Annotated in this window: 47 protein-coding genes, 1 tRNA gene and 3 pseudogenes (1 of these 51 running past the window's edge); 26 read left to right on the top strand and 25 right to left on the bottom strand. The window is 67.9% G+C overall.

Annotated elements, in window-relative coordinates; genetic code table 11:
* The 3 genes in view from recC to recD are tightly spaced (at most 11 nt apart) and all read left to right on the top strand, a layout consistent with a single transcriptional unit that may run on beyond the window.
* On the top strand, window positions 1–338 hold the 3' end of the coding sequence (gene recC, locus DQP58_RS07245; protein ID WP_112707779.1) for an exodeoxyribonuclease V subunit gamma. Its footprint begins 2,959 nt before the window's first position; only the last 338 of its 3,297 coding nucleotides appear in the window; the start codon falls outside the window, past its left edge; its stop codon occupies window positions 336–338.
* A complete protein-coding gene (recB, locus tag DQP58_RS07240) occupies window positions 339–3,641 on the top strand; it encodes an exodeoxyribonuclease V subunit beta (RefSeq protein ID WP_112707778.1) in 3,303 nt (1,100 codons plus the stop codon).
* 11 nt (window positions 3,642–3,652) lie between these two features.
* On the top strand, window positions 3,653–5,350 hold the full coding sequence (gene recD, locus DQP58_RS07235; RefSeq protein WP_112707802.1) for an exodeoxyribonuclease V subunit alpha: 1,698 nt from the start codon (window positions 3,653–3,655) through the stop codon (window positions 5,348–5,350).
* 41 nt (window positions 5,351–5,391) lie between these two features.
* Here the strand turns inward: recD and DQP58_RS27570 are convergent.
* A pseudogene (locus DQP58_RS27570) lies at window positions 5,392–5,631 on the bottom strand (phospholipase effector Tle1 domain-containing protein); the annotation flags it as partial.
* Here DQP58_RS27570 and DQP58_RS07225 point away from each other — a divergent pair.
* Complete coding sequence (locus DQP58_RS07225) at window positions 5,630–6,361, top strand: TVP38/TMEM64 family protein (protein ID WP_112707777.1); 732 nt, start codon at window positions 5,630–5,632, stop codon at window positions 6,359–6,361. The pseudogene DQP58_RS27570 and the gene DQP58_RS07225 overlap by 2 nt on opposite strands.
* A gap of 65 nt (window positions 6,362–6,426) precedes the next feature.
* Entirely contained in the window at window positions 6,427–7,674 is a 1,248-nt protein-coding gene (locus DQP58_RS07220; RefSeq protein ID WP_112707776.1) for an HNH endonuclease signature motif containing protein, read from the top strand.
* A gap of 102 nt (window positions 7,675–7,776) precedes the next feature.
* Here the strand turns inward: DQP58_RS07220 and DQP58_RS07215 are convergent, their stop codons facing one another.
* Entirely contained in the window at window positions 7,777–8,724 is a 948-nt protein-coding gene (locus DQP58_RS07215) for a class I SAM-dependent methyltransferase (protein WP_112707775.1), read from the bottom strand.
* Between the two features lie 2 nt (window positions 8,725–8,726).
* Window positions 8,727–9,677: a class I SAM-dependent methyltransferase gene (locus DQP58_RS07210; protein ID WP_112707774.1), complete on the bottom strand. Its 951-nt coding sequence runs from the start codon at window positions 9,675–9,677 to the stop codon at window positions 8,727–8,729.
* A gap of 169 nt (window positions 9,678–9,846) precedes the next feature.
* Between DQP58_RS07210 and DQP58_RS07205 the strand changes: the two genes are divergently transcribed.
* Window positions 9,847–12,222: a lysylphosphatidylglycerol synthase transmembrane domain-containing protein gene (locus tag DQP58_RS07205; protein ID WP_112707773.1), complete on the top strand. Its 2,376-nt coding sequence runs from the start codon at window positions 9,847–9,849 to the stop codon at window positions 12,220–12,222.
* Window positions 12,223–12,226: 4 nt separating this feature from the next.
* Here DQP58_RS07205 and DQP58_RS07200 read toward each other — a convergent pair whose 3' ends face one another.
* The gene (locus DQP58_RS07200) at window positions 12,227–14,860 is read right to left on the bottom strand and encodes a GH92 family glycosyl hydrolase (protein ID WP_112707772.1); all 2,634 of its coding nucleotides are present in this window, start codon (window positions 14,858–14,860) and stop codon (window positions 12,227–12,229) included.
* A 200-nt stretch (window positions 14,861–15,060) separates the two neighbouring features.
* Here DQP58_RS07200 and DQP58_RS07195 point away from each other — a divergent pair, with 200 nt between their 5' ends.
* On the top strand, window positions 15,061–15,738 hold the full coding sequence (locus DQP58_RS07195; RefSeq protein ID WP_112707771.1) for an LpqN/LpqT family lipoprotein: 678 nt from the start codon (window positions 15,061–15,063) through the stop codon (window positions 15,736–15,738).
* A gap of 40 nt (window positions 15,739–15,778) precedes the next feature.
* Window positions 15,779–16,264, top strand: coding sequence for a hypothetical protein (locus DQP58_RS07190; RefSeq protein ID WP_112707770.1), 486 nt, complete (start codon window positions 15,779–15,781; stop codon window positions 16,262–16,264).
* Window positions 16,265–16,276: 12 nt separating this feature from the next.
* Here the strand turns inward: DQP58_RS07190 and DQP58_RS07185 are convergent, their stop codons facing one another.
* The 4 genes and pseudogenes from DQP58_RS07185 to galT all read right to left on the bottom strand — a co-directional run bounded on the left by DQP58_RS07185 (window position 16,277) and on the right by galT (window position 20,090).
* Window positions 16,277–16,963, bottom strand: a complete 687-nt coding sequence (locus DQP58_RS07185; RefSeq protein ID WP_112707769.1) for a PAS and ANTAR domain-containing protein — start codon at window positions 16,961–16,963, stop codon at window positions 16,277–16,279.
* Between the two features lie 184 nt (window positions 16,964–17,147).
* Complete coding sequence (locus DQP58_RS07180; RefSeq protein ID WP_205869364.1) at window positions 17,148–17,894, bottom strand: Mut7-C ubiquitin/RNAse domain-containing protein; 747 nt, start codon at window positions 17,892–17,894, stop codon at window positions 17,148–17,150.
* Between the two features lie 5 nt (window positions 17,895–17,899).
* A pseudogene (locus DQP58_RS07175) lies at window positions 17,900–18,975 on the bottom strand (galactokinase).
* Window positions 18,972–20,090 carry a galactose-1-phosphate uridylyltransferase gene (gene galT / locus DQP58_RS07170; protein WP_112707767.1) on the bottom strand — a complete coding sequence of 373 codons (1,119 nt, stop codon included), beginning with the start codon at window positions 20,088–20,090 and terminating at the stop codon, window positions 18,972–18,974. Before galT ends, DQP58_RS07175 begins: the two are co-directional and overlap by 4 nt.
* 99 nt (window positions 20,091–20,189) lie before the next feature.
* Here galT and DQP58_RS07165 point away from each other — a divergent pair, with 99 nt between their 5' ends.
* The gene (locus DQP58_RS07165; RefSeq protein WP_112707766.1) at window positions 20,190–22,412 is read left to right on the top strand and encodes an FUSC family protein; all 2,223 of its coding nucleotides are present in this window, start codon (window positions 20,190–20,192) and stop codon (window positions 22,410–22,412) included.
* A gap of 94 nt (window positions 22,413–22,506) precedes the next feature.
* Window positions 22,507–23,607: pseudogene (locus tag DQP58_RS07160) on the top strand (cytochrome P450).
* On the opposite strand, the gene DQP58_RS07155 reads toward DQP58_RS07160, so the two are convergent.
* Entirely contained in the window at window positions 23,604–24,482 is an 879-nt protein-coding gene (locus DQP58_RS07155; protein WP_112707765.1) for an alpha/beta fold hydrolase, read from the bottom strand. The pseudogene DQP58_RS07160 and the gene DQP58_RS07155 sit on opposite strands and share 4 nt — an antisense overlap.
* Window positions 24,483–24,529: 47 nt before the next feature.
* Here DQP58_RS07155 and DQP58_RS07150 point away from each other — a divergent pair, with 47 nt between their 5' ends.
* Both DQP58_RS07150 and DQP58_RS07145 read left to right on the top strand, forming a co-directional pair.
* Entirely contained in the window at window positions 24,530–25,417 is an 888-nt protein-coding gene (locus DQP58_RS07150) for an NYN domain-containing protein (RefSeq protein WP_112707764.1), read from the top strand.
* Window positions 25,418–25,506: 89 nt separating this feature from the next.
* Complete coding sequence (locus DQP58_RS07145) at window positions 25,507–26,868, top strand: hypothetical protein (RefSeq protein ID WP_112707763.1); 1,362 nt, start codon at window positions 25,507–25,509, stop codon at window positions 26,866–26,868.
* A 14-nt stretch (window positions 26,869–26,882) separates the two neighbouring features.
* On the opposite strand, the gene DQP58_RS07140 is transcribed toward DQP58_RS07145, so the two are convergent.
* Window positions 26,883–28,181 (bottom strand): NRAMP family divalent metal transporter, encoded by a 1,299-nt coding sequence (locus DQP58_RS07140; RefSeq protein ID WP_112707762.1) that lies wholly within the window; start codon window positions 28,179–28,181, stop codon window positions 26,883–26,885.
* A 128-nt stretch (window positions 28,182–28,309) separates the two neighbouring features.
* Here DQP58_RS07140 and DQP58_RS07135 point away from each other — a divergent pair, with 128 nt between their 5' ends.
* Together DQP58_RS07135 and DQP58_RS07130 are read left to right on the top strand one after the other, a co-directional pair.
* Window positions 28,310–30,295, top strand: a complete 1,986-nt coding sequence (locus tag DQP58_RS07135; protein ID WP_112707761.1) for a molybdopterin-containing oxidoreductase family protein — start codon at window positions 28,310–28,312, stop codon at window positions 30,293–30,295.
* 47 nt (window positions 30,296–30,342) lie between these two features.
* A complete protein-coding gene (locus DQP58_RS07130; protein WP_112707760.1) occupies window positions 30,343–30,717 on the top strand; it encodes a hypothetical protein in 375 nt (124 codons plus the stop codon).
* 67 nt (window positions 30,718–30,784) lie between these two features.
* Here DQP58_RS07130 and DQP58_RS07125 read toward each other — a convergent pair whose 3' ends face one another.
* Together DQP58_RS07125 and DQP58_RS07120 are read right to left on the bottom strand one after the other, a co-directional pair.
* Window positions 30,785–31,642: an LLM class flavin-dependent oxidoreductase gene (locus DQP58_RS07125; protein ID WP_112707759.1), complete on the bottom strand. Its 858-nt coding sequence runs from the start codon at window positions 31,640–31,642 to the stop codon at window positions 30,785–30,787.
* A 12-nt stretch (window positions 31,643–31,654) separates the two neighbouring features.
* Window positions 31,655–32,395, bottom strand: a complete 741-nt coding sequence (locus DQP58_RS07120; protein ID WP_112707758.1) for an SDR family oxidoreductase — start codon at window positions 32,393–32,395, stop codon at window positions 31,655–31,657.
* A gap of 99 nt (window positions 32,396–32,494) precedes the next feature.
* Between DQP58_RS07120 and DQP58_RS07115 the strand changes: the two genes are divergently transcribed.
* Window positions 32,495–33,502: an Lrp/AsnC family transcriptional regulator gene (locus DQP58_RS07115; RefSeq protein ID WP_112707757.1), complete on the top strand. Its 1,008-nt coding sequence runs from the start codon at window positions 32,495–32,497 to the stop codon at window positions 33,500–33,502.
* A gap of 52 nt (window positions 33,503–33,554) precedes the next feature.
* On the opposite strand, the gene DQP58_RS07110 is transcribed toward DQP58_RS07115, so the two are convergent.
* Window positions 33,555–34,055: a hypothetical protein gene (locus tag DQP58_RS07110; RefSeq protein WP_165827813.1), complete on the bottom strand. Its 501-nt coding sequence runs from the start codon at window positions 34,053–34,055 to the stop codon at window positions 33,555–33,557.
* 116 nt (window positions 34,056–34,171) lie between these two features.
* On the opposite strand from DQP58_RS07110, the gene DQP58_RS07105 reads away from it, so the two are divergent.
* Window positions 34,172–35,137, top strand: a complete 966-nt coding sequence (locus DQP58_RS07105; protein WP_112707756.1) for a DMT family transporter — start codon at window positions 34,172–34,174, stop codon at window positions 35,135–35,137.
* Here the strand turns inward: DQP58_RS07105 and DQP58_RS07100 are convergent.
* The 4 genes from DQP58_RS07100 to DQP58_RS07085 form a co-directional block, all read right to left on the bottom strand.
* Window positions 35,125–35,670 (bottom strand): hypothetical protein, encoded by a 546-nt coding sequence (locus tag DQP58_RS07100; RefSeq protein ID WP_240629601.1) that lies wholly within the window; start codon window positions 35,668–35,670, stop codon window positions 35,125–35,127. The genes DQP58_RS07105 and DQP58_RS07100 overlap by 13 nt on opposite strands.
* A gap of 8 nt (window positions 35,671–35,678) precedes the next feature.
* The gene (locus DQP58_RS07095) at window positions 35,679–37,520 is read right to left on the bottom strand and encodes an alpha/beta hydrolase (RefSeq protein WP_112707755.1); all 1,842 of its coding nucleotides are present in this window, start codon (window positions 37,518–37,520) and stop codon (window positions 35,679–35,681) included.
* Window positions 37,521–37,775: 255 nt separating this feature from the next.
* Window positions 37,776–37,982 (bottom strand): hypothetical protein, encoded by a 207-nt coding sequence (locus tag DQP58_RS07090; RefSeq protein WP_066866401.1) that lies wholly within the window; start codon window positions 37,980–37,982, stop codon window positions 37,776–37,778.
* A 165-nt stretch (window positions 37,983–38,147) separates the two neighbouring features.
* A tRNA-Tyr gene (locus DQP58_RS07085) sits at window positions 38,148–38,231 on the bottom strand.
* Window positions 38,232–38,300: 69 nt separating this feature from the next.
* Between DQP58_RS07085 and DQP58_RS07080 the strand changes: the two genes are divergently transcribed.
* The 4 genes from DQP58_RS07080 (at window position 38,301) to DQP58_RS07065 (ending at window position 43,276) form a co-directional block, all read left to right on the top strand.
* Window positions 38,301–38,792, top strand: a complete 492-nt coding sequence (locus DQP58_RS07080) for a YajQ family cyclic di-GMP-binding protein (protein ID WP_112707754.1) — start codon at window positions 38,301–38,303, stop codon at window positions 38,790–38,792.
* A 90-nt stretch (window positions 38,793–38,882) separates the two neighbouring features.
* Window positions 38,883–40,394 (top strand): flavin-containing monooxygenase, encoded by a 1,512-nt coding sequence (locus tag DQP58_RS07075; protein WP_112707753.1) that lies wholly within the window; start codon window positions 38,883–38,885, stop codon window positions 40,392–40,394.
* Between the two features lie 61 nt (window positions 40,395–40,455).
* Complete coding sequence (locus tag DQP58_RS07070) at window positions 40,456–41,481, top strand: NAD(P)H-dependent glycerol-3-phosphate dehydrogenase (protein WP_067102951.1); 1,026 nt, start codon at window positions 40,456–40,458, stop codon at window positions 41,479–41,481.
* A gap of 241 nt (window positions 41,482–41,722) precedes the next feature.
* Window positions 41,723–43,276 carry a SulP family inorganic anion transporter gene (locus DQP58_RS07065; protein ID WP_240629597.1) on the top strand — a complete coding sequence of 518 codons (1,554 nt, stop codon included), beginning with the start codon at window positions 41,723–41,725 and terminating at the stop codon, window positions 43,274–43,276.
* 42 nt (window positions 43,277–43,318) lie between these two features.
* Here DQP58_RS07065 and htpX read toward each other — a convergent pair whose 3' ends face one another.
* Both htpX and grcC1 read right to left on the bottom strand, forming a co-directional pair.
* Window positions 43,319–44,182 (bottom strand): zinc metalloprotease HtpX, encoded by an 864-nt coding sequence (gene htpX, locus DQP58_RS07060; RefSeq protein ID WP_066866411.1) that lies wholly within the window; start codon window positions 44,180–44,182, stop codon window positions 43,319–43,321.
* Between the two features lie 103 nt (window positions 44,183–44,285).
* Complete coding sequence (grcC1, locus tag DQP58_RS07055) at window positions 44,286–45,293, bottom strand: nonaprenyl/(2E,6E)-farnesyl/geranylgeranyl diphosphat synthase (protein ID WP_112707752.1); 1,008 nt, start codon at window positions 45,291–45,293, stop codon at window positions 44,286–44,288.
* A 22-nt stretch (window positions 45,294–45,315) separates the two neighbouring features.
* On the opposite strand from grcC1, the gene menJ reads away from it, so the two are divergent.
* Both menJ and DQP58_RS07045 read left to right on the top strand, forming a co-directional pair.
* On the top strand, window positions 45,316–46,554 hold the full coding sequence (gene menJ / locus DQP58_RS07050) for a menaquinone reductase (protein WP_112707751.1): 1,239 nt from the start codon (window positions 45,316–45,318) through the stop codon (window positions 46,552–46,554).
* Window positions 46,555–46,666: 112 nt separating this feature from the next.
* A complete protein-coding gene (locus DQP58_RS07045; protein ID WP_112632270.1) occupies window positions 46,667–47,083 on the top strand; it encodes a DUF732 domain-containing protein in 417 nt (138 codons plus the stop codon).
* 7 nt (window positions 47,084–47,090) lie between these two features.
* Here the strand turns inward: DQP58_RS07045 and DQP58_RS07040 are convergent, their stop codons facing one another.
* Window positions 47,091–47,783, bottom strand: coding sequence for a demethylmenaquinone methyltransferase (locus tag DQP58_RS07040; protein WP_066877582.1), 693 nt, complete (start codon window positions 47,781–47,783; stop codon window positions 47,091–47,093).
* Window positions 47,784–47,839: 56 nt separating this feature from the next.
* Between DQP58_RS07040 and DQP58_RS07035 the strand changes: the two genes are divergently transcribed.
* Window positions 47,840–48,664 carry an SDR family oxidoreductase gene (locus DQP58_RS07035; protein ID WP_112707750.1) on the top strand — a complete coding sequence of 275 codons (825 nt, stop codon included), beginning with the start codon at window positions 47,840–47,842 and terminating at the stop codon, window positions 48,662–48,664.
* 27 nt (window positions 48,665–48,691) lie between these two features.
* Here DQP58_RS07035 and DQP58_RS07030 read toward each other — a convergent pair whose 3' ends face one another.
* Window positions 48,692–48,877, bottom strand: a complete 186-nt coding sequence (locus DQP58_RS07030; protein ID WP_112707749.1) for a hypothetical protein — start codon at window positions 48,875–48,877, stop codon at window positions 48,692–48,694.
* An 87-nt stretch (window positions 48,878–48,964) separates the two neighbouring features.
* Between DQP58_RS07030 and DQP58_RS07025 the strand changes: the two genes are divergently transcribed.
* Window positions 48,965–49,156 carry a CsbD family protein gene (locus DQP58_RS07025; protein WP_112707748.1) on the top strand — a complete coding sequence of 64 codons (192 nt, stop codon included), beginning with the start codon at window positions 48,965–48,967 and terminating at the stop codon, window positions 49,154–49,156.
* Window positions 49,157–49,270: 114 nt separating this feature from the next.
* Window positions 49,271–50,752: an FAD-dependent oxidoreductase gene (locus tag DQP58_RS07020; protein WP_112707747.1), complete on the top strand. Its 1,482-nt coding sequence runs from the start codon at window positions 49,271–49,273 to the stop codon at window positions 50,750–50,752.
* 48 nt (window positions 50,753–50,800) lie between these two features.
* Here the strand turns inward: DQP58_RS07020 and DQP58_RS07015 are convergent, their stop codons facing one another.
* Window positions 50,801–53,974 (bottom strand): AAA family ATPase, encoded by a 3,174-nt coding sequence (locus tag DQP58_RS07015; RefSeq protein ID WP_112707746.1) that lies wholly within the window; start codon window positions 53,972–53,974, stop codon window positions 50,801–50,803.
* A 198-nt stretch (window positions 53,975–54,172) separates the two neighbouring features.
* Here DQP58_RS07015 and DQP58_RS07010 point away from each other — a divergent pair, with 198 nt between their 5' ends.
* Window positions 54,173–55,411: a cytochrome P450 gene (locus DQP58_RS07010; protein WP_112707798.1), complete on the top strand. Its 1,239-nt coding sequence runs from the start codon at window positions 54,173–54,175 to the stop codon at window positions 55,409–55,411.
* Window positions 55,412–55,424: 13 nt separating this feature from the next.
* Here the strand turns inward: DQP58_RS07010 and DQP58_RS07005 are convergent, their stop codons facing one another.
* The 3 genes from DQP58_RS07005 to DQP58_RS06995 form a co-directional block, all read right to left on the bottom strand.
* Window positions 55,425–56,579 carry a glycosyltransferase family 4 protein gene (locus DQP58_RS07005; protein ID WP_112707745.1) on the bottom strand — a complete coding sequence of 385 codons (1,155 nt, stop codon included), beginning with the start codon at window positions 56,577–56,579 and terminating at the stop codon, window positions 55,425–55,427.
* 51 nt (window positions 56,580–56,630) lie between these two features.
* Complete coding sequence (locus DQP58_RS07000) at window positions 56,631–57,188, bottom strand: DUF3592 domain-containing protein (protein ID WP_240629595.1); 558 nt, start codon at window positions 57,186–57,188, stop codon at window positions 56,631–56,633.
* Window positions 57,189–57,199: 11 nt separating this feature from the next.
* Window positions 57,200–57,671: thiamine pyrophosphate-binding protein (locus tag DQP58_RS06995; protein ID WP_240629593.1), on the bottom strand; the 472-nt coding region annotated here is incomplete at its 5' end.

Raw genomic sequence — 57,671 nt, 5'->3', positions numbered from 1 at the left:
CCACCGAGATACTGCGCGAGCTGGTGGCGATCTACGACGCCGGGCGGCGTGAACCGATTCCGTTGCCCATCAAGACGTCCTACGCCTGGGCGGCCGCCCGGCACGGCGGCGAGGACCCGGTGACCGAGGCCCGTTACCGGTGGAGATCCAGTGACCGCTTCCCGGGTGAGGACCAGGCCCCGGCGCACGTGCGGGCGTGGGGAAAGGGAGCCCCGCTCGATGAGCTGATGCAACCCGTGCGGCCGGGCGAGGAGTGCGACGGCGAAGACAACCGGCTCGGCGCCTACGCCGCCCGGGTCTGGTTGCCGATGCTGCGCGCCGAGCGGAGCCCGGTGTAGATGGAACGCTTTGACCTGTTGGGTCCGCTGCCGGCCGAGCGGTCCACCACGGTGCTGGAGGCCAGCGCGGGAACCGGCAAGACTTTCGCGCTGGCTTCGCTGGTGACCCGGTATGTCGCCGAGGGCGTGGCGGCGCTCGACCAGATGCTGCTCATCACCTTCGGCCGGGCCGCCAGCCAGGAGCTGCGCGAACGCGTCCGCTGTCAAATGGTCGACGCGGTACGCGCTTTCGGCGATCCGTCCACCGTCGGCGACAATCAGGTGGTGGCGCACCTGCTCGACGGCACCGACGAGCAGCGCGCGGCGCGCCGTCAGCGTCTCCGTGACGCGCTGGCCGGTTTCGACGCGGCGACGATCGCCACCACCCACCAGTTCTGCCAGCTGGTGTTGCGCTCGCTCGGCGTCGCCGGCGACACCGCGGCGAGCGTGACGCTGCTCGACAGCCTCGATGACCTGGTGATCGAGATCGTCGACGATCTGTACCTGGCCCACTTCGGCCAGGAGCGCGACGATCCGGTGCTGGACTACCGCGAGGCGCTGCGGCTGGCCCGCGAGGTGGTGAAGAACCCGTCGACGCAGCTGCGGCCGCGCGACCCGGATCCGGACTCGCGGGCCGCCGTCGGCCTCAGGTTCGCCAATGACGTTCTGGCCGAACTGGAAACGCGCAAGCGGCGGCTGGGCGTGCTCGGTTATGACGACCTGCTGATCCGGCTGGCCGAGGCGCTGGCCACCGAGGGCTCCCCCGCCCGGCTGCGCATGCATCAACGCTGGCCGATCGTCATGGTCGACGAGTTCCAGGACACCGACCCGGTGCAGTGGCAGGTGATCGACCGGGCGTTCAGCGGGCGCTCCACCGTGATCCTCATCGGCGACCCGAAGCAGGCGATCTACGCGTTTCGCGGCGGTGACATCGTCACGTATCTGCGGGCGGCCGAGACGGCGGGTGAGCGCAAGACGCTGGACACAAACTGGCGCAGCGACTCCGCGTTGCTGCAGCGGCTGCAGGTGGTGCTGCGCGGCGCGCAGCTCGGCGACCCCGCGATCGTGGTGAACGACGTCGACGCGTATCACCGCGGCCATCGGCTCGCCGGTGCGCCGCACAACGAGCCGTTCCGGCTGCGCGTAGTGGCGCGAAAGACGTTGGGCCGCCGCGGTGTTGCGAACCTGCCGATCGACCAGGTGCGCGAGCACATCGGCGCCGACCTCGCGTCGGACATCCGCGCGCTGCTGGCCAGCGGTGCCACGTTCGCCGGCAGACCGCTGCAGGCCAGGGATATCGCCGTGATCGTGGAGAAGCACCGAGACGCGCACGCCTGCTTCACCGCGCTCTGCGATGCGGGTGTTCCCGCGGTCTACACCGGCAACTCCGATGTGTTCACCTCCGAGGCGGCCGAGGACTGGCTGTGCCTGCTGGAGGCCTTCGATCAACCACACCGGCCAGGCATGGTGCGCGCGGCCGCGGCGACGATGTTCTTCGGCGAGACGGCCGAGTCGCTGGCGGCCGGCGGTGACGCGCTCACGGATCGGATCGCGAAAACCTTGCGGGAGTGGGCCGGTCACGCCCGCGAACGCGGCGTCGCGGCCATCTTCGAGGCCGCCCAATTGCTGGGCATGGGCAACCGCGTGCTCGCCTGGCAGGGCGGCGAGCGGCACATGACCGACCTGGCCCATGTCACCCAGCTGCTGCAGGATGTCGCGCACCGCGAGCACTACAGCCTGCCCGCGCTGCGCGATTGGCTGCGCCGACAACGTGATGAGCGCAGCGGCGCACCGGAACGCAATCGCCGGCTCGACAGCGACGCCGCCGCCGTCCAGATCATGACCGTCTTCGTCAGCAAGGGCCTGCAGTACCCGATCGTGTACCTGCCGTTCGCATTCCATCGCAACACCCAGGACAGCGACGTGGTGCTGTTCCACGACGAGGACGGCACGCGTTGCCTGCACGTCGGGGGCAAGGACAGCCCCGACTTCAAAGCCGTCGAGCGGCTGGGCCGCAAAGAGGACGCCAGCGACGACAGCCGCCTGACCTACGTCGCGCTCACCAGGGCGCAGTCCCAGGTGGTGGCGTGGTGGTCGCCGGCGTACTACGAGCCCAACGGCGGCCTGTCGCGGCTGCTGCGTGGCCGGCGGCCCGGGGAGCCGGTAGTGCCGGACCGGTGCGAACCCGCGAAGGTCTCCGACGACGACGCCCTGGCCCGGCTGCGCGAGTGGGAGGCGGCCGGCGGGCCGGTGATCGAGGAGTCGCTGGTGGCGGCGGCCCCGACGCTGCCCGCCGAGCCGGTGCCGGCGCGCCTGGAGAATCGCCACTTCCACCGTGGCATCGACACCGGCTGGCGGCGCACCTCGTATTCCGGTCTGATCCGGGCGGCGCAAACCAGCGGGGTGAGCAGCGAACCCGAAATCGGTGAACTCGACGACGAAGTCGGCGACATCCCGTTGGTGTCCGCGGTGTCCGGGCCGGACGTGCCATCGCCGATGGCCGAGCTTCCCGCGGGCGCCACGTTCGGCACCCTGGTGCACGCCGTGCTCGAGACGGCCGATCCCTTCGCCGCGGATCTGGCCGCCGAGCTGGAGGCGCAGATCCGGACGCACTCGACGTGGTGGCCGGTTGCCGTTGCCCCCGAGGAGCTGGCCGCGGCGATGGTGCCGATGCATGACACACCGCTGGGGGCGTTGACGGGCGGGATCACGCTGCGCCAGATCGGGTTGTCAGACCGGTTGCGCGAGCTGGACTTTGAGCTGCCGCTGGCTGGCGGCGACCGTCGTTCGACGGCTACCCAGGTCCGGCTGGCGGATCTGGCGCCGCTGCTGCGCGAGCACCTGCCGCACGACGACGTGCTGGCATCGTATGCCGACCGGCTGGCCGAACCCGGCCTGGGCGATCAGTCGCTGCGTGGATACCTCACCGGTTCCATCGACGCCGTGCTCCGCGTTCCGGACGGCACCGGGCACCGGTTCGTGGTGGTGGATTACAAGACGAACCGGCTCGGGGAACCGGAGCGGCCGCTGACCGCCGCCGACTACGACCGGCCGCGGATGGCCGAGGCCATGTTGCATTCGGACTATCCGCTGCAAGCGTTACTGTATTGCGCTGTGCTGCACCGGTTTTTGCGGTGGCGGTTGGCGGATTACGACCCGAGCCGGCATCTCGGCGGCGTCCTGTATCTGTTCCTGCGGGGCATGTGTGGTGCCGACACGCCGGTGCTCGACGGCCATCCGGCGGGGGTCTTCGATTGGCAGCCGCCCTGGCCGTTGGTTGCGGCGCTGTCGGACCTCCTCGACGCGCGGGGGGTGGCCGCGTGACGGTCGAAGCCATGTTCGCGACCGGGCTGCTGCGCACGTTCGCCGATGCCTGCGTTTTCGAGCCCGCCGATATCCATGTCGCGCAACGGCTTACGGCGCTCACCGGCGAGCCAGACGAGCGGGTGGCGCTCGCGGTCGCCCTGGTGGTGCGCGCGCTGCGAGGCGGGTCGGTGTGCGTCGATCTGCGCGCAGTGCCCGCGCAGGTGAGTGCGCCCGACCTGCCCTGGCCGGAGGTCGACGACTGGATGGCGGCGGTGCGGGACAGCGCAATGCTGCAGACGCCGCCAGTGCTAAGGCTGCTCGGGGACCTGCTTTACTTCGACAGGTACTGGCTCGAGGAAGAGCAAGTATGCACCGACCTGCTGGCGCTTTCGGTGGCGCCCGCGAGCGTCGAATCAGCCACCTACGACAGGCTTTTCCCGTCCGGGTACGACGAGCAGCGGGCCGCCGCCGAGATCGCTGTGTCACAGGCACTGACCGTGTTGACCGGCGGGCCCGGGACCGGCAAGACCACCACGATCGCCCGCCTGCTCGCCCTGCTGGTCGAACAGGCCGAGCGTGCCGGCCGGCCGCGCCCCCGGATCGCGCTGGCCGCACCGACCGGCAAGGCGGCGGCCCGGCTGGCCGAAGCGGTGGCCGCGGGAATCGAGGAGCTGCCCGCGGGGGACAGGGCGCGGCTGACGGGTCTTCCGGGAACCACGCTGCATCGGCTGCTTGGTCCCCGGCCGGATACGTCGGTGCGGTTCAAGCACAATCGCGGCAATCGGCTGCCACACGACGTCATTGTGGTCGACGAAACGTCGATGGTGTCGTTGACCATGATGGCCCGGCTGGTCGAAGCCGTCCGGCCCGACACCCGGCTGATCCTGGTCGGCGACCCCGACCAGTTGGCCTCGGTGGAAGCGGGCGCGGTGCTGGCCGACCTGGTGGACGGGTTGGCCGGTCGCGACGATATCCGGGTGGCCGCCCTGCGCACCCCGCACCGGTACGGCACGTCGATCGGCGCCCTGGCCGAGGCAATCCGGGTCGGTGACGCGGACCGTGTCCTGGAGTTATTGACGGCCGGCGGTGAACACGTCGAGTGGGTGGACTCCGAGCGCCCGGCCGACCGGTTGCGTGAGGTGTTGGTTGCGCACGCGTTGCGGCTGCGCTCCGCCGCGCTGCTGGGCGCGGTGCCACAGGCCTTGGCCACGCTGGACGAACACCGCTTGCTGTGTGCGCACCGCGAGGGGCCCTACGGTGCGACGCACTGGAATACCGAGGTGCAGAAGTGGATTGGCGAAGCGACCGGACAGCCGGCGTGGTCCCAGTGGTATGCCGGGCGTCCCCTGCTGGTGACGGCGAACGACTACGGGCTGCGCCTGTACAACGGCGATACGGGCGTGACGGTGGCCGGCGCGGACGGACTGCGGGCGATCATCGCCGGCGCGACCGGGCCGCTGGATTTCGCGACCAGCCGCCTCGGCGAGGTGGAGACCATGCACGCCATGACCATCCACAAGAGCCAGGGCAGCCAGGCCGACGAGGTAACGGTGCTGATACCGCCGGAGGATTCGCGACTGCTGACGCGCGAACTGTTCTACACCGCGGTGACACGCGCGAAGACCAAGGTGCGGGTGGTGGGACCCGAGGCGTCGGTCCGCGCGGCGATCGAACGCCGGGCGCTGCGGGCCACCGGGTTGCGGCAGCGGCTGCGGTCGGTCAGGTAGGTGCGGGGGCGGCCTGGCCGGCGCTTTGGGAGCGTGCCCGCCAACGCGCGCGCCGTGTCCGCGCCGCGGCTGAAGCCGAAGATGTACACCGCGTCGCCCGGGCGCCAGTGCCCATCACGTATCGGTATGCCTGTGCGACATTGTCTTTCAGGCCCGCCCCGAACGCCTTCTCGATCAGCAGCGCGAACCAGCGACGTTCCCCGGGGGCCCCGCACCGCGCCGTGTTGGAAATAGCCGGATAGGGTGGGCGGCCAGCGGTGCGGAAGAATCGCGGTCGACATGGACGACGACGACGCTCCCGCACCGGCACCGCGGCCTGGCTCGCGGCGTGCCCACATCGCGCGGCTCGCCGTGTTCGCCGCGTTTCTGGCCGTGGTCTTCTATCTGGTGGCCGTGGCGCGGGTGATCAACATCGACGAGATCCGGGGCGTGGTGTCGGCCACCGGGCCGGCGGCGCCGCTGACCTACGTGGCGGTCTCGGCGGTGGTCGGCGCGTTGTTCGTTCCCGGCTCGATACTGGCCGCGGGCAGTGGGTTGCTGTTCGGTCCGCTGCTGGGTGTCTTCGTGACGCTGGGCGCGACGGTGGGCACCGCGATCGTCGCGAGTTTCGTCGGTCGCCGCGCCAGCCGCGACAGCGCGCGCGCACTGCTAGGCAGCGCCCGGGCCGATCGCATGGACGCCCTGATCGGGCGCGGCGGGTTGTGGGCGGTCGTCGGCCAGCGCTTTGTCCCCGGGATCTCCGATGCGCTCGCCTCCTATGCGTTCGGGGCTTTCGGAGTTCCGGTGTGGCAGATGGGTGTTGGCGCCTTCATCGGTTCGGCGCCACGGGCATTCGCCTACACCGCGCTGGGCGCGTCGATCGGGAATCGGTCGTCGCCGCTGGCCTACGCAGCGATTGCGGTGTGGTGCGTGAGCGCGATCGTCGGCGCGTTCGCCGCGCATCGCGGCTACCGCAAATGGCGTGGGCACGCGGGCGACGAGCGAGAGCGAAACCCGGCGTCCGATTCCTAGGGCCGCTGGCGAACGTCCGTCGCGGGCGGCCCGGACTTGTCGGTGGTGGCTGCGATGATGACGTCATGTCCCCGACCGCGACTGCAGCCAGCGTCGAAGCGTCCCCGAAGGAACGTCTCGAGGAGCTCTTCGACGAACTGGCGGAGTTGACCGGTCAGCGCAACGCGATTGATGGGCGCGTCGTGGAGATCGTGGCCGAGATCGACCGCGACGAGTTGTGCGGGATGACCGGGGCGCGGTCGGTGCCGGCGTTGGTGGCCTGGAAGACGGGCTGCTCGCCGGCAAACGCCCACACGATCGCCACCATCGCGAGCCGGCTGGAGGACTTCCCCCGCTGCGCGGCGGGCATGCGAGAAGGCCGGCTGTCGCTGGACCAGGTCGGGGTGATCGCGGCGCGGGCCGGCGAGGGCTCTGATGAGCATTACGCCGAGCTCGCCGCGGTGGCCACGGTGAACCAGTTGCGTACCGCGATCAAGCTCGAACCGCGTCCCGACCCCGAGCCCCGGCCGGAGTGGCGGGGGCCGCTGGCCTCGATCACTAAGACCTCCGACGAGCAGGGCAGCTGCTACCGGATCACCCTTCCGCACCCCGATGCGGCGACGTTCGACGCGGCGGTGGCGTCGCATCGTGAGGCGCTGATCGCTGAGTGGAAACGCGACGGCGCGGGCACATCGGATCAGCGGCCGCCGGTGCCGGGCACGGTCGAGGCGTTTATGCGCCTGGTCGAGGCCGGCTGGGATGTCGAGGCGGCGCGGCGCCCGCACGGGCAGCACACCACCGTGGTGGTGCATGTCGATGTCGAGCAGCGCGCTGCGGCACTGCATTTGGGTCCGTTGCTCTCCGATGCCGACCGCCGATACCTGACCTGTGATGCCACGTGTGAAGTGTGGTTCGAACGCCACGGCGAGGTCATCGGTGCCGGGCGGGCCACGCGGGTGATCAACCGGCGGCTGCGCCGCGCCCTGGAATATCGCGACCGCACCTGTGTGGTCCCGGGTTGTGGTGCCACCCGCGGCCTGCACGCCCACCACATCCGGCACTGGGAAGACGGCGGCCCCACCGAACTAGCCAACCTGGTGCTGGTCTGTCCCTACCATCACCGGTCACACCATCGGGGTGTCATCACCCTCTGCGGGCCCGCACACGCACTCGTGGTCCGCGACGACGAAGGCCGAGTACTGAGCCCGGGATCGCTGGCGCGCCCACCCACGGGGCCCCCACCTGCGGTGGCGCCGTGTCCGGGACCGATCGGCGAACGCGCCGACTGGTGGTGGTACACACCCTTCCAACCCCACCCACCACCAAACAACTAGGGACGACGGGTCCTTACCGGCAACGCATCGGTGCTCTAAAACGTTGGGGCGCAGAGGTATTCGTTCGCGCCCGGACCGCCTACCCCGCCGTGGACAGCGGCGCTAGCTCGCCGCGCGCTGCGCCGCGACGAACAGATTGCCTGGCACGTAGTCGCGAACCTCCTCGGGCGCCGCACGCCCATAGCCGGCCATCAATTCGTCGGCCGGGGTGACCGTCACCTCCCAGCCGTGGCGGCCGAACCATTCGCCGACGTCCTCGCGCTCCTCGAAATACCAGAGTTCGTCGGTGCGGGGTATCTCACGATCCGGATCCACGCCGGCCATCAGCCCGCGGATCCGATCCATCCGCTCGCGGCGCTTGGCGCGGGCTTGCGGGTCGAGGAACTTCGGACCCAGCGCCTCCACGGCCACCCGGCTGCCCGGCGCGGTCAACCCCTGGATGCGCTCGAACAGCAGATCTTGGGCGGCCGCCGGCAGATACGGCATCAATCCTTCGGCCGACCAGATGCTGGGCGCGTCGGCGTCAAATCCCGCCTGCCGCAACGCTGTCGGCCAATCCTGGCGCAAATCCACCGGCACCGCGACGCGATTGCAGGCGGGCTGCGCCCCGTGTTCGGCCAACGTGGCCGCCTTGAAGTTCAGCACCTTGGTCTGGTCGAGCTCGTAGACCGTCGTGCCCGCAGGCCACGCCAACCGCCAGGACCGCGCGTCCAGGCCGGCCGCCAGGATCACCGCCTGCCTTATGCCGGCGCCGGTGGCTTCGAGGAAGAACTTGTCGAAAAACGCTGTGCGCGAGGCCATGTAGCCGACCATCGACTGCATCTGCAGCGGCAACGTCGGCTCGGCCTCGATGATCTCGGTTGGCAACTGCGCCGCGGAATGCCAGTTCCACACGCCGTCCCCGGCGGCGTCCAGGAAAATCTGCGCGAATGGGTCCGTGATCAAAGGGTTTTCGTTACGGGTCTCCGCCGCGCGGGCCGAGGCCACCCCCAGCGCGGTCGCCCCCACGCTTTCGGTGATCTCCCAGCTGTCGTTGTCGGTCCTGGGCACAGTCACTTTCCTCTCGTCCGATGCGCAGACACGAACAGCGTCTGCGGTGTGGCGTCGTCGATGTCTTGTGGTGGCCTGCGGTCGTACCCGGCCATCAGCTCGGGGGCCGGGGTGACCGTCACGTCCCAGCCGTGCCGACCCAACCAGTCGGCCACGTCTTCACGTTCCTCGAAGTACCACAGATCTTGCACGTCGGGAATGTCGCGGTCGGGTTCCAGTTCGGCCATCAGGTCGCGCACCCGCTGCATGGTCTGGCGCTGCCTGTCGCGGGCGCCCTCGTCGAGGAAGTCGGGGCCGGGCGCCTCCACGGCGATCCGGCTGCCGTGCGTGCCGAGTGCTTGTACCCGCTCGAACAACAACTCCTGGGCGGTCGCCGGCAGAAAGGGCAACAGCCCCTCGGCGGACCACACGCTGGGCGCGTGCGCGTCAAATCCCGCGCCCTGCAAGGCGGACGGCCAGTCGTGGCGCAGGTCGACGGGAACGCTGATCAGCTCGCAGGTCGGCTCGGCACCCTTGTTGCGCAGCGTCGCGGCCTTGAACTCCAGCACCCGCGGCTGGTCCAACTCGTACACCGTGGTGCCGTCTGGCCAGGGCAACCGCCACCCCCGCGAGTCCAGCCCCGCCGCCAGGATCACCGCCTGCCGCACGCCCGCGGCGGTCGCGTCGAGGAAGAACTTGTCGAAGAACGCCGTCCGCGCGGCCATGTAGTCGACCATCCCCTGCATCCGCGGCTTGAGGTCCGGATCGATCTCCGCGACCTGGGCGGGCAGGTTGGGGGCCGCGAACCAGTCCCACACGCCCGCTCCGGCGGCCTGCAGGAACACCCGCGCGAACGGATCGCTGATCAGCGGGTTCTCGCTCTCGGTCTCCGCGGCCCGGGCCGCCGCCACGCCCAGCGCCGTCGCGCCCACGCTCTCGGTGATCTCCCAGCTGTCGTCGTCCGTCCTGGCCACGCCGCACCCGCCCCCAATTCGCTAGCACGCCTACCTACCCGACCCTACGCGCGCCGGATGAGTGGAAGCTGTCAACGAACCCGGTATTGAGTTAACTTGTCGGCGGGCCACTGCGCGGGCCGAAAGCAAGGCTCAGCGGTGCCGAGCGAAGCCGAAGGATCCTTCATAGATGCGAGTTGACGGGCGCGACATCATCGTTTCCGGCAACCTGCTGCAGCCGTTGACCCGGCGGACCAACGACATTCTGCGGCTGATCCTGGCGTTGCTCTTCCTGGCGCTGGTGATCACGGGTTCGTTGATCACCCGCCCGCAGTGGATCGCGCTGGAGAAATCCGTGTCGCAGATCGTCGGCGTCTTGTCACCGACCCAATCCGACGTGGTGTACCTGATCTACGGATTGGCGATCGTGGCGCTGCCGTTCATGATCCTCATCGGTCTGATCGTCGCCGGGCAGTGGAAACTGCTGGGCGCCTACGCCACCGCGGGGCTGAGCGCGATCGTGCTGCTGTCGATCAGCGGCACCGGCCTCGCCGCGCCGCGGTGGCACTTCGACGCCCTCGACCGGCTCACCACGCTGCCGGCGCAGTTGCTCGATGACCCGCGCTGGATCGGGATGCTGGCGGCGGTGCTGACGGTTTCGGGCCCCTGGCTGCCGGCGCGCTGGCGGCACTGGTGGTGGGCGCTGCTGCTGGCCTTCGTTCCCATCCATCTGGTGATCAGCGCCATCGTCCCGGCGCGCTCGTTGGTGGGCCTGGCGGTCGGCTGGGTGGTGGGCGCACTGGTGGTGCTCGTGGTCGGCACGCCCGCGCTCGAGGTGCCGTTGGACGCCGCCGTGCGCGCCCTGGCCAAAGCGGGGTTCGCGGTCTCGCGGCTCACCGTGGTCCGGCCGGCCGGGCGGGGCCCGCTGATCCTTTCGGCCGATGGCGAACATCTCGGTGACACAGCGCTGATCGAGTTGTACGGCCCGCACCAGCGCAGCGGCGGGGCGCTGCGCCAGCTCTGGGGGAAGTTGAAGTTGCGCGACGCCGAAACCGCGCCCCTGGTGACCTCCATGCGCCGCGCCGTCGAACACCGCGCGCTGATGGCGATCGCCATCGGCAACGCGGGCCTGGCCAACACGGCGACGGTCGCGGTCGCGCCGCTGGACCGGGGCTGGATGCTGTACTCACACCGGCCCCCTCTGGGCACCCCCAGCGACGAATGCGCGATGACGACTCCCGTTGCCCGGCTGTGGGAATCGCTGAAAGTCCTTAACGACCGCCAGATCGCCCACGGTGACCTGCGCAGCCACCACATCACCGTGGAGGACGACACCGTGATGTTCGGTGGGTTCGGCAGCGCCGAATACGGGGCCACCGAGGCCCAACTGCAGTCCGACATCGCGCAGCTACTGGTGACGACGTCCGCGCTGTACGAGCCGAAGTCCGCGGTGCACGCGGCTATCGAGGTGTTCGGCAAGGACACCATCCTGTCCGCATCGCGCCGACTCACGAAAGTCGCTGTGCCGCGGTTCATTCGGCGGTCCGTACCGGACTCCGGCACCGTCATCTCCGGCGCGCGGGCCGAGGTCAAGCGCCAAACCGGTGCCGATCAGATCAAGCCCCAGACCATCACCAGGTTCACCCGCAGCCAGATCGTGCAGCTGGTGCTCTTCGGCGCGCTGGTCTATGTGGCGTACCCCTTCATCAGCACGGCGCCGACGTTCTTCTCCCAACTGCGGACGGCGAACTGGTCGTGGGCGCTGCTCGGGCTGCTGGTGTCGGCGCTGACGTATGTCGGCGCGGCCGCCGCGTTGTGGGCCTGCGCCGACGGCATGGTGAACTTTTGGACTTTGTCAATCGCTCAGGTGGCCAACACCTTTGCCGCAACCACCACCCCGGCGGGCGTCGGCGGCCTGGCGCTGAGCACGCGGTTCCTGCAGAAGAGCGGGTTGTCGGCGATGCGGGCCACCGCGGCGGTGGCGCTGCAGCAATCGGTACAGGTGATCGCCCACCTCGCGCTGCTGGTGCTGTTCAGCGCCGCCGCCGGGGCCTCGATGAACCTGCGGCATTTCGTGCCGAGCGCGACGCTGCTGTACCTGATCGGCGGGATCGCGCTGGGCATCGTCGGTGCGTTCCTGTTCGTGCCCACGCTGCGCAAGTGGCTGGCGACCGAGGTGCGCCCGAAGCTGAACGAGGTGGTGACCGATCTGGTCAAGCTGGCCCGCGAACCGCGGCGGCTGGCCCTGATTCTGCTGGGTTGTGCGGGCACCACCCTCGGCGCGGCGCTGGCGCTGTGGGCCAGCATCGAAGCCTTCGGCGGCGGAACGACTTTCGTCGCCGTCACGGTGGTCACCATGGTCGGCGGCACGCTGGCCTCCGCCGCCCCCACGCCCGGCGGTGTGGGGGCGGTCGAGGCGGCGCTGATCGGTGGCCTGGCCGCGTTCGGGGTTCCGGCGGCCGTCGGCGTGCCCTCGGTCCTGCTGTACCGGGTGTTGACGTGCTGGCTGCCGGTGTTCGTCGGCTGGCCGGTGATGCGGTGGCTGACCAAAAACGAGATGGTCTGAGGACCTAATTCTCGGATTCGGCCTGTGCGACCACCAAAATCGTTGAGGTGCGCACGCTTCGGCCGACGGTGGTGGTCAAGTACGCCAGGTAGAAGTCCTCGGGCACCGACGGCGCGACCGTGATGGAAACGGTGACGCTGGCCGACCCGTCGGCGCGGAATTGACCCGATGCCGGCCGCACGCCGATCCCGACATCGGAGGAGGTGCCCGCGACGGCGTAACCGTCGGCAGCGTCGGTCATGCGTTGCGCATCAAGGGTGACGGTGCCCGCGCGCCCGGGCGCGATCGTGACGACGGGTTGAGCAACGTTGACGGCCACCGCGGAGCTACCCGCTGCGAACGACGGGGGCGCATCGGGTTGCGCTGTGCCCCAATGCTTGTCGGGATAGGCGGCCAGCGAGTACGCCAGCGTGCCGCCGGTGCGGATGATCGACTCGGGCAGCGACGTGTGGTCGGTGGACTGCCCGTCTACCTTCAGGCCGCTGATGTATTTGAGGTGGTGCGGTCCGGAGGCGCCCGGCGCGAAGATCCGGATGGATTTGTTTTCCGGCAGCGCGATTTCGACACGGTCGAACAGCGGCGCGCCGACGGTGAGGATCGGCGTTCCCGGGGTAGCCGGGTACAGTCCCAGCGCCGCCCACACGTACCAACTGGCCAACGCGCCCAGGTCGTCGTTGCCCGGCTCACCGTCGGCGGTCGGGGCGAACAGCCCGCGCACCCGGTCTACGGTGTGCTGGGTCTTCCATGGTTGACCGATGTAGTTGTACAGCCACGGCACACCGAAACTCGGTTCGTTGCCGGCCCACAGGTAGGGCTGGTTGGGACCGACATTGAGCTTGTCGGTGAAGCGGTCGAGCCGGTCGGCCACGGCGGCGCGGCCGCCGAGCGCGGTCACCAGTCCCGCCACGTTGTGGGGAACCGACCAGACGTACTGTTCAGCATTGCCCTCGTCGTAGCCGACCTGGCCGAAGTTCTCCGGGGCCACCACGAACCCGGGACCGGGGCGGAACAAGCCGGTCCAGCTGCGCGGCAAGACGTATCGCGTGGTGGGGTTGAACAGGTTCTGCCAATACTGCGCCCGGTTGGCGAATTCGGCGGCGGTCGCGGCGTCACCCAGCGAGTCGGCGAATCGGGAGATCGCGAAGTCGTCGATCGACCACTCGAGGGTGATCGACGCGTCGGCGATCCAGCCGTTGCGGCCGAACTCCAACGTGAACGGCGCATAGCCGAACCGCAGGTAGGTGCCAACGCCGCGACGCTCGACGTAACCGGCCAGGCCTACACCGCCTTTGGTCGCCCCGTCCACCATGTAGCGCAACGCCTTTTCGGTGTCGAAGTCCTTGGCGCCGAACACATTCCAATTCACGATCAGCGGGGTCACGCTGTCGCCGCTCATCTCTCCGGTCGCGGCGTTGGCGAACGCCCAGCGCGGCAGGGCCCCGCTCTGCTCGGCATCGTTCACCAACGACTGGGCCATGTCACTGGCCCGCTCCGGAAACAGCAACGCCTGCAGCGCCGCCAGACAGCGGTAGGTGTCCCAGTCGGAGAAGTTGGCGTACTGCGTGTGGCCGGCGGCGACGGTGTGGATGGAACCGTCGAACCCGACGTAGCGACCGTCGGCGTCATTGAACATGTTGGGGTGCAACAGGGATCGATACAGGGAGGTGTAGAAGGTGGTCAGGTCGTCGACGTTGCGGCCGGCCACCGAGACGCGAGACAGCGCGGCGTTCCAGTCGCGGGACGCGGCGTTGCGAACGTCGTCGAAGCCCGCCGCGCCCTCGGCCGCCAGGTTCGCCCGCGCTCCTTCGATCCCGACGTAGGAGATCGCGGTGCGCACCTCGAGCGTCGAGCCGGCCGGGAATTCGACATAGCCGCCGGCATACGGCGCGTTCGCACTGCGGGCGCCGGTGTAAACGGCACTGCCATCCCAAGATCCGTACGAGGTGAAGGGCTGGCTGAACTTCATCGCGAAGTACACCGTGTAGGCGTTTGGCTTATCGCAGAACCCGCCGCTGGTGGCCCACCCGGTGATCGTGGTGTTGTCCTCCCCGATCTGGATGGTCGCGCGCGAGTTGCCCGCCAGCGACGAGCCCGAGCGCACCTGCAGCAGCGCGGGCCGGCCGTTGCGCGGATAGCTGAAACGGCCGACGCCCGTATGCGCGGTGGCGGTGAGTTCGGCCTTCACCCCGGTGCCGGGGAACCGCACCGTGTAATAGCCGGGCACGCCCTGCTCGCTGTCGTCGTGAGCGATACCTTCGGTGGCGTTCCAGGGTTGCGGGCTGACCCCGCCGGTGACCGGCAGCATCGAGATGTCGCCGAACGCAGCGCATCCCACCGACGCGTGGGTCATGCTGAAGCCGGTGGCGCGCGGGTTGTCGTAGTTGTAGCCGGCGTAGTTGCCGACGGTGTCCGGCGAGTACTGCACCATCCCGAAGGGCACCGTGGCGCCGGGGAAATTGTTGATCTCCCCGACCGTCTCGCCGCCCGTCCCGGTGCCGATGAGCGTGGCGACGTGGTCGACCGGATTCGCCACGAACACCGGCGGACCGTCGTATCCCCGGGGTGGGGCCGCCGCGATGAAGACCATGAAGACAGCCGACGCCGCGATGACCGCAATGAGGGCCCGCCGCGACCGCATACTGTCTAATACTCCGATAACGAACGGAAAATGCCGTATTCGTGGGGCGTTTCGGCCGGCAAATTGGACAACTATTGGCGCCGCGCCGGGTCGCCGGCAAAAACTCTAAAAGATACCGGCAAACCGGCGAGGTTTTTCGGTAACTGTCATGCCCAGCACGGCTGGCGCTGGTACCGGCCCAATTTCGGGAGATTGGATCGATGAAACATTTGACGCTAGCAACCATTTCCGTGGCGCTCAGTGTGGCGCTCGTCGGTTGCGGCCACGACCACAAATCCGGCGATAAAACGTCGACGTCCACTTCGGCGACGACATCGTCTGCCACGTCGACGTCGTCGCAGACCGGCGCGGCACCCGCGGCGAAGGCCAAATACACCATCGCCGACTACGTCAAGGACAACAACATCGCCGAGACACCCGTGCACCACGGCGACCCCGGCCCGAACGTCGACCTGCCGGTGCCCGCGGGCTGGCAGCTCAACCAGAACTCCGGCACCTCCTATGGCGGCATAGTGCAGAGCCAGCCCGCCAATCCCGCCGATCCGCCGACGGTTTCGGCGCTGTTCTCCAAGCTGAGCGGCAATGTCGATCCCGCGAAGCTCATCCAATTCGCTCCGGGCGAGGTGCAGAATCTGCCCGGATACCAGGGCGGCGGCAACGGCTCGGCGTCCACGCTCGGCGGCTTCCAGGCCTGGCAGGTGGGCGGCACTTACCTGCGGGGCGGCCAGACCCGGGTCATCGCGCAGAAAACGGTGGTGATCCCCAGTCAGGGCGCGGTCTACGTGTTGCAGCTCAACGCTGACGGGCTGGAAAGCGACCAGGGCCCGCTGATGGACGCCACCAACATCATCGACGACCAGACCACCATCACCGGCTGAAAGGCGGGCAGCGGCGCCCGGTTGCCTCTACGGTGAACGCATGACAGAGCAGTCGTATGCGGTGGACGCCGGGCACCCGCCGTCGGCGCTGATGCGTCTGGTCAATCCGGTGATGGGGGTCCTGCTGCGCAGCCCGCTGGCCGGGCTGGCCCGCAACCAGTTCATGGTCCTGAGTTTCACCGGGCGCAAAACGGGACGCGCTTATTCAATTCCGTTGAGCGCCCACGTGATTGACGGCGAGCTGTACGCGCTGACCGGAAATCCGTGGAAGCAGAACTTCCGCGATGGCGGACCGGTCCAGGTCGTTTACGACGGCAAGTCGACGGCGATGCGCGGCGAGCTCATCCGCGATCGGGCCGTCGTCTCCGACCTGTTGGTGCGCTGCGCCGAGTCCTACGGGGTCCAGCGCGCGCAGCGCATGATCGGGTTGAAGTTTCGCGACCAGCGCATCCCGAGCCGCGAAGAGTTCGCCGAGGCGGTCGACCGGCTGCATCTGGGTGCGGTGCGGCTGAGTCCGGCGCCATAGCACCGCATCCGCTCAGGTGGTGTCGCCGCTGTCGGGCGCACGCAGGTGGGCGCCCCGCAGGCGCTGGTCGAATCGCGAGCGCGCGGTGATGACCTCTTTGCCCAGCGCCGAGAAGTCTTCGGCGATCCGTTGGGCGAGCAGTCCGAGTTTGGTGTTTCCCGACTGGGACAGCGTTTTGAGCATGTTGAACGCGGCGTCTTCGTCGATGCCGTAGATCAGCATCAGCATGCCTTTGGTCCGCTCGATCACGCCGCGGCGCCCGGCGATTTCGGCGACCTTCGCGCTGATGGATTCCTCGCGGCTGCGCGCGGCCGTCGGCGTGACTTCGATGTAGAAGCCGTGCGTCCCGATGACGTTGCCGTCGTCATCGCAGAATTGGTCGCCCACCACCAAGACGTGGTGGATCATGCCGCCGGTGTCAACGATGCGATGCCGTGTGCTGAATGCCTGACGACGTCTGATCATGTCGTTGATGCCGTCGGTCACCTGAGGACGATCGGCCGGATGCTTGTGCGACAGCACCAGTTCCGTGGTGGGTGTCACGGTGCCGGGTTGGTACCCATGCATGCGCTGGACCTGGTCGGACCACACCCAGCGGTGGCCTTCGAAGTAGAAGCGGAACCAGCCCGCGCTTAGCGGGGTCGCGCCGGCCAGGCCCCGCTCGATCGCTGCGGCTTGGCTGTCTAGATTCCAAGCCACGGCTGACGTTTCGCGTTGTAAGCGGCAGAAATCGGTAGCGATCGCAGGTGGATCGCTACCGCCCGGGCGGGAAACCCGGTACTGCACGTGCAGGAGTTGGATACCCCCATGGGGGTTAGGTTACATTTTCTGACCAGTGGTCATGCCCGGAATCTAAAAATTGCCGGGCGGGTAAGTTTGGCCTTCAGATCCGCCGCCGCAGGCGTTCGACGAGGGCGACCAGCCTGGCGTGGTGCGACCCGGGCCAGTAGATGCGGCCGCATTGCGTGCACCGGCTGAAGTCGTCGTAGTGCTCGCGGGTCAGCGGCTCCAGCTCATCGATCACATCCTCCTTGACGACCGGAGCCAACATGCCGTTGCAGCGCACACACCGGCTCAGCGGCGCCAGCCGTCGCTCCAATTCGAGCCGGCGGATCACGGCGACCGCCTGCTCCTCCGGATCGGCGGGGCGAATAAACAGTCCATGGCTGACGGCGCGGCGCTTCAACAGGCCGCGGTCGCGGGTCAGCAGGATGCGCCGCTGCGCGCCGCTGATCTCGGCCAGGGTCCGGTCATCGGCATCGTTCGACCACCACACGTCGAACCCGAACAGCCGCAGCAACCACGCGAGCCGGCCGAGGTTGACGTCGACGACGAAACGCGGGTCGCGCAACGGCACGGGCCGAAGCCTGCCGGTCGGACCGATGTCGAGCGCCTCGAACACCGGATAGGCGGCGATGCGGTCCCCGCAGACCGGGCGGTAATCGAACCCCCGGGCGGCATCGTTCACCAGGATGAGGTCGACCTCGGTGTGCGGAATTCCCATCGCCTCCAACACATCTTTGACGCTCTGGTGGGGTTTGAAGGGCCGGCGCACGGTGTGCCCCCGCAACGGCGCCGCGACGAAGTCATTGAGTTCGGCGTATGCCCGAACTTCGACGTAGCCGGTCAGCTCGCTCACGCAGGTCCCGCGCCCGCGGCCGCGCGGGTTCGGGTGACGACGGGCTGCTCGAACCCGGCGTCGACCACGGCCCGTTGCACCGCCTCGCCGACCGCGTCCGCGCGCTCGTGCGGCACCAGGGCGATCACACAGCCGCCGAAGCCACCGCCGGTCATCCGCGCCCCCAGCGCGCCCGCGCGCACCGCGGTGTCGGCGATCAGGTCGATGCGTTCGGTGGTGATACCGAAGTCGTCACGCATGGAGGCGTGCGAGGCGGTGAAGATCCGCCCGGCTTCGGGATAGTCCGAATTACGCAGCGCCGCAACGCAATCGATGACCCTTTGGTTTTCGGTCAGCACGTGGCGGGCGCGCCGGGCGTCGACGGGATCGCGCACGGCCGTCAGGTCGACGGGCCCACGATCGGCGACCTCACGCAGCGACGACGCCGACAGGTCGGCCGCCGCCCGCTCGCACTACGCGGCTCGGCGTGGCTGTGGCGCTGCCGGGAGTCGATCAGCAACAGCGCGACACCCGCGGCGGCCGGGTCGAAAATCACCGGCGTGACGGTGAGGTCGGCGAAGTCGATCAGCACCGCCGTCGCCTCGCGGCCGAAGAGTGCGGCCAGCTGATCGAGCAAACCCGTTGGCGCCCTGACATATTCGTTTTCGGCGCGCTGGGCCAGCCGGGCCTGTTCCTTGGCGTCGATGCGGACACCCGCGGCCGTGGTGATCGCGCCCAGCGCCGCGCATTCCAGCGCCGCCGACGACGACAGACCCGAGCCCATGTGCACGTCGCTGGTGATCGACATGGCGCCGCCCGGCACCGGGTGGCGGCCCTGGCGCAGCGCCCAGATCACCCCGGCCACGTAGGCGGCCCAGCCGGCCACCTCACCGGGCACGGTGCCGATCCGAACGCGCACCGGGGCATCGGCGCGGTCACTGACGACGGTGATCGCGTCGTCGTCGGTGGGCCTGAACGTCGCCACGGTGCGCTGCGGTAGCGCGATGGGCAGCGCGAAACCCAGGTTGTAGTCGGTGTGTTCGCCGATCAGGTTGATCCGCCCCGGGGCGGCGTAGCGGATGGGCGTGGTCATTGCGCGACGTCCCGCAACCGCTGGGCCACGCTTTCCGGCGTGACGTCACCGATGAAGGCATCCATCGCCGATTCGGAGGCCGCCAGGTACTTGAGCTTGGTGGCGCTGCGACGGATCGACATCAATTCGACGTGGAAGTAACCCTCGGCCTGGTCGGCGCTGTCGGCGTACTGGTGCAGCGCCGAAATGTAGGGCAGCGGCGCGGAATAAAGCCGGTCGAAGCGCCTGAGCACGTCGAGGTACACGTCGACGAATGCGCAGGATTCGTCCTCGCCGAGTTCGGTCAGGTTGCGCACGAACCGGTTCGGGTAGATGTGCACCTCCACCGGCCAGCGCGCCGCGAACGGGACGAACGCGGTGAACAGCTCGTTGCGCGCGATGACGCGGCTGCCGTCGTCGACCTCGCGGGCCAGCAGGTCGGCGAACAGGTTGCCGCCGTACCGTTCTCGATGCAGACGGGCCTGCTCCAGCATGGCGGCGGTGCGCGGTGTCAGATACGGGTAGCCGTAGATCTGACCGTGCGGGTGGGTCAACGTCACCCCGATCTCCTCGCCGCGGTTCTCGAAACAGAACACCTGCTCGATGCCGGGCCTGGCCATCAGGTCGGCGGTGCGGTGCCGCCACGCCTCGACGACCAGCCGTGCGTGCGCCGGCTCGAGCGCGGCGACGGATCCGGTGTGGTCGGCCGAAAAGCAGATCACTTCGCAGCGGCCGTGCCCGGGCGCGGCCGCAAAGCCGTCGTCGGCGGGCACGGGCGGCGAAACCGGCGACGACGGCAGCGCGCCGGACAGGCTGGGGAATCGGTTCTCGAAGACGACGACGTCGTAGTCGGGCGCGGGCACCTCACTGGTCAGCCCGGTCGGACCCGGGCACAGCGGGCACGCCTCGGGTGGCGGCTTGTAGGTGCGGTCCTGGCGCAGCGCCGCGATGATCACCCACTGCCCGGTGGACCGGTCGAACCGCAGCTGAGACTGCTCGGACGGCTCAGTGGCACGCGCCGGCAGCGGCCGGCGATCTTCGACCGGCGCCGGGTGATGCCCCGGCAGTGCGAAGAACAGCAGCTCACGACCGTCAGCCAGCTGCGCGCGGGTCGGCTCGGTCACGATGTCGAAGATTACTTTGGTCGCCGCGGCGCGGTTCGGGTAACCATGGGGGGTAAGCGCACGAGAGGGGTCATCGGAATAACTGTTCTTTACGAACGCGCCCGCATTTGGGTGATCGGCTCCGATCCTGGCTTGCTTCGGTTGCGCATGGCGACTCGGACGACGGCCGCGCTCGGCCTCTCACTGCTGGCGCTCTTCATCCTGACCAGGGCGACGGGACAACCCCTGACCGTCGCCCTGCTGGGCGTCGTCATCACGATGGTCGCGTCACGCTCCGTCAACGAACCCGACCCGCGCCAGCAGCGAATCACCATGGCGCTGTTGCCGTTATCGGCCGCGGTGTCCATCACCTTCGCCGCGGTGCTGGCGCCCCATTTGGTGGCCAGTGACGTCGTGTTCGTGGCCGTGGTCTTCACCGCGGCATACATCCGGCGCTTCGGGGCGCGGGGCAGGGCGCTGGGCATGGTCGCGTTCATGTCCTACTTCTTCACGCTCTACCTGCGGGCCCGCCTCGCCGAACTGCCCTGGATGATCGGGGCGGTCGCGGTCGGCACCGTGTGCACGTTCGTGATGAGCACCTATGTGATGCCCGATCGACCCGAGCGGGTGCTGCGCGCCACCGTTCGGGCCCTGCGCGCCCGGATGGCGATCGTCATCGACACCACCGCCGAAGCGGTGCGGACCGGCCGCCTCGATGAACGGCGGCGGCGCCGCATGCGGGCCCGCACCATCCGGCTCAACGAGACCGCCCTGTTGGTGCAGAGCCAGATCGAAGACGAGGCCGACCCCGCCACCCTGTGGCCCGGCGTCACCGCCGAGCAACTGGCCCCCTGGCTGCTGGATGCCGAGCTGGCCATCGAATGGGTGGCCAACGCCGGTCGACGGGCCGCCGTCCTTGCCTGTGAGGCCCCGGACGCCATCCCCGCACCCACCCGGACCGCGCTCGTCGACGCGCTGACCGAACTGGCCCGAGCGATCCGGCTCCCCGAACCCGACGGGCTGCACCGGGCCGCCGACCGCGCGCAGCGACTGCTCGACGAGCAGCGCGGCCCCGCTTCGGACCCGGCCGGCGATGACTCGGGTGCCACCGCCGTGCGGCGCCTGGCCCTGGCGATAATCAACGCCGCCACAGCGACTTCCGACGTGCGGGCGATCGTCGACCGGGCCACCACCGGCCACCCCCTCGACGACGCCGCCACCTCCCCCGCGGCGCCCGGGGGTGACGAACCTGACGAGGCCACCGAGGAAGAACCGTCCACCGGGCTGCCGCCGACCACCCGGCAGGCCATCCAGGTGTCCGTCGCCGCATCGCTGGCCATCGTCGTCGGCGAGCTGGTGTCGCCCGCGCGCTGGTATTGGGCGGTGATCGCCGCGTTCGTCATCTTCGCCGGCACCAATTCCTGGGGTGAAACCTTGACCAAGGGCTGGCAACGGCTGCTCGGCACGCTGCTCGGCGTGCCCTGCGGCGTGCTGGTGGCCACGTTGCTGACCGGCCACAAGACCGCCGCGCTGGCCGGCATCTTTGTGTGCCTGTTCTGCGCCTTCTACTTCATGACGGTCACCTACAGCTTGATGACGTTCTGGATCACCACGATGCTGGCGCTGCTGTACGGCCTGCTCGGCCAGTTCTCGTTCGGCGTGCTGATGCTGCGCATCGAAGAGACGGCGATCGGTGCCGTCATCGGGGCGACCGTGGCGGTCGTGGTGCTGCCGACCAACACCAGAACCGCGATCCGCATCGACACCCGGGCCTTCTTGACGAGCCTGTCCGCCCTGATCGAGGTGTCGGCCGCGACGATGTTCGGCGAGGCGGGAAGCGCCGGCCCTTCGGAGCAGGCGCGTGCGGTCGGTCGGGACTTACAGCAGTTCCGGGTCACCGCCAAGCCGTTGCTGGCCGGGGTCGCCGGGCTGGCCGGCCGGCGCAGCATCCGCCGCGCGCTGCGCATCTTCACGGCCTGCGACCGGTACGGCCGAAGCCTGGCGCGCAGCGCCGAGCAGTATCGGGATCCGGTCGGGTCACCCTTGCTCGCTTCGGAACTGGCGCAAGCGTTTTCGGCCGCCGCGGACCAAACGCGGCGCAACATCGAAGCGTTGCAGGAAGCCATCGAAGGGGGCCACGCACCGACGCTGGTCTCGGCGGCCGACGAGCTCGACGCCGCCGAGACGGTGGCCCGGCAACAGGACGGCGACGGCCGGGATGCCATGAGCCCCGACACCCGGCGGTTCCTCACCGCCGTGCACGCCCTGCGTCAGATCGAGCGCGCCATCATCACCGCGGCCACCAATCTCGGTGGGCGCGAGAGCGTCAAGACCGCCAGTCCCGCGTCGCGCTGATCCGGTGCCTCGCAGATTTGCTAGGCGATCCGCACGCACGCGGCTAGCATCGTGCTAACCGCCACCGCCAGGGCAGCAGTCGAAAAGAATTCCCATGGCGACACCGAACCTTCCGCCGGGCTTCGATTTCACCGACCCCGACATCTACGCCCATCGGCTTCCGGTGCAGGAGTTCACCGAACTGCGCGCCACGCAACCCATCTGGTGGAACGAGCAGCCGCTCGATCAAGGGGGCTTCGGCGACGGCGGTTACTCCGGTGGTGACCAAGCACCGCGACGTGCGCGAGGTGTCGCTGCGCAGCGATGTCTTTTCGTCGGCCACCAAGTCGATCGTGCCGCGCTACCGAGATGATTTGGCGCAGGGACAGATCGAAGCGGCGCGCGCAATGCATCACCGCCGACGCCGCCGCGCACGGCTCGGGCGATTTCGTCCGGCAGGTGGCGTGCGAGCTGCCGCTGCAGGCCATTTCGGGACTGCTCGGCGTGCCGGCGGAGGACTACGACAAGCTGTTCGACTGGACCAACAACATGATCGGCAGCGACGACCCGGAGTTCGCCGGCAATGACGCGCTGACGTCGGCGGGCGAATTGATGTGGTACGCCACGCAATTGGCGGCGCGCAAGGCCGAGGAACCCGGCCCGAGGGATCGCAACATCGTCACCACGCTGATCGAGGCCGACTCCGACGCGCAGCGACTCTCCGACGCCAAGTTCGGCATGTTCGTGCTCACCCTCGCCGTGGCCGGCAACGAGACGACTCGAAACTCGATCACCCAGGGCGTGATGGCCTTCACCGACCACCTCGAGATCATCCGCTGGGCCACCCCGATCACGGCGTTCCAGCGCACCGCGCTGACGGACACCGAACTCGGCGGCGTAGCCCTTCAAGAAGGGCCAGCGGGTGGTGCTGTTCTACCGGTCGGCGAACTTCGACGACGAGGTCTACGACGACCCGTTCACCTTCGACATCACCCGCAACCCCTACCCCCACGTCGGATTCGGCGGCACCGGAGCGCATTACTGCATCGGCGCCAACCTGGCCCGCATGACGATCGATCTGATGTTCAACGCGATCGCCGACCACCTGCCGGATCTGAGCTCGGCCGGCCAGCCCGAGCGGCTGCGGTCGTCCTTCATCAACGGGATCAAGCACTGGCAGGTCGATTACCGGGGAACTTGTCCGGCGCGGCGCTAGCTCGGCTGAAAAGGCTGCTCTTGCTCGGCGTCCCGGCGCTCCCCCGCGGCGATGAAGTCCTCGATCAGCTCGACCACCCGGTTGGGCGCCTCCACCTGCGCGAAGTGACCCACGTCGGGCAGCACCTCGAGCCTGGCGTCGGTGCGCGCCTCGTGCGCGGCGTAGGCGTGGGCGACGGGAATGATGCCGTCGCGCTCCCCCCAGATGGCCATGACCGGTAATTCCTCGCGCAGCCGCAGCCGGTTGAGCGCGCTGACGGCCTGGCCGCGGTAGTCGACGACCGATCGCAACGTCTTCAGGAACGACTGCCGCGTCTCGCCATCCGACAACGACGAGTAGGCGCTCCACAGCTCGGCACCGCGCGGCGACTGGATGCCCGCGCTCCTGAGCCAGGACCGCAGCTTGTTGCCGACGGACAGCACGGGTTGCGGCGCGATGATCGGCAAGACCAGCTCCGCACCCGGCGCGGAGAGCAGCCGCAGCACCCAACCCACGTCCGGACCCAGGCCGCCGCTGCTGATCAGGATCAACCCCTTGGCGTAGTCGGGGTGCTGATAGACGAACTGCATCGCCACGCCGCCACCGAGCGAGTGGCCGACGAGGGTCGCCTGGCTGACGCCGAGCTCGTCCAGGAAATCTCGCAGCCAGACCGCGAACGCGCCCAGCGAATAGTCCGTCCGGGGCTTCGCCGATTCGCCGTGGCCGAGCAGGTCCGGGGCGATGACCCGGAACTTCTTCGACAACGGCGGTATCACCGACCGCCAGGTCTCCGCGCTGCCCGCCATGCCGTGGATGAGCAGCAACACCTCCCCCTCACCCTCGTCGCGGTACGCGATGCGATCGCCGTGCAGGTCGAGAACTTTCACCTCACTCATCCGCCCTGGATACCCGCTTTGGGCCGATTACAGCGATGATCTAGTGCATGACCGAACCGGTTGCGACCCGCGTGGCCGTCTACCTCGACTTCGACAACATCGTGATCTCGCGATATGACCAGACTCACGGACGGAACTCGTTTCAGCGGGATAAGGCCAAGGGCCTCGAGCAGCAATCCGAGCGGCTGGACCGGGCGACGGTGGACGTCGGCGCGATCCTCGACTTCGCGTCGTCCTTCGGGACCCTGGTGCTCACCCGGGCCTACGCGGACTGGTCGGCGGATATCAACGCCGGGTACCGCGGCCAGTTGGTGGGCCGCGCCGTCGATCTGGTGCAGCTGTTCCCGGCGGCGGCGTACGGCAAGAACGGCGCCGACATCCGGTTGGCGGTCGATGCCGTCGAGGACATGTTCCGGCTGCCCGACCTGACCCACGTGGTGATCGTGGCCGGTGATTCCGACTACATTCCGTTGGCCCAGCGCTGCAAGAGGCTGGGCCGGTACGTGGTAGGCATCGGGGTGGCCGGCGCGTCGAGCCGGGCGCTCGCGGCGGCCTGCGACGAGTTCGTCATCTACGACGCGCTGCCCGGCGTACCGGTGCCCGCCGACGCGGGATCGGCCAAGCCGAAGAAAACGGCCGGCCGCGGCAAGTCAGCCCAGCCCGAGGAACCCGACGAGCCCGAGGAACAGCCCGACCCGCAGGCCACCGCCACCGCGCTGCTCACCCGCGCGCTGCGGATCGGCCTGGAGAAAGACGACGTCGACTGGCTGCACAACTCCGCGGTGAAGGCCCAGATGAAGCGGATGGACCCGTCGTTCAGCGAAAGATCCCTGGGATTCCGCTCGTTCAGCGATTTCCTGCGTTCGCGGTCCGACGTCGTCGAGCTGGACGAGACCTCGACGACGCGAATGGTGCGGCTGCGCGCGCAGGATTGAGAATCGCGTCGCGCGCCATACGCCCGAGTCGCGGCCGCATCGGGGCGGCTTTACGCTGCTTGGTTACACGGACGTAATGGGGGTTTTCGATGCGTGCAGCGTGGGCGCGTGGGCGGTGGCGGCGCCGGTCGCGCTACCGGCTCGCCGCGATCGCGTCGGCGGCCTGCCTGGCGTTGGCCTCCTGTTCGGAAACCGCGGCACCACCCCCGCTCACCGCCACCACCTCCACCCCCGTCTCCAAGACCAGCACCCGCGCGGCGGCCCCGCCCGCACCGATCACCGGGCCGCTGGAAAAGGACTGGAAAAGTTACGGCGGCACGGCCTATTTCGGCTGCCCGGAGAAATTCTCGGCCGGCAAATCGGCGCTCGAGGACATCCGGCCGAAAATCTTCGACCCGCAGACCGGGCAATATGTCGCGCCCGCCATCCCCACCGTGCCGGCCGGGGAGAGCCTCACCGGCGGCATGTGCGCGCTGACCGGCACGGCCGACGACATGAAGGTCGTCTATCTCGTCGCCACCACCAAGCCGGCGCAGCCACCCGCACCCGAAGCCACCAAAACCACCGCGTACGTCTACGACTCCAAATCGGGCCAACAGGTCGCCACGAAGGAGCTGCAGCCGCCGTCGGCCGACCTGAAGCCGACCGCAGCCAAGGACTGGGGACTGGGATCGACCGCCTCCGGCGTGGCGTGGCTGAACGCCTTCACCGACGGCCACGGCGCCGCGTCGCCGCCGCGCACCGTCGTGCTGTCCGGCGGTGACCTGGCGACGATCTGGAGCGATCCGCAGCCCGGCCGGGTCTGGCAGGACGTGCTCGCGTTCCAGCGCAACACCGAACCCGCCAAGACATCCGGCATCGAGTTGCGCCGGCCCAGCGGGGAGGCGATCTTTCAGGACAACGACGTGCAGTCCGTCGACGCCGAATTGACCGACGGCCCGAACAAACTGGTGAAGCTCACGCACTGGGATTCGTATAACCCCCCGGTCCTGTCGACGATGTTCTACGACCTCAACGCCAAGTCCATCATCAAGATCGGCGATTCGGACCGGATTTCCGGCGGCGGGCTGACAGCGGCGCTGTCCGACGGGAAACTGTTTGTCGACGGCCACGGTTCGGACACTTCGCAATTCGGCTTCGGCGTCTGGAATCTGCGCACCCAACAATGGGACTTCCAAAAGAGCCGCGACGACGCCAAGAAGCTGTCGGTCGCCAAGCTGGCGTTCTTCGAAGACCACCTCTACATCACCGGCACCGGCGGGAAGTATTCCGTGATCGCCTTGCCCGCAACCGATCCCGTCGCACCCAACTGGGCGCTACGCCCGTTCGAGCGGATCTCCGGATGGACGCTGGTGTGCCGCGGTGAGACGGCGCCGGGCGCCGCTGGCCAGTGCAAGGAAATCGTCATGGTGCAAGACCAGGACGGCCACTACCCCGGGCCCTGGTTCTGACGTGTGGTAGCGCCCTAGAACAGGCCGAGGGCCTGCGGCACCATGTACAGACCGAAGCCGATGGTCACGAAACACAGTGCGCGGGTGACGTATTTGTGCAGCCCCCGCATGCGCCACCGTTCGGGCAACGCCCTGGCCTCCAGCGCCAGCAGCAGGCCCAGCACGATCGGCAGCAACAACGCGTTCATGACCTCGACGTCGACCGCCAGGTTGACCAGGTCGACACTAGCCAGCACCAGCACCGCGCCCACGATGTGGGCGAGCGCGTAGGTGACGTAGAACCTGGCGGTCGCACGGTTGGGCCGCTCGTTGAGCGTGTGCTTCCAGCCGAACACCTCCGCGAGCCCCCAGGCGCCGGCCAGCGAGGCCACGATGGCGGCCACCAGCGCCGCGCCCAGCATGCCCAGGCCGAACAGCACCGTCCCGCCGACGTGGCCGAGGTAGGGCGTCAGCGATTGGGCGATCTGGCCGACGGTTTCCAGCTCCGCCCCGCCGCCGTGTTTCCCGATGGTCGACGCCATCGTGATCACCACCGCGATCATGATCAGCTGGGTCAGCACCGCACCGAAGGCGGTGTCATAGCGAGCCTGCCGAATCGTGGTCTCCGACAAGCGCTTATCGACCACGGCGCCCTGCTGGTAGAAGATCATCCACGGCATGATGACCGCGCCGACGTTGGCCGCGACCAACAGCAGATACGACGAGTTGCCCAGCGGCATCGACGACAGACCGTCCACCAGCGCCCTCGGATCGGGCCGGGCCATCACCATGGCCACCAGGAACGCCAGCTCGGCCGCGCCGACGACCAGGCCGATGCGTTCGACGCGCCGGTAGCTGCCGGTCAGTGCCAGCCCCAGCAGCGCGGCCGTCGCGACCGGAATGCTCACCCATCGCGAGACGCCGAACAGCTCGCCAACCCCGGCGACACCGGCGAATTCCGTCAGCAACGCCCCGATCGCCGAGGCGAACAGCGTGAACGCCGACAGCCACGCCCAGCCGCGCCCGAACCGCTCGCGGATCAGGGAGCCGTGGCCGCGCCCGGTGACGATGCCGAGCCGCACGGTCATCTCCTGCACCACATAGAGGACCGGCATCAGGATCAGCTGCGGCAGCACCATCCGATAGCCCCACTGCGCCCCGGACTGCGACGCGGTGATGAGCGAGCCCGCGTCGGTGTCGGCCAGCATCACCACCAGGCCGGGTCCCCACACCGAGAGCAGTCCCCACCGTAGCCACCTGCCACGGGTTCGCAGCGATACCGGCGGCCGGTCGTCGAATTCGTCCGCCACCGGCTGCGTGGTTGTCTCGGTCACCCGGCGATGATAACTAAGGGTCGCCTAACCGCGGCCGTTTTCCCGGAGAGCGCCATTAGCCAAAAACGCACAACCATTCTCGAAAATGCGATAGGCCTTCTCGAATGGCGAGAGTACGTTACCGGAGTATGCAAACGGTGCGTAGCTTCTGCCGCGTCTGCACCTCGGTCTGCGGCATCCTCGTCGACGTCGACGGCGACGAGGTGGTCCGCGTCCGCGGCGATCAGGACCATCCCTTCTCGCACGGCTACACCTGCCCCAAGGGCCGCGCGCTGCCGCAGCTGCACCACCACCCCGATCGGCTCGAGCGTCCGCGGATGCGGGTGGACGGGCGGTTGCAGGACGCCAGCTGGGATGCCTGCCTGGACGATTTGGGCACCCGGCTGAAGGAGATCATCGACCGGCACGGACCCGCGTCGGTCGCGTTCTACTTCTCCACCATGGAAAGCGCCGGCTTCCGGATGGCCGAGGCCCTGCACGCCGCGATCGGCACGCCGGCCAAGTTCAGCCCGCTGACCATCGACGGCACCGCCAAGCCGCTGGTCTCGGATCTGGTCGGCGGGTTCATGGGGCTGTCCGGCCGAACCGACCTGGACAACGCGGACTTCCTTTTGCTGGTGGGCGTCAATCCCGTTGTGTCGCACGGCCATGCGATCTCGATGCCCAACCCGACCGGCACGGTGAGCGAAATCGCCCGGCGCGGTCAGGTGTGGGTGATCGACCCGCGCCGCACCGAGACCGCGCGGCTGGCCACCGCCCATCTGGCACCGCGGCCGAGCACCGACCACGCGGTGCTGGCCTATCTGGTACGCGAAATCCTGCGCGACGGAATGAAATCCGATGTGCCGGTGCAGGGCATCGACGCGCTGGCCGCCGCGGTGGCGCCCTTCACGCTCGAGCACACCGCCGCACTCGCCGACGTCGCGGAAGCCGACCTGGTCCGGCTGTGCGAGTCGGTGCGCGCCGCCGAGTGTGTCGCGGTGGAAACCGGCACCGGTGTCACCATGACGGCCGAACGCGCGAACGTCACGCAGTGGCTCGCGTGGGTGCTGATGATCCTCACCGGCGCGATGAATCGGCCCGGCGGCACCTGGTTTCATCCCGGATTCGCTTACCAGCTGGAAACTTTCGGCGAGTTCCTGCCCGTCACGCCGATCGAGGGCGCCTTCGGTCCCGGTCCGCGCAGCCGCCCCGAGGCGCAAGCCTTCATCAACGAATGGCCGTGCGCCGTGTTGCCCGACGAAATCGCCGCCGGCAACATCCGCGCGCTGATCAACGTCGGCGGCAGTCTGGTCACCTCTTTCCCCGAGACGGGCAAGCTGATTCCGGCGCTGCAGAACCTCGAGGTGTTCGCCACCACCGAGATCATCAACAACGAGACCACCGAGTTGGCCACCCACGTCCTACCCACCAAGGATCCGCTCGAGCGGCCCGACATCACCATCCACGACATCCTGAGTTCGCATGTGTCGGTGCAATACAGCCCGGCCGTCGTGGCCCCGGTCGGCGAGCGGCGCTCGATGTGGTGGGTGTTCGCCGAGCTCGGCCGACGGCTCGGCTATGACCTCGGCAATCTCGGGAACCCCGACACCAGCACCGACGATGACGTGCTGGCCGTCCTATTGGCAGGCGCGCGAACGGGTTTCGACGAGGTAGCGGCGGCGGGTTGGGCCGAGGCGCCGCGCGAGTTACCGGCGGCCTGGGTCGACGAACATGTCGCGCGGATGGGGGGCTGGCGGCTGGCGCCGCCGCTGCTGGTCGACCAGCTCGCCGCGCTGGAAGCGCCCGCACCCCTGGTGATGGTGCCGCGCCGGCAGCGCCGAAAGCTCAACGGGCAGCTGGACTTTCTCGGTGAGGCCCCCGAGATACTCATCCATCCCGACGACGGCGCAGCGGCCGGGGTCATCACCGGCCAGAAGGTGACCGTCCGCAGCACGAGCGGAGAACTGACCGGCATCGCGAAGGTCGACGACTCCATCCGGCGCGGAGCGGTGTCGATCCCGCACGGCCACCACGTCGCCAACGTCAACCGCCTGACCAACAAGGACGATATCGACGTGGTGACCGGCATGGTGCGCTACTCCGGCATCCCCGTGAGCCTGCACCCCGCATAGCGCAGCAGCCGCGCGATGGTTCAGCCGACTGGATAGGCGGGCAAACGGTGACGGTGCTCATCTCCCGCGTGGCCAACGCGCTGATCGCGGATGTCGACGTCACCGCACCGACAACGTCGGCCAATAGACGGGTCCTCAATCGCTACCGCCGCCGCAACGGTGGTCTTTGGGTAGGTGGCCGGCTCACCGTTACCGATACCGACATCCAGTTCCACGCCAACGCCCTCAACCGCTCGATCCAGTCGGGACAACTGGACATCATCGTCGGCCTCCGCTCGGTCGAGTCCGTCGAACTTTTGCCAGGCGTTCTCACCAAAATCATCGCCATACACGCCGGTGACCGGGTGACCAAAATCCGCTGCTTCGGGGCGGCGAAGGTCGCCGCCCACATTCGCACTGCAGCGTCTTGCGCAGGCGCCTGAGCTGGTGTTGGCCAGATCTTGCATGTCGGCGGCGAGTTGTTCGGTCGAGTGGCCACATCGGTGCGGCTCAGAAAACCGCGTCGGCGAGGCGGTCGACCTGGTCGATCTCCGCGACACAGGGGTGGAAGATGAGTCCGTCGAAACCTAGGTCGCGGTAGGCGCGCACGGTTTCGGTCGCCTCGTCGGCCGAGCCGAGCATGTCGGCGGCGTTGAGGGCGGCGAAGTCAGGCTTGAAGCCGTAGTAGCGCTGCAGGTGGGCGCGACCCGTAGCGATGGTATCGGCATCGCCGAGGGCGAAGTTGACGCTGGCCGCAAGCCACGGGCGCTCCGCCCGGCCCGCCTCCGCCCATGCCACCCGCACCCGTTCGGCTAGCTCGGACTGGTTGGCGTAGTCACGCAACGCTCCTGCCGTCCAGCCGTCACCGATCGTGGCCGCACGGCGGATCGTGGCGTCCGCCCGCCCGCCGAACAGGATCGGAATCCGCACCGGCGCAGGGGTCAGCGGCTTGTCACCCGTTACGGTTTGGGCGTCACACGTTGCGCGCACCACGGCCACGGTCTCGTCGAGGATGCGCCCGCGGCGGTGATAGTCCACGCCGACGGCGGTGTAATCATCGGCTCGGCTGCCGATGCCGAGGCCGAGGGTGAGCCGCCTACCGGATGCGGCGGCAAGCGTGGCGACTTGCTTGGCCAGCAGCACCGCGGGGTACAGCGGAGCCAGCAGCACGTTGGTCGTCAGGCCGATGCTTGTGGTCGCGCCCGCGGCTACAGACATCGCGACGACCGAGTCAAGGCTTTCGTAGACCAACCGATCTATCGCGGCCAGTTCGGCGAAGCCCCGCTGCTCGGCTCGGCGGGCCCACTCGGCGGTCAGCGGCCCGGGCACGTGCGCGATATGGCTGGGCAGTCCGATTCCAATGTGCATGGTGATCGCTCCTTATGAGTTGATTGCCGTGAAGACGTCGTCGTAGTTGCCGTCGCGGGCGGCGAATCGCACCCGTTTGGCGGCATCGACCACGATCTCCGCGGCGTCAGGCTGGCCGTGCAATAGCGAAAATGCCTCGGCGACAAAGTCATTGGATGACATCGCGGCCGGGCCGCCGCCGGATTGCACGAGCATGTCGGTCTCGACCCGCGGCGGGATGATCTCGATGACCTGGACCCGAGTGTGACGCAGTTGGTGGCGCAACGACTGGGTGTAGGCGTGCAAGCCCGATTTGGTCGCTGAGTAGCTCGGCGCGTCCGCTCTGGGGACGAACGCCAAAGCGGAGGTGATGTTGGCGATTGCGGCGTGGCGCTGCGAGAGCAGCGTGGGTAGCAGTGCCGCCGTGAGCCGTATCGGGCCCAGCAGGTTGACCGCGACCGTCTGCTCGGCGATTTCCGCCGAAGTGGTTAGCAGGTCCTCGGAATGCATCACCCCCGCGTTGTTGACCAGGATGTTCAGGCCGGGGTGGCTGCCGGTCAGCTCAGCGGCCAACCGGTTGATGCTGTCCGGCTCCGCCAGGTCCAAGTGGCGGTGTTCGATGCCCGGGTTGGCATCGGCGACGGCCTGCAGCACGCCGCGACGGCGTCCGGCGATCACGACGCGATTGCCCGCTCGGTGCAGGGTTTCGGCCAGGTCGCGGCCGATTCCGGTGCCGCCACCGGTGACCAGAATGGTGTTTCCTGTCGGCTTCATGGACTTCAGACTCGCAGCGACGGCGGTGAACTTGCGATCGTTGCGGCAAAACTAGGCAGAAGTCCTCACTCAAGCCGCTATCAATGCATAATTTTCGTTGTGCTCGAGGACTTGGACGCGCAGATTCTGCACGCCCTGCAGCTGGCTCCTCGGGTGTCGTTTCGCCGGATCGCCACCGTCGTCGAAGCCACTGAGCAAACGGTCGCGCGACGCTACCATCGGCTGCGCCGCGACGGCGTGGTGCGCGTTGTCGGGCTGGAGAACCGGTGGATCGAGGGCGAAGGGAGTTGGGTGTGCCGGATGCGCGCCGCACCCGAACGCATCCAGCAGCTGGCCGACGCCTTGGTGCGCCGGCCAGACGTGTCTCATGCCAACGTGCTGGCGGGGTGGACCGACCTGGTTTGCGTCATCCGTGCGCCGGTGGGTGACACCCGGGAGGATCTCCTGAAGCTACTACCGCGAACAACCTCGGTCACCGACATCACCATCGACCTGCTGCTGCATTCGTTCGGGCAGCCTCAGAGTGCATCGTGGACCGGTTACGGCCGCACTCTCACCGACCGGCAGGCTGCGGCTATCCTGGCGGAGCGAACCGGTCCGGTGCCCGGCGCTCAGCGGTGCTCGCCCACTGCCGAGGACCGCCCGATCTTCGAGGCGCTCGCCGAGGACGGCCGGACGTCGCAACCGAAACTTGCCGCACGCGCCGGCTGGTCGGTGGCCAGAGTGGGCCGGCGACTCGCCGCGCTGGAAGCCGGCGGCGCCCTGCTCTTCGACGTCGACGTGTTACCCGAACGACTCGGCCACCAGCTCAGCGCGATGCTGTGGCTGACAGTAGCGCCCCGCAACATCCAATCCGTGGGCGAGCGTATCGCGGCGCACCACCACATCGCCTTCGCCGGCGCCATTAGTGGGATGAAAAACCTTGTGGCGATTGCGATCTGCCGAGACATCGACGATCTGTACCGGTACCTCAGTGAGCAACTCGGACAGATCGAGGAAATTCTCAGTTACGAGGTCAACATCCGCACTCAACGCCTCAAGCAGCACGGATCGCTTGTGGCGCACGGAAGACTGATCAACTCCCGCCCCTTCCGCACTGGGCGCTGAGCCGCTGATTCGCCCCGGCGTGGCGTGCCGTCGATGAAGCATGGCTGCACCTTCAGCCCTGCTCGCGGACAACCCTTTTCGCTCCGAAGGCGACGAGTGCGGTGCAGATCACCAGCACGCCGGTGGCCGCGGCTTCGGCGATCAACGAGCCGGAGTTCAGCACTTGCCGGTCCGGCACCAGGGAAATGCCCATCTCGTTCTTGGCATCGCCGGCCAGTACCGCCGGATAGACCAGGCACACGACGGCGGTGACGAACGCGACCACCGCGCATCCACAGGCGACGAGCCCGAGCACGCGCACTCGGGCCGCGGCCACGACCGCGGCGCCGGCCGCCAGGGAGGCGATCAACACGATCCATCCCGGCACGCTGTCCACCATGCCGGCGAGCAGATGGCCGTAATACTGCCTGTCCTCGCCGACGTACACGCCCAGGCCATTCCACCGAATGGGCAATCCCAGCCGGCTGACGTCGACCCAGGGCAGCAGTGTCAATGCGGCTGATGCGATGGCCGCCGCGACGGCCACCACGGTGATCACCTTGCTACGCAGCATGTTTCCTTTCGATCGGCCGGCCGGACGAATTTGGCGCCGGCCACTCAGGGTAGGCGGGATGGCCCGTCACGCAAAGGGCGAGTTAACACCCCGAGGTCAGGGGTACCCCACCGGGCATGGGGTGGGTAACCGAGCACGCGGTCGCGATCTTCTCGGCTTTGCTTTCGGCGTTCTGGGCTGCGGTGGGGATCGTCGTTCGGCAGCGCGCGACCCAGCGGGTTCCGGGTGATGAGGCCATGTCCGCGGCGATGGCGACGACGCTGGTACGTCAGCCGCTGTGGTGGGCGGGGACCTTTGCCGCGGTCGCGGGTTACGCATTTCAGGCCGTGGCGCTGGCCCACGGATCGCTGCTGTTGGTCCAGCCGTTGTTGGTGTCGTCGCTGCTGTTCGCGCTGCCGCTGAGCGCGGCGCTGTGCCACCAGCGCATCAGCGGGGTCCAGTGGGGCTGGGCGATGCTGCTGACGGCTGCGCTGGCGGTTTTCCTGCTGGTGGGCGAACCCCGGGAAGGGCACAGCCGCCCCCCGATACCGGCGTGGACGCTGGCGTTGGCGATCACGGTCCCCGCGGTGGTCGCCTGCGTCGTCGCCGCGCACCGCGCCGCGGCCCGGGTGCGAGCGTCACTGCTGGGTGTCGCCGTGGCGGTTTTGCTCGGCATGATCGCCGTGGTGACCAAGGTCTGTACCCACCGCTTCGCCATGGGCGGTTGGCATGCGCTCTTGACCGTCCCGGCCCCGTACGTGCTGGTCGGCCTTGCGGTGACGGTCACGGTAGTGCAGAACTCCGCCTTCCACGCCGGCGCGCTGCAGGCGTCGGTGCCGATCATGCTGGTGGGCGAACCGGTGGTCGCCGTCCTGCTCGGCGTGGTGGTGCTCGGCGAGCACCTGGCGGTGGGCGGCGCTAGCGCGCTCGTCCTCGTCCTTGCGGTGGTGGCCATGGGGGCGGCCACCGTCGCGCTCGGCCGCAGCCAGGCCATCGAAAACGGCGGCGTCGCGGGCGAGGCGCCCACCGCAGCGCCGGAGCGTGCCGAGGCCGCGCTGACGGCGGTCGGGGTAAGCCCGCGCGGTGGGCGTTACGCCAACTGATCCTGGGGTATCGGTTCGGGCAGCGTGTTCGCTTTGGTGGTCATGTCTTTGCATTCGCCGTAGATGGTGATCGACCCACCGGAGTTCTGCACCGGCGAATAAGGATCGAAGACCGCCGTGACCCCTTGTTTGCTGACCGCGGAGCCATGCGTGCGGAAGTCTCCCGGCCCGCCCCAGCCGTGTTGTTTCAGGGTCGCGACCATCTGCTCGATCTCGGCTCGGGACGCTTCCAGGGTGGGCGCGTGGTCGTAGGCGATGCCGACGATTCCCCGGAAGGGCGCCACAGCCTGGTCGTTACAGGAGTCGCGGCTGAAATGCGCCGTTACGCCTTTGAGTCCCAGCGTGGTGGCGATCTCGCGCGCCGCATTGACCACTTGGGCCCTGGATTGTTCGGGAGTCATCGGGTTGGGCACCCCTTCGCTCAGATTCCTTACGCTGCTGCAGGATTGAAGCGCGAGGGTCAGCACCCCCGCCGCGGCGAGGGCAAGCAACCACCGCCAGGTGGCGCTGCTGATTCCCCTTGAGGTGTTCATGGCTGTTCTCAATGGTAGTGGCCTCCTGTCGGGCGTCGAAGCGCCTCCGGGTCGAATTCATCGGGGAGCCAGTAACTGCCGCGGTGCTGTGCGGTCATGTTGTCGTGTTCGAGTGCGTCACCGTGCCCGGATGCGATGTCGGCGATGCTGAACAACGATTCGTTCCCGGGCGTGAAGTAGGAGCTGTGGTCCTTCAGCGGGAAGGTCAGCCCCGGCGCTTCGGCCTTGAACCGTGTCGAACCCCAGCCTTCGACGGCCGGGTCGCTACCGAGGCCGACCGTGACTCCGGTTCCGGGCAGGTGTCCCTGGATGCCGCCGAGGTGGGTGATCGGGTCGGTGGATGCGGCGCCGACATAGACGTGTCCCCCTTCGGGAAGGTGGAAGTCGCCGGCGTTATGGGCAAGGTCGGTTCCTGGACAGCCCACCAGCACAACGTCATTGGCGTGCATCCCGGATCCCGCCGCGGCATCGGCCACCGTAGTGGAGCCGTAGGAATGACCCACCACGGTGACGTGTGAGTTGCCCGGTTGGTGAGTTACGCCGAGCGCGTTGACATCGCCGGCCAGTAGGCCTCCTCCGTTTCTGGCGAGCGTCGTCTGCCCGATCTGGGGATCTAATGCGCTGTCTGGGGCGTGATACCCCATCCACACCAGAACCGAATTGGATTTGTTCGGATCGGCCCGTTGAGCTTCGTTGTAGATGTTCCGTCCGTCCGTGTGACTCAGATAGCCGTCGCGCACGCTGCTGCCCGTTCCCGGTACGAGCACGGTGGTGTTGTCGGCCTTGTCAGGGTTGCCGATGGCGATGGCCTCCCTGCCGCGACCGTCGAACGCTTCGGGATCGTAGGTCTGCAGGAACACCGGGTTCTTGCTGCCATCGGGGTTCGTCCCGTTCGTGTTGAGGCCGTCGCGTGTCTTGAGCGCGTTGTTGTAGCGGGTGATGGCCGACGGCGTCAGGCCGTACAGCTCCGGGTGCTGGGTCACCTGGTCAACGCCGACATGGGCTCGGTCGGCGGCGCTTTGCACGCGGGCGATGTCGTCGTTCATCACCGCCTGGTTGACCGTGTCCCGGCTCACGGTCTCAATGCCGTTGAGGTTGCCCAAATCCGGCGGATGCTGCGCGAGCAACTGATCGCGCTGTTCCTGACTGAGGGAGTCCCACCACCGCTTGACGTCTTCGGGTTTGGTGGTTGGCGGCGGGATGTGAATCTGTTCGGGTATGTCCTGCGCGTCTACCGGCGCAAGCGGCTTGGGGTCATATCCGTCAGCACGCAGATTTCCCAGCGAGCTCTGCAGCATGGCCGAATAGCCGTTGCGTGTCGAGTTCAGCTGGTTGAGAGCGTCTTTGGTGTCGTTGACGGCGGACGTTTTGATGGCATCGATGATGGCATGCAGTTCGTGTTGGGTCTGCGCGTCAGGGTGGTCCCGCAGATCCTGTTCCGCCAGATCGATCAGATGGTCGAGTTGCTCCAATTGTCCTTCCAATTGGGCGATCTGGCGGGCTCCGGCCTGTTGTGCGTCGGCCAACGAGGCGGCGATGTTCTCCAGGTCTGCGCCGATTTTGGGCAACTGTTCGGATTGCGCGCCAAGCGATTTGACGGTGCGCTGCACTTCAGCGGAGTCGTTGATCGGGCTGCCGCCGTCCTGATGATTCCAGGCGGCGTTGAAGCGTTGCTGCGCCTGCGCGAATGCGTGGTCGGCCTCGGCCGTGTGGCGGCCCGCCCCATGGAAGGCTTCCGCCAGACGCGCGATCTGGGCCGGGCTACCGGCCTGCAGGGTTCGGTTGATCGCCCACGGGTCGCCGCCGGCCCCCGCGATCAGCTCGGCGATGGTGAGATGCTTCAGCCGCATCGCATGTCCGTACCGCGCACGGGAGAAAGATTACCGCCGCCAGGTTGTCGATCAATTCACCTTCGGCTGCGAGCGTCACTTTGGATGCCAAGGGATTTCGCCGTGAGACGATTCGCGAGACCGACGATCAAAAGGACTCGAAAACGCGAGCGCGACAAGGCACTCCAGGTCAAGGGCACAGCAACAGGACACCCTCCCGGCGGACTTGGAGTTGGAGGAAGTACCGGGAGGGTGCCTGGCTTATGTCGGCGATGGTCACCTGGCGCGTGAGTCGCCCTCCACTACGAACAAGAGCCGATCGACGAAGGCGAGATCGTCCGCCAGCTTTTCGATCAGCTCCGCGGCGCGAGCCTGTCGGACACCGGCCAGGCGATCGTGCGCGGACACGGCAGACTCACGGGCGGCGAGGATGGCGGTGCGGCATTGGCGTAACGCGCCGAGAGCGTCGGGAGAACCAGCCATGATCGCCCCCTGGGTGATGCTGTGCTGGATGAATTCCCCACTGCACGCCCGGCGACACCGGCTTGATCGAATTGTTACAACTTGTCTTGTATTAATTGTGCACATGTTGCACAGCGGGCGCCGGCAACGAGCGTGAACGACGCACCGCGCCGGCGCAAACAGGCTTGGTGGCAGGTACAGGATTCGAACCTGTGAAGCTTTCGCGACGGATTTACAGTCCGCTCCCATTGGCCGCTCGGGCAACCTGCCGCCAGACAGGTTACAACGAGCGAGTAGACAAAGCACAAACGCCTATCACCGGATGAAGGGACGTAATGCATGGCGGACTCATCGTTCGACATCGTCAGCAAAGTGGATCGCCAGGAGGTCGACAACGCGCTCAACCAGGCCGCCAAGGAGCTGGCCACCCGCTTCGACTTCCGCGGCACCGACACCACAATCGCCTGGAAGGGCGACGAGGCTATCGAGCTGACGTCGTCCACCGAGGAACGCGTCAAGGCGGCCGTCGACGTCTTCAAGGAGAAGCTGATCCGCCGGGACATCTCGATGAAGGCCTTCGACGCCGGCGAACCGCAGGCCTCGGGCAAGACCTACAAGATCAACGGCTCCCTCAAGCAGGGCATCAGCAGCGAGAACGCCAAGAAGATCACCAAGCTGATCCGTGACGACGGCCCCAAGTCCGTCAAGACGCAGATCCAGGGCGAGGAAATAAGGGTCACCAGCAAAAAGCGGGACGACCTGCAGGCCGTCCAAGCGCTGCTCAAGCAGGCCGACCTGGACGTGGCGGTGCAGTTCGTCAACTATCGCTGACCGGCCCGGCGCGGTTTCCCGGTTCCTAGCCCGACCAACCGGTGGGTCTCTAGGCTAGTGACGAGTCCCACAATTTGAGCGAGGTTGGCGATGACCGTGACTCCCCAGCAAGCCGCCGACGGTGGCGCGACCGAGGCGGGGTACACCGACGTGATCATCGTCGGTGCCGGCATCTCCGGCATCGACGCGGCCTATCGGATCACCGAACGCAATCCGCACCTGACCTACACCGTCCTGGAGCGGCGCGCGCAGATCGGCGGAACGTGGGACCTGTTCCGCTACCCCGGGGTGCGTTCGGACAGCAGCATCTTCACGCTGTCCTTCCCGTTCGAGCCGTGGACCCGCAAAGAGGGCGTGGCCGACGGCGTGCACATCCGCGAGTACCTGGCCGCCACCGCGCGCAAGTACGGCATCGATCGACACATCCGCTTCAACAGCTATGTGCGGTCCGCCGACTGGGACTCGGCGACCGACACCTGGACGGTCACCGTCGAGCAGGACGGGGCGCGCAAGCTCTACCGCGGGCGCTTCCTGTTCTTCGGCAGCGGCTACTACAACTACGACGAGGGCTACACGCCCGACTTCCCGGGCATCGAAGAGTTTCAGGGCACCGTGGTGCACCCTCAGCACTGGCCCGAAGACCTCGACTACACGGGCAAGAAGGTGGTGGTGATCGGCAGCGGAGCGACCGCGGTCACGCTGCTGCCGTCGTTGTCGGACCGGGCCGCCAAGGTCACCATGCTGCAGCGCTCGCCGACCTACCTCATCTCCGCGTCCAAGTACGGCACTGTCGCCGCCGTCTCCCGAAAGTTGCTGCCCCGCAAGCTCGCCCATCTCGTTGTCCGGATGTACAGCGCCCTGACCGAGGCGGTGTTCTTCGCGTTGTCGCGCAAGGCGCCGGGGTTCGTGCGCTGGCTGTTGCGGCGTAAGGCGATCAACAGCCTGCCCGCCGGCTACGACGTCGACACCCACTTCAAGCCGCGCTACAACCCGTGGGATCAGCGGATGTGCCTGATCCCCGACGCCGATCTGTACAACGCGATCACCGCCGGATCGGCCGAGGTGGTCACCGACCACATCGACCACTTCGACGCGACCGGCATCGCGCTCAAGTCCGGCGGCCATCTCGACGCCGACATCATCGTCACCGCGACCGGCCTGCAGCTGCAGGCGCTGGGTGGCGCCACGATCAGCCTGGACGGCACCGAGATCAAGACCAGCGACCGCTTCGTCTACAAGGCGCACATGCTCGAAGACGTGCCGAACCTGTTCTGGTGTGTGGGCTACACGAACGCGTCGTGGACGCTGCGGGCCGACATCACCGCCCGGGCGACCGCAAAACTCATGGAGCACATGGCCTCTCACGGCTATACCCGCGCCGCCCCGCATCGCGGCAACGAGCCGATGACCGAGAAGCCGTCATGGGACATCAACGCCGGCTACGTGTTGCGCTCGGTGCACATGCTGCCGAAGTCGGGCACCAAGCGGCCGTGGAACGTCCGGCAGAACTACCTGGCCGACGCCCTGGACTACCGTTTCGACCGCATCGAGGAGGCGATGGTGTTCGGCCGCGTCGATGACCGCGCGGCGCTGGCGGGCTAGCCCGGTCTGAGTGTTCGTGAACTGCTACTAAATCGCAGGTGTCGGCAATACGCTGATCGCCATGGCATCTGAGAAGCGCGAACCCAAAGTCGTTGTCCTCGGTGGCGGTTCCTGGGGCACCACCGTGGCATCAATCTGCGCGCGTCGCGGTCCGACGCTGCAGTGGGTGCGCTCCGAGGCGACCGCCAGCGACATCAACGACAACCACCGCAACAGCCGCTACCTCGGCAACGACGTCGTGCTCAGCGACACCCTGCGCGCCACCACCGACTTCGCCGAGGCTGCCAACTCCGCCGACGTCGTCGTGATGGGCGTTCCCTCGCACGGCTTTCGGGGGGTGCTGAGCGAGCTGGCCAAGGAGCTGCGGCCGTGGGTGCCGGTGGTGTCACTGGTCAAGGGGCTCGAGCAGGGCACCAACATGCGGATGTCGCAGATCATCGAGGAGACGCTGCCCGGCCACCCCGCCGGCATTCTGGCCGGGCCGAACATCGCGCGCGAGGTCGGCGAGGGCTACGCCGCCGCAGCGGTGCTGGCGATGCCCGACCAGCACCTGGCGACCCGGCTGTCGGGCCTGTTCCGCACCCGGCGCTTCCGCGTGTACACCACCGACGACGTCATCGGGGTGGAGATGGCCGGGGCGCTGAAGAACGTCTATGCCATCTCGGTCGGGATGGGCTACTCGCTGGGCATCGGCGAAAACACCCGCGCGCTGGTGATCGCCCGCGCGCTGCGGGAGATGACCAAGCTGGGCGTCGCCCTGGGCGGCAATCCCGATACCTTCCCGGGCCTGGCCGGCCTGGGCGACCTCATCGTCACCTGTACCAGCCAGCGCAGCCGTAACCGACACGTCGGTGAACAACTGGGGGCGGGCAAGCCGATCGATGAAATCATCGCCTCGATGAACCAGGTCGCCGAGGGCGTCAAGGCCGCCAGCGTGATCATGGAGTTTGCCAACGAATTCGGCCTGACCATGCCGATCGCCCGCGAGGTCGACGCCGTGATCAACCACGGCTCGTCCGTCGAGCAGGCCTACCGCGGCCTGATCGCCGAGGTTCCCGGCCACGAGGTGCACGGTTCCGGCTTCTGAACTGGTCGTCCGAGCTGGCCGAATTCAAATCTTTGCGTTCTCTATGGGCACGGCCCGCCAGCTTGACCGCTCTTTGCCAGCAAAATACCGTCGATCCAGGCGGCCAGCGGTATCCGGGCGCGATCCTGCGGGTCACCCCGGCGTAATCGTTTGTACGCCAGCGCGTTACGAAGAGGTAATGAGCGCACGATGGGCGGATATCGGAACATCCCCCGCTAACTTCTATCGAGGGACGCGACCGATGCACAACGTTGAACAGTCGGGCGAAAGAACCCGCGCACGTCGGCTGAGTGAACCGCGCATCAATCGGTTGCGCGGCATCATCCGGCACGACCTACCGTCATCGCTCGTGGTGTTCCTGGTGGCGCTCCCGCTGTCGCTGGGGATCGCGATCGCTTCGGGCGCCCCGGTGCTCGCCGGCCTGATCGCGGCGATCGTCGGCGGCATCATCGTCGGCTCGCTGGGCGGATCGCCGCTGCAGGTCAGCGGTCCCGCGGCCGGGCTGACAGTCGTGGTCGCCGACCTGGTTTCCGATTTCGGTTGGGGCATAACGTGTTTGATCACCGTTGCCGCCGGAGTGGTGCAGGTGCTGCTGGGCCTGAGCCGGGTCGCGCGTGCGGCCCTGGCGATCTCACCGGTCGTCGTGCACGCGATGCTGGCCGGCATCGGCATCACGATCGCCCTGCAGCAGGCACACGTATTGCTCGGCGGGAAGTCCAAGAGCACGGCGTGGCACAACCTGATCGGGCTCCCGGGGCAGATCATCGGCGCGCACCGGCCGGGGGTCATCCTGGGCGTGCTGGTGATCGTCATCCTGGTGGGCTGGCGCTGGGTTCCCGCCAAACTGCGCCGCGTTCCGGGTCCCCTGGTCGCCATCGTCGCGGTGACGGTGATCTCGGTGGTTTTCCCGTTCCACGTGCGACGGATCAACCTCGAGGGCTCTCCGCTCGACGCGCTGCGGTTGCCGGATGTTCCCCACGGCAACTTCGGTGCGGTCGCGATCGGGGTGATCACGGTGGCGCTCATCGCCAGCGTCGAGAGCTTGCTGTCGGCGGTGTCGGTCGATCGGATGCACAACGGGCCGCGCACCGATTTCAATCGCGAGTTGGTGGGGCAGGGAGCCGCCAACATCGTGTCGGGCACCATCGGTGGGCTGCCGGTGACCGGAGTCATCGTCCGTAGCTCGACAAATGTCAACGCGGGCGCCAAATCTCGAGCCTCGTCGATCATGCACGGCGTGTGGATCCTGCTGTTCACCATCCCATTCGCCGGGCTGGTCGAAGAGATCCCCACCGCCGCGCTGGCCGGACTGCTCATCGTCATCGGCATTCAGCTGCTCAAGCCCGCCCACATCGAAACCGCAATGAAGCACGGCGATCTGGCGGTGTACGTCGTGACCGCCGTCAGCGTCATCTTCCTCAACCTGCTGCACGGCGTCATGATCGGGCTCGCGCTGGCCATCGCCCTGACCGGATGGCGGGTCATCCGGGCCAAGATCGAGGCCACGCCGGTGGGCGACGACGAGTGGCGGGTGAGCATCGAGGGCGCGGCATGCACCTTCCTGGCGCTCCCGAGGCTGACGCGGCTGCTGGCGTCGATTCCGCAGGGCGCGACGGCGACGGTGACCATTGCGGTCCACTACCTCGATCACGCCGCCCATCAGACGATCACCGACTGGCAGCAACAGCACGAGGCGACGGGCGGGACGGTGCACATCCAGGGCGGCACCGACACGGGCCGCCGCGACGCGCACCAGCCGCTGGTCGAGGCCGAAAGTCCGGGCGCCGCAGCATAATTGGCCCTCGGGTTGAGCGGGTTATGGTACGTGGACCGGGTGCTAGCGCCCGGCCATTTGTTCCAGCCGGCGGATGCGGTCCTCGATCGGCGGGTGCGTCGAAAACAACGACCCGATCCGCTCGCCCGCGCGGAACGGGTTGGCGATCATCAGGTGCGCCTGGCTGGCCAGCTGGGGCTCGGGCGGCAGCGGGGCCGCCTGCACCCCGCCGGAGATCTTGCGCAGGGCCGACGCCAGGGCCAGCGGGTCACCGGTCAGCACCGCGCCCGATTCGTCCGCCTGGTATTCGCGTGATCGCGACACCGCCAACCGGACCACCGTCGCGGCGATCGGGCCCAGCAACGAAACCAGCAGCAGCGCAAAGGGATTCTCGCCGTCGCGGTCGTTACCGCCGAACATGCCGGCGAACATGGCCATGTTGGCCAGCGCGGTGATCACCGACGCCAGCGCGCCGGCGATGCACGAGATCAGGATGTCGCGGTTGTAGACGTGCGAAAGCTCGTGTCCCAGTACGGCACGCAGCTCACGTTCGGTGAGGATGCCCAGAATGCCGGTGGTACAGCACACCGCCGCGTTGCGGGGGTTGCGTCCGGTCGCGAACGCGTTGGGCGCGTTGGTGTCGCTGATGTACAGCCGGGGCATCGGCTGGTGTGCGGCGGTGGCCAGCTCACGCACGATCCGGTACATGGCCGGCGCCTGCACCTCCGACACCGGCTGCGCGTGCATCGCCCGCAACGCCAGCTTGTCGCTGTTGTAGTACGTGTAGACGTTCATCCCGATGGCGAACAGCACCGCGAGGAACATCGCGGTCTTGCCGAACAGCGAGCCGACGAACACGATCAACGCGGACATGCCAACCAACAACGCGAACGTCTTGAACGTGTTGTGATGCGGATGCCAGGTCATCGGTGTCTCCTCGGAACACTCGGGTCGCGCGTTATTGCCGATTACAGCTCGTAGAACGCCCGAGACGGCCCCGTTGGTTCCACAGGGCGCTCGTTGATCGCCACTAGCCGTGCCGGCTGATGGTGTAGTCGACCAGGGTCTGCAACGCGTGCCGGCCCGGGACGTCGGGCAGCAGGGCCAACTCCTGACGCGCCTGGTCCGCGTATTCCCGCAGCGACTGCTTGGCCTTGGCCATGCCCGGCGATGCCCGCAACAGTCCCAGCGCCTCGGCCACCGCCTCGTCGTCGTCGATGGGCCCGACCAGCAGCTCGCGCAACCGCGCCGCCTCGGGCCCGGGTTCGCGCAGGGCGTAAACCATCGGCAGGGTGTGCACGCCCTCGCGCACGTCGGTGCCGGGCAGCTTGCCGGACTCACCGGCGTCGCTGTCGATATCGATGATGTCGTCGGAGATCTGAAACGCGGTGCCAACGATGCCGCCGAGGCGGCTCAGCCGCTCCACCTGATCGGGGTCGGCGCCCGAGAACATCGCCCCGAACCGGCCCGCCGCGGCGATCAGGCAGGCGGTCTTCTCGTACACCACCCTCAAGTAGTGCTCGATCGGGTCGGATCCTTCGACGAACCCGCGCGTCTCCCGCATCTGGCCCGTCACCAGTTGGGCGAACGTCTCGGCGATCAGCCGCACCGCCTCCGGACCCAGCCGCGACACCAGCCGGGATGCCGTCGCGAACAGGTAGTCGCCGGCCAGGATCGCGACGTTGTTGCCCCAGCGCACGTTGGCCGTGGGGGTGCCGCGGCGAACCTCCGCCTCGTCCATCACGTCGTCGTGGTACAGCGTGGCCAGGTGCACCAGCTCGATGACGGCGCCGGCGATGGTCACGTCCGCGCTGTCCGGGTTGGGCCCGAGCTGCGCCGACAACACGGTGAACAGCGGCCGGAACCGCTTGCCGCCGGCCTTGAACAGGTGGGTCAGCGACTCGGTCATGATGTCGTCGGCGCTGCGCAGCTCGGTGTCCATGAGCTGCTCGATCCGTCCCACGCCGTCGCGTACGGTCGCCGCGAAAGCCGGGTCGCCGAAGTCAACGCCCGCCACCACCGTCGCCGGAGTACTCACGGGACCAAACATACTGGTGTGCATGACGACGGGAGCGACCCGAGCCCTTAAGGCCCAAGTGGTGGTCGTGGGCGCCGGACCCGCCGGTTCGGCGGCGGCGGCCTGGGCCGCCCGCGCGGGTTACGAGGTGCTGGTCGTCGACTCGGCGAGCTTTCCCCGCGACAAGGCCTGCGGCGACGGGCTGACTCCCCGCGCGGTGGCCGAGCTGGAGCGCCTGGGGCTGCGGAACTGGCTGGACACCCGCATCCGGCATCGGGGCCTGCGGATGAGCGGGTTCGGTGGCGAGGTGGAGGTCGACTGGCCGGGCCCGTCGTTCCCGTCCACCGGCAGCGCGGTGGCCCGCTTCGAGCTGGACGACCGGATTCGCAAGGTCGCCGAAGATTCCGGGGCACGGATGCTGCTGGGGACCAAGGCCGTTGCTGCACAACATGATTCGTCGGGCCGGGTAACGTCGGTGACGTTGGCCGACGGCACCGAGGTGAGCTGCGCCCAACTGATCGTGGCCGACGGGGCCCGCTCGACGCTGGGCCGCACGCTGGGCCGGCGCTGGCACCAGGAAACGGTGTACGGCGTCGCCGCCCGCGGGTATCTGGCCACCGCACGCGCCGACGACCCCTGGCTGACGTCGCATCTGGAACTGCGCGGGCCCGAGGGGGCCGTGTTGCCGGGGTACGGCTGGATCTTCCCGCTCGGCAACGGCGAGGTGAACATCGGCGTCGGGGCGTTGTCGACGTCCAAGCGGCCCGCCGATTTGGCGCTGCGGCCGTTGATCGACTACTACACCGACCTGCGCCGCGACGAGTGGGGATTTTCCGGCCGGCCCCGCGCGGTGGCCTCGGCGCTGCTGCCGATGGGCGGCGCGGTGTCGGGGGTGGCCGGTGCCAACTGGATGCTCATCGGCGACGCCGCGGCCTGCGTCAACCCGCTCAACGGCGAAGGCATCGACTACGGGCTCGAGACCGGGCGGCTGGCGGCGGCGCTCCTGGACCACCCCGACCTGTCGCAGGTGTGGCCGTCGCTGTTGCAGGAGCACTACGGTCGGGGCTTCTCGGTCGCCCGGCGACTGGCGTTGCTGCTGACGTTTCAGCGGTTCTTGCCGTCGACCGGACCGATCGCCATGCGCTCGACGGCGCTGATGACCATCGCCGTGCGAGTGATGGCCAACCTGGTCACCGACGACGACGCGGACTGGGTGGCCCGCGCCTGGCGCGGTGGCGGGCGGCTGTCGCGGCTGCTCGACCGCCGCACGCCGTTCAGCTGACCGAGCGTGCGTATCGCCGCTGGTCGGCGGGCCGGCCGCGGTCCCGCGGGGCCGGCGCTCGTCGATGCACTTTCGTCCGCGCACCCGCCGCGAGGCGTGTATAGTCCAGCTAATGAAGGGAACGAGGCTGGCTACTATCGGAGCCGCTGCCGCCGCCGCTGCTGCTGCTATCGCGCTGGCCGGGCCGGCGCAGCTTTCCGCGCCCGCGCAGGCCGACCCGCCGCCGACGGCGCCATACCCGACACCGCGCACACCGTCACCGCCGAGCGACTACGACGCCCCATTCAAGAACACCGTCAACGGCTTCGGCATCTACCAGCCGCAGGACCAGCTGGCATGGCTGGGCAAGATCACCTGCGAGCGAATCGGTAGGGGCGTGGACGGCGACGCGTACAAGTCGGCCACCTTCATCCAGCGCAACCTGCCGCGCGGCACCACTCAGGGCCAGGCGTTCCAGTTCCTCGGCGCGGCGGTGGACCACTACTGCCCCGACCAAGTCGGCTTCGTGCAGGCCGCCGGCAATCACTAGAGCTTTCTCAGCGCAACGGTTTGTACCCGGCGTGTAAGGCGACGATGCCGCCGGTCAGGTTGCGCCAGCGCACCCCCGACCAACCGGCCCGGGTGATCTGCTGCGCCAACCCCGCCTGATCCGGCCACGCCCGAATCGATTCCGCGAGGTACACGTACGCGTCGGGGTTGCTGGACACCGCCCGGGCCACCCGCGGCAGCGCCCGCATCAGGTACTCCTTGTACACGGTGGCGAACAGCGTGTTGGTGGGCGTGGAGAACTCGCACACCACCAGCCGGCCACCCGGGCGCGTGACGCGGGCCATCTCGCGCAGCGCCGCCTGGGTGTCGACGACGTTGCGCAGTCCGAAACTGATTGTCACGGCGTCGAATACGTCGTCGCCGAATGGCAGCCTGGTGGCGTCGCCGGCGACCTTGGGAACGTTGCGCGCGGCACCGGCCGCCAGCATGCCGACCGAGAAATCGGCGGCCACGCACCACGCCCCGGATTTCCTCAGCTCCACGGTGGACACCGCGGTGCCCGCGGCGAGGTCCAGCACCTTCTGGCCGGCACCGATCGCCAGCGCCGTCCGGGTCGCCTTGCGCCAGTACCGGTCCTGACCCATCGACAGCACGGTGTTGGTCAGGTCGTACCGGCGGGCGACGCCGTCGAACATCGACGCGACGTCCCGGGGATCCTTGTCCAGCTCCGCGCGACTCACCAGGCAAACGCTACCTGTTTGGGAATGAGGTGGCGCGGTCGGCGTTGTATGGGGGCGTGACGGAAAAAGTTTGGTTTATCACCGGGACATCGCGAGGCTTTGGACGGGCGTGGACGATCGCGGCGCTGGAGCGCGGCGACAAGGTCGCGGCCACGGCGCGCAACACCGCCGCGCTGGACGACCTCGTGGGCAAGTACGGCGACGCGCTGCTGCCGATCCGACTGGACGTGACCGACCGGTCGGCCGACTTCGCGGCGGTCAAGCAAGCGCACGACCATTTCGGCCGGCTCGACATCGTGGTGAACAACGCCGGCTACGGCCAATTCGGGTTCGTCGAGGAACTCTCCGAGCGGGACGCACGCGATCAGATCGAGACCAATGTCTTTGGGGCACTGTGGATCACGCAGGCCGCACTGCCGTACCTGCGCGAGCAGGGCAGCGGCCACATCATCCAGGTGTCCTCGATCGGGGGCATCACCGCGTTCCCGTTGGTCGGCATCTACCACGCGTCGAAGTGGGCGCTGGAGGGCTTCTCGCAGGCGCTGGCCCAGGAGGTAGCGCCGTTCGGGGTGCACGTCACGCTGATCGAGCCGGGCGGTTTCGACACCGACTGGGCCGGCGACTCGGCCAAGCACGCCGAGCCGCTGCCGGCCTACGACGACATTCGCGCCGCCGTGCAGGCCGAGCGCAGCCGCCGGTGGGCCAGCCCGGGTGACCCGTCGGCGTCCGCGGCCGCCCTGCTCAAGGTGGTCGACGCCGAAAAGCCGCCGCTGCGAGTCTTTTTCGGCGCTTCCCCGCTGGAAACCGCCAAGGCCGACTACGAGAGCCGGCTGCGCAACTGGGAGGAATGGCAGCCCGTCGCGGAGCTCGCGCAGGGCTGATTGGCGTGCGGTCCCCTCGTTGCCGGTTTATTGAGTAGCGGCGTTCAGTTGCGCTCTGGCCCGATCGATCTGATCGTAGGCGTACGACACCATGTCGGCGGTGGTCATGGTCTCGCCGGTGCGTGCGAGCGATTCATAAGTCTGGCCGCGGAGGTGGGCGATCGCGATCGTCGCGTGCAAGACCTCGTCATGTTCGGCAAGGGCCTTGCGCATTGAATCCGCGTCCGACTCCTGCGTATACCCCGGCACGAAAAGGGGTAGGCGCTATAGCACCACTTGGAACGGAGTGAAGGACACGTTATGAGCGGCGCGGATAAGGCCCGAAACAAGGTGCGACAAATTGCGGGCAGGCTCAAGGCGGCAACCGGGCGCGTGACTAACGACCCGGCGTTGGAAGCCGAGGGCCGGGCCGACCAGCGGGCGGCCCATTTGAGGGATGCCGGTGAAAAGGTCAAAGATGCATTCCGGCCTCGTCGGCGCCGACAGGTTTAGCCGCCGAGCAAACCACCGCGGACGGTAGTTGTCCGCAATGGAGTAGTCGATTACTCACCCCGCCACCACGCAGCGGACAGATAATTGTCAACGTCTGCGAGGAAAGGCGGTCCGATGTCCGCACCCCAGTTCCCGCCCGTGGAAACCTGCGACGTCTGCATCGTCGGAGCCGGCATCGCCGGGTTGAACGCCCTATTCGCGGCCAGCCGGTACCTGTCCCGCGAGCAAAAGGTGATCCTCATCGATCGTCGGGCGCGCGCGGGCGGCATGTGGGTCGACGTCTATCCATATGTCCGCCTGCACCAACCGCACCCGATGTTTACGGCGGGCAACATCGGGTGGACGCTCGGCAAGGACCGCAGCTACCTGGCGACCAAGGGCGAGGTGCTCGACCATTTCGAACACTGCGTCGAGGTGATCAGGCAGCGAGTCCAGGTCGACGAGTACTTCGGCTGGGATTTGGAGTCGGAGGCAGAGCAGAACGGAATCGTGCGGGCCAGGTGTCGCGCCGCCGACGGCCGCATGCTCGTCGTCGAGGCGAAGCGATTGATCAAAGCGTATGGCCTGGGGATCACGCCGAACGAACCGCTCGAGATCTCCAGCACACGCGTCCATTCGGTGTCGCCCGACTACTGCGACGTCCGGGCGGGTGACATCAGGGAAAGCGATGCGCCGGTGTGGATCATCGGCGGCGGAAAAACCGCGATGGATACCGCACACGCACTGATCACGACCTACCCCGGTCGGCAGGTCAACATGGTCGCCGGCCGCGGAACATTCTTCTCGTGCCGCGACACCCTGCTGCCGAGCGGCGCCCGCCGCTGGTGGACGGGCACACCGCCGAGCGCCGTCGCGACCCAGCTGAGTCGTCGGTATGACGGCACGAACGAATCGGAAGTCCAAGACTGGTACCGCGCCACCCATGGCACGTTCCTGACCCCACAGTCGGACAACTTCGTGTTGGGAGTCTTGTCGCAGGCCGAGAACCGCACGATCTCGTCCGGGCTCAACGATCTCGTCATGGACTATTTCGAGGATGCGGTCGACCGCAATGGCAGCACCGATCTGGTGTTGCGGAGCGGATCGACGAAGACGATCGAACCGGGCAGTTGGATCGTCAACTGCACGGGCTACGTCAAATTCCCCGACGAATACCCATACGAGCCCTACGTATCACCCAGTGGCGCAGTGGTTTCCATCAACGTGCGGTCGGCCACGCTGCACTTGCCCGCATTCATGGGGTATTTCCTGGGCCACCTGATGTTCTTGGGCAAGCTCGGCGAGATCCCGCTCTACGAAATCGACTGGATGAACCTGCGGCAGAAGGCACCGCTCGCATTCCCGTACGTGCTCTTTGCGCTCGTCGGCCACAACCTCAGCCTCATCTACGACAACGTGCCCAGCCGCGTGTTCGCCGAGAACGGCCTCGATTTCGACAAGTGGTACCCGCTACCGCGCCGCCTGCCCGGCCTGGCCCGGTTCATGCTCGCGCACCGCCGCGAACGCGAGCGACAGCGCCGCGTCCTCGACACGGTCCGCGAGCGATTCGAAATCCGTTGCGGCCCACTGAGTCCGCAACCTGGCGCCACCTTGTAACCGGCCGGAAGTTGAGGATGCGGCGGACGGGTCCCAGACCGACCATCGTCATCGCAGCGCCTCGGCCCACTCGATATGCCCTTCGTAGCCAAATGCTTTGGCCATGTCGCGATAGCCATCTCGAAACCGCTTGTAACCGAAAGCATCACCTTGAGCGCGGCCCAGCAGCGCCCGCATCCGCGACATCCAGATGTCACGCATCACCAAACCCTCATCGGCCGGAGCGGTCGCCAACCGGTCGATCGCGGCCTCGGCTTCAGCCACATCATGGTCGGTCGCGCGAGCCAGCAGCGTCTCCACCAGAACCGCCGTGGCCGGAATGCCCCACAGCAGAAGGCGTTCGCAACGAAATAGATGTTCGACGGCGACGCGTATGGCCGATAGGGCGGCGTCGTGATCTCCCTGCCTCGCCGACTCACGGGCCGCGTAGACCTCGACAATCGGCAAATCGCTCAGGTTGTGTCCTTGGCCCGAGAACACTTCCCCGGTCTCGACCAACACCTGCCGGCCCCGACTGTGCTCCTCATGGGTGTCGCGGTGCACCAGCGCAACGCCCAGCGTCGCCTTGATGAATCCCACCACCACGTCATCGCTGGATCGCTCGGCGACTCGTAGCGCGTTCTCGATCTCGTGCAGCGCAACGTCGTTGGACCTGCGCACGCCGAACGGTATTCCCAGCAGATAGATGTAGCCGACCACCCCGGCGTAGGACGCGGCGTCAGCGCGGCGGGCCATGACCAGGCCGTGGCGCAGGTCTGCTGCCCATCCGCGGCGACCCAGCGAATATCGGGCCATACCTCGCGACACGAAGGCGAGCGCCAACGGGCATCCCACTAGGAAGTTGCCTTTGGATGGATCACCGTCGGCCAGGTCGATAGCGGCTTGTGACCATCGCAGCACGTCACACCATTCGGCGTTTTCGATCTTGCCGTAGATCACCGGGAAGGACAGACCCACCGTCAGGTTCGGGTCTGCGACCGACTCAGCCAGGGCCCAGGCGTCCGAGGCCAGCTGCGACGCCTCCCGCACCCGGTCCCGATGCGCGTAACCAACCACCATCCCAGCCGTTGCGATCCCAAGCGACGCTTTGTCTCCCGCGGCGCTGCACAACTCCCGCAATTCATCAAAGCGGTCACCGGCAGAGCTGGCGTGGACTCGCCAGCCCGTCCCGCACAACATGGTGCGCGGCGTTATGCGCATGGCCGACCGGCACGGGTGGTCGGCGGGCAGGGCGTCGCCGATCTCTGCCGCGCGCCCCCAACTCGCTCGGGCGGCGCTGATGTCACGGTTGGTCGCCCAGCTGGCGGCCCGCATGTGCCACTCGTAGGCGGTGGGCAGATCACCGGCGGCCTGCACGTGTTCGGCAATCAACGCCGCGTTTTCGTCCCCCGATTGCGGATCGCGGGCTTCGATTGCGGCCGCAACCCGCCGATGCAACTCTGAGCGATCCGATTTGAGCTGTGCGCCATAGGCCACCGAATGAATGAGCGGGTGGTGGAACACATACTCCGGACGCCGGGCAAGACTGACAACGTCGATGAGCTGGGCCGCCAGCAGTTCGTCGATCTCGGGTTCAACATCCAACACGGTGAGTAGGTCCAGGCCGAACCGCGAGCCGATGACCGCCGCCGCGCCTAGCGTGCGCTTGGCTTTCGGATAGAGCCGATCGATGCGCGCGGCGATGGTCGCCTGCAATGTGGCCGGCACGCTCACTTCGCCGACCTCCGTTGCCGATGTGTAGGCGCCGGGCTCGCCTCGTAGCACACCGCGCTCGGCGAGTTCGCGCACCAACTCCTCGGCGAAAAATGGATTACCGGCGGCCCGCTCGGCGACTCTGCGGCCCAGCGCACCGACCGACGGGTCCGGCCCGAGGAGATGTGTGACCAGTGCGGCCGTTTCTGAATTACTCAGCGGTGCAAGGGCTATGGCGCGCGCATCGGACACCCGGGTCAACGCGCCCCGGTATTCCGGCCGGTGGGTGACCAACACCAGCGTGGGCGTTCGCGGGACCACCTCGAGGAAATCGGTCAGCATCGACTCGCTGATCTCGTCGATCCAGTGGACGTCCTCGACGACGAAGACCGCCGGGCGCTGGCGGGCCAGTCTGGCGGCGTGCACCAGCGCGGTCAACCGCCTGCGACGCGCATTGGGATCAACCGCGGGTACGGCGGTGGTCGGGTCGGCGATGCCCAGCAGGTCTTCGAGCAGCAGCACGTCCTCGGGATCTGCGTCTGGAAATCGGTCCCGTACTCGGGCACGGGCCCCCTGTCCCCCAAGGCCTTCGATGCCCGTCACCGCGCGCAGCAGCCGCGCCACGGCATGGAATGGGACCTGGCTGGTGTGCGACTCACAACAGGCGGTCAGCACCTCCGCACCCCGAACCGCTGCCATCGCGGCTACCTCGCGCGCCAGGCGGCTCTTGCCGATGCCGGGCTCGCCCACCACCACAACCACAGCGCCGTGACCGGCGAGGGCGCGCTCCAACAAGCCCTCGACGGCGGACATCTCCCACCGACGACCAACTAGATTCGAGTCGGCGCGGCCGGCGGCGCGGTGCCGGTCTCCGATGCCCAGTAACCGGTGGGCGGTGACTGGTTCGTTGACGCCTTTTATGCGGACCAATTCCGGGTCGCTTAGCGCCGCCGCGTCGTCAACCAGTCGCGCGGTGGAGACGCTGAGCATCACCCCGCCCGGCGGTGCGACCGACTCCATCCGCTGGGCCAGCCCCACTTGATCACCCATCGCGGTGTAGCCGAAGGATCCAGAACCAAGCTCACCGGCGATCACCTGACCGGAGTTCAGTCCCACCCGCACCAGCAATGTCGCACCGTCTCGGCTCTGCACCTCGTTGCCCAGCGCCTTCGCTTCTTCCTGAATGCTCAGCGCCGCGAGGCACGCGCGCAGGGCGTGGTCCTCCATTGCCGCCGGCGCGCCGAAGACCGCCATGATGCCGTCGCCGGTGAACTTGTCCACCGTGCCGCCGTACCGCCGGACGACGGCCGCGCAGCGGTTGGCCAGGTCGACCATGATCTCGCGCAGCCGCTCTGTCCCGACGGTTGCGGCGATGTCCATCGAGTGGACCACGTCGGCGAACAAGACCGTGACCTGCTTGTATTCGGCGCGGGTGGCACCGTCGCGCACCGGTGCGCCGCAATGATGACAAAACCGGGCGTTATCGAGAGTTTCGGTGCCACATGTCCGGCACGCTGCTTTGGCCGTCATCCGACCCTCCGCTGATCCGGCCCCCACGTCTGTAGTGGTTCTCCGAAAGGATAGGCCGATGAACACCCCGCTTGGGAGTGTTGATTCCAGGGCGGCAGGACAGGACAAGACAGGTAGTCGGCTACGCGTGTGCCGCGCGGGGGCGCCGCCGAGACTCGGTATTGGAAGCACATCGCCGACGACGTACGGGGCCCCGCCATGACCACCACGATTGACCCGCCGGTTTGCCCGAATGTCTTCGACGCCGGTCTGCCGGCGATCGATTATGAGCTCTGCGGAAGCCTCGAGGAGGCCCACGCGATCATCAGCGAGGCGCGCCGGCGGGCGCCGATCGCCATCGGACCGCACGGGCCGGAGTTCCTGACCTATGAACTGGTGCGGACCGTGCTGCGCGACCCACGGTTCCGTATACCGCAAGGCATGTTCCTTGCCTCCCAAGGGATTACCAGCGGACCGCTATGGGACCGCGTCGCGACCAACCTGATCAGTCTCGACGGGCCCGAGCACCACCGGCTGCGCCGACTGGTCTCCCATGCCTTCACGCCGAGAGCCACCGCGCGGCTGGGCGCGACCATCGTCGAGGTGATCAACCAACTCGTTGACCGCCACACCGCGACCGGGCGCTGCGAGGTGGTCGCCGACATCGCCCGCCAGTATCCGATCCCGATCATCTGCGCGCTCTTGGGCGCCCCGGCCCAGGATTGGAGGCTGTTCTCGGAATGGACCGACGACATCTTCAAGGCCTTCAGCTGGGAGGTCGCCGGCCACCAAGAGACGATCTTGGCGGCCTGGGACGAACTGGATGCCTACATCGACGACATGGTCGCCCAGCGCCGCGACCGGCTGACCGACGACCTGATCTCCGAACTGATCCGGGCCGAGGACGACGGGGACCGCCTCAGCATCGACGAGCTGCGGATGCTGGCGGCGGGCCTGCTCGTGGCCGGCACCGACACCACCCGCAACCAGCTGGCCGCCTCGGTGCAGGTGCTGTGCGACCACCCCGACCAGTGGACGATGCTCGCCGAGCATCCCGAGCTGGCGGCCAACGCAGTCGAGGAGACGATGCGGCATTCGCCGATCGCGGGCGCCACCCTGCGCACCGCCCTCGAGGATGTCGAGATCGCGGGGTTCACGATCCCGGCCGGCACGCTGGTGATCGCCAACACCGCCGCGGCCAACCGTGACCCCGCCGCCTACGACGACCCCGACCGGCTGGACATCACCCGCGCGGCGGCGGCGCCGATGCAGACATTCGGCGCCGGCATGCACTACTGCCTGGGTGCCAATCTGGCTCGGCTCGAGCTCGCCGAGGCCCTGACGGTGATGGCACAGCGCATGCCCAACGCTCACCGCACCGGCCCCGCCCCATGGAAGCCGCTCACCGGGTTGAGCGGACCACTCACGCTCCCAATCGAATTCGTCCCCGTTAGGTGAACGGGACCCTAGCTCATTCGCCTAGGGCGTAGCGCGTCGCGCGGAGTTGTCGCCGGGCAAACGGCGAGAGCACCGCCTCGTAGTGGCCGAGGAGCTCGTCGCAGATGGTCGGCCAGCTGCGCCCCACCACGCTGCGCCGCGCGGCCAGCGCGTAGCGCGGCCGTTCGGCGATCAGGTGCGCGACCGCGTCGGGCAACCGGGGCTCGAACTCGTTGACGGCCAACAACAGACCGGTACGCCACGGGGTGACGAGGTCACGTGGGCCGCCGGCGTCGGGGGCGATCACCGGCAGCCCCGACGCCAGCGCTTCTTGCACGACCTGACAAAACGTCTCGTGCTCACCGGGATGCACGAACACGTCCATGCTGGCGTACGCCGCGGCGAGTTCGTCGCCGTAGAGCGCACCCGTGAAAACCGCTGTCGGCATTGCCGATTGCAGCTTGCGGCGGTCGACCCCGTCGCCCACGATGACGAGCTGAACCGCGTCGCTGGCGGCCAGGCCGGCCAGGCGCTCGACGTGTTTCTCGGGCGCGAGCCGGCCCACAAATCCGACGATGGGCTTGCCCCGGGGCGACCACTGCCGCCGGAGCTCCGCGCTGCGCGCCGACGGCGCGAACCGCAGCACGTCGACACCGCGCGCCCACCTATGCACGCGCGGAAAACGGTGTGCAACAAGAGCTTCCATCGTGACGCTGGACGGCGCCAGGGTACGATCGGCGAGCCCGTGCAGGTGACGGAACCAGGCCCAGGCGGCCCGCGCGGTCATCGGGATGCCGTAGCTCGCCGCGAAGCCCGGGACGTCGGTCTGATACACCGCCACCGTCGGCACCCCCAGCCACCGCGCCGCGCGCAGCCCGCCGTAGCCCAGCAGCGCCGGCGAGGCCAGGTGCACCACATGCGGATCGAATCCACGCAACACCTTCACCAGCCGGGGGGTAGGCACCCCAAGCGGCAGGCTGGTCACCTTCGGGAACATCCGCGACGGCACCCGGTGCACGCGGATGCCGTCGTAGATGCGGTCCGCGCGGGGCTGGCCCGGGGGCGTGTCGGGGGCGATGACCAGGGCTTCGTGCCCTGTCCGGCGCAGATGCTCGAGCACCCGGATCACCGAGTTGCTGACACCGTTGACTTCGGGGAGGAAAGATTCCGCGACGATGGCAACGCGCACATCACTACCGTGTCAGCGTCGACTGTCGCCAAGGTTGCCTGCGGGCATACGTCACGCGAAATTTGCAGGTCCGGCACCGTCGGCGGCCGGGCTCGGCGGTCCGTCTCGGGGCACGTCGCGGCGGTCCAGCCACTTGTCCAGCAGCGCAAGCACGATCAGGATCGCCGCCGCGCCCAACCAGCCCACCACCGCGATCGAGCCGGCCGGGATGATCGCCAACCCGGCGTTGCGATGTTGCACGCGAACCAGGTTCGGATCGTTCTTGTTGTACTCGACGTAAATCCGCATCCCGGTGGCCAGATGGGACGGATAGAGCACACCGAGCTCGGGACGATAGGTGACCCGTTCGGGGGTGACGAATTCGATGGTGGAGCGGCGCGGCCCGGCGCTGAGCACCTCGGCCTGCGCGACGCCCATGTTGTGGGTGATCGCGATGTCGTCGCGCCAGGCGCCGGCCACCAGCAACAGCGACTGCAAGGTGACCAGGCCGATGACGATCAGCACCGCAATCCGGGCCCACCGCAACACGATCCGAACGCGCGTCTTCGGCGGCGCATCACTGCGACCATGAATCAGTATGTGCAGCAGCACCTTTGGCGATATTGCCATCTAGGCGCGCCTCACAGCGCGGCCTTGATGGCGGCGTGCAGCTGCCGTAGCGAGGACCGGTCCGCCTTGACCTCCAGCACCCGCATCCCGGCCCCGGGTTCGTCGAGGGCCGCCGCCAGTTCGCCCACCTCGATCTGGCGGCTCTCGACGTGGTAGGCCCGGCACAGCGCGCCCACGTCGACGTCGTGCGGGGTGCCGAAAACCCGTGACGACACGTCGGAGAACCGCGGGTCGCCCTGCTCGAGCAGTTCGAAGATGCCCCCGCCGTTGTCGTTGGAGACCACGATCGTCAGCCGGCGCGGCGTGGGCTCGGTGGGCCCGATCAGCAACCCGGAGCTGTCGTGCACGAAGGTCAGGTCGCCGATCAACGCGACCGTGCGCGCCGGAGTGTCCGGACCGCCCTCGCGTTCGTGGGCGAGGGCCGCGCCGATCGCGGTGGAGACCGTGCCGTCGATGCCGGCGACGCCGCGGTTGGACCGCACC

The organism is Mycobacterium colombiense, from assembly GCF_003284975.1.
Taxonomy (GTDB): Bacteria; Actinomycetota; Actinomycetes; order Mycobacteriales; family Mycobacteriaceae; genus Mycobacterium; species Mycobacterium europaeum_A.
The sequence above is the reverse complement of the archived record's forward strand: the minus strand, read 5'-3'. Positions and strand labels throughout refer to the sequence as shown.

Excerpts from the sequence above, each read along its gene's own strand:
- recB (WP_112707778.1), top strand. The coding sequence starts at position 339 with ATGGAACGCTTTGACCTGTTGGGTCCGCTGCCGGCCGAGCGGTCCACC.
- recD (WP_112707802.1), top strand. The coding sequence starts at position 3,653 with ATGTTCGCGACCGGGCTGCTGCGCACGTTCGCCGATGCCTGCGTTTTC.
- DQP58_RS07225 (WP_112707777.1), top strand. The coding sequence starts at position 5,630 with ATGGACGACGACGACGCTCCCGCACCGGCACCGCGGCCTGGCTCGCGG.
- DQP58_RS07220 (WP_112707776.1), top strand. The coding sequence starts at position 6,427 with ATGTCCCCGACCGCGACTGCAGCCAGCGTCGAAGCGTCCCCGAAGGAA.
- DQP58_RS07205 (WP_112707773.1), top strand. The coding sequence starts at position 9,847 with ATGCGAGTTGACGGGCGCGACATCATCGTTTCCGGCAACCTGCTGCAG.
- DQP58_RS07200 (WP_112707772.1), bottom strand. The coding sequence starts at position 14,860 with ATGCGGTCGCGGCGGGCCCTCATTGCGGTCATCGCGGCGTCGGCTGTC.
- DQP58_RS07195 (WP_112707771.1), top strand. The coding sequence starts at position 15,061 with ATGAAACATTTGACGCTAGCAACCATTTCCGTGGCGCTCAGTGTGGCG.
- DQP58_RS07190 (WP_112707770.1), top strand. The coding sequence starts at position 15,779 with ATGACAGAGCAGTCGTATGCGGTGGACGCCGGGCACCCGCCGTCGGCG.
- DQP58_RS07155 (WP_112707765.1), bottom strand. The coding sequence starts at position 24,482 with ATGAGTGAGGTGAAAGTTCTCGACCTGCACGGCGATCGCATCGCGTAC.
- DQP58_RS07150 (WP_112707764.1), top strand. The coding sequence starts at position 24,530 with ATGACCGAACCGGTTGCGACCCGCGTGGCCGTCTACCTCGACTTCGAC.
- DQP58_RS07145 (WP_112707763.1), top strand. The coding sequence starts at position 25,507 with ATGCGTGCAGCGTGGGCGCGTGGGCGGTGGCGGCGCCGGTCGCGCTAC.
- DQP58_RS07135 (WP_112707761.1), top strand. The coding sequence starts at position 28,310 with ATGCAAACGGTGCGTAGCTTCTGCCGCGTCTGCACCTCGGTCTGCGGC.
- DQP58_RS07125 (WP_112707759.1), bottom strand. The coding sequence starts at position 31,642 with ATGCACATTGGAATCGGACTGCCCAGCCATATCGCGCACGTGCCCGGG.
- DQP58_RS07120 (WP_112707758.1), bottom strand. The coding sequence starts at position 32,395 with ATGAAGCCGACAGGAAACACCATTCTGGTCACCGGTGGCGGCACCGGA.
- DQP58_RS07110 (WP_165827813.1), bottom strand. The coding sequence starts at position 34,055 with ATGCTGCGTAGCAAGGTGATCACCGTGGTGGCCGTCGCGGCGGCCATC.
- DQP58_RS07105 (WP_112707756.1), top strand. The coding sequence starts at position 34,172 with ATGGGGTGGGTAACCGAGCACGCGGTCGCGATCTTCTCGGCTTTGCTT.
- DQP58_RS07100 (WP_240629601.1), bottom strand. The coding sequence starts at position 35,670 with ATGAACACCTCAAGGGGAATCAGCAGCGCCACCTGGCGGTGGTTGCTT.
- DQP58_RS07095 (WP_112707755.1), bottom strand. The coding sequence starts at position 37,520 with ATGCGGCTGAAGCATCTCACCATCGCCGAGCTGATCGCGGGGGCCGGC.
- DQP58_RS07090 (WP_066866401.1), bottom strand. The coding sequence starts at position 37,982 with ATGGCTGGTTCTCCCGACGCTCTCGGCGCGTTACGCCAATGCCGCACC.
- DQP58_RS07080 (WP_112707754.1), top strand. The coding sequence starts at position 38,301 with ATGGCGGACTCATCGTTCGACATCGTCAGCAAAGTGGATCGCCAGGAG.
- DQP58_RS07075 (WP_112707753.1), top strand. The coding sequence starts at position 38,883 with ATGACCGTGACTCCCCAGCAAGCCGCCGACGGTGGCGCGACCGAGGCG.
- DQP58_RS07070 (WP_067102951.1), top strand. The coding sequence starts at position 40,456 with ATGGCATCTGAGAAGCGCGAACCCAAAGTCGTTGTCCTCGGTGGCGGT.
- DQP58_RS07065 (WP_240629597.1), top strand. The coding sequence starts at position 41,723 with ATGCACAACGTTGAACAGTCGGGCGAAAGAACCCGCGCACGTCGGCTG.
- htpX (WP_066866411.1), bottom strand. The coding sequence starts at position 44,182 with ATGACCTGGCATCCGCATCACAACACGTTCAAGACGTTCGCGTTGTTG.
- menJ (WP_112707751.1), top strand. The coding sequence starts at position 45,316 with ATGACGACGGGAGCGACCCGAGCCCTTAAGGCCCAAGTGGTGGTCGTG.
- DQP58_RS07045 (WP_112632270.1), top strand. The coding sequence starts at position 46,667 with ATGAAGGGAACGAGGCTGGCTACTATCGGAGCCGCTGCCGCCGCCGCT.
- DQP58_RS07030 (WP_112707749.1), bottom strand. The coding sequence starts at position 48,877 with ATGCGCAAGGCCCTTGCCGAACATGACGAGGTCTTGCACGCGACGATC.
- DQP58_RS07025 (WP_112707748.1), top strand. The coding sequence starts at position 48,965 with ATGAGCGGCGCGGATAAGGCCCGAAACAAGGTGCGACAAATTGCGGGC.
- DQP58_RS07020 (WP_112707747.1), top strand. The coding sequence starts at position 49,271 with ATGTCCGCACCCCAGTTCCCGCCCGTGGAAACCTGCGACGTCTGCATC.
- DQP58_RS07015 (WP_112707746.1), bottom strand. The coding sequence starts at position 53,974 with ATGACGGCCAAAGCAGCGTGCCGGACATGTGGCACCGAAACTCTCGAT.
- DQP58_RS07010 (WP_112707798.1), top strand. The coding sequence starts at position 54,173 with ATGACCACCACGATTGACCCGCCGGTTTGCCCGAATGTCTTCGACGCC.
- DQP58_RS07000 (WP_240629595.1), bottom strand. The coding sequence starts at position 57,188 with ATGGCAATATCGCCAAAGGTGCTGCTGCACATACTGATTCATGGTCGC.